At 40.8% G+C, this 57,671-nt stretch carries 47 protein-coding genes; 28 read left to right on the plus strand and 19 right to left on the minus strand.

Features of this window, described 5'->3' with window-relative positions; all coding sequences use genetic code 11:
* Window positions 1-109: 109 nt before the first annotated feature.
* Window positions 110-1,009, minus strand: coding sequence for a LysR family transcriptional regulator (locus AN395_RS00560; RefSeq protein ID WP_054981703.1), 900 nt, complete (start codon window positions 1,007-1,009; stop codon window positions 110-112).
* A gap of 221 nt (window positions 1,010-1,230) precedes the next feature.
* Here AN395_RS00560 and AN395_RS00565 point away from each other — a divergent pair, with 221 nt between their 5' ends.
* The 3 genes from AN395_RS00565 (at window position 1,231) to AN395_RS00570 (ending at window position 3,835) form a co-directional block, all read left to right on the plus strand.
* On the plus strand, window positions 1,231-2,385 hold the full coding sequence (locus AN395_RS00565) for an iron-containing alcohol dehydrogenase (RefSeq protein ID WP_004587069.1): 1,155 nt from the start codon (window positions 1,231-1,233) through the stop codon (window positions 2,383-2,385).
* A gap of 155 nt (window positions 2,386-2,540) precedes the next feature.
* Window positions 2,541-2,708 (plus strand): hypothetical protein, encoded by a 168-nt coding sequence (locus AN395_RS19455; protein WP_157683935.1) that lies wholly within the window; start codon window positions 2,541-2,543, stop codon window positions 2,706-2,708.
* A gap of 491 nt (window positions 2,709-3,199) precedes the next feature.
* Window positions 3,200-3,835 carry a trimeric intracellular cation channel family protein gene (locus tag AN395_RS00570; RefSeq protein WP_004587070.1) on the plus strand — a complete coding sequence of 212 codons (636 nt, stop codon included), beginning with the start codon at window positions 3,200-3,202 and terminating at the stop codon, window positions 3,833-3,835.
* 3 nt (window positions 3,836-3,838) lie between these two features.
* Here the strand turns inward: AN395_RS00570 and AN395_RS00575 are convergent, their stop codons facing one another.
* A complete protein-coding gene (locus AN395_RS00575; RefSeq protein WP_054981704.1) occupies window positions 3,839-4,204 on the minus strand; it encodes an N-acetyltransferase in 366 nt (121 codons plus the stop codon).
* Between the two features lie 358 nt (window positions 4,205-4,562).
* Here AN395_RS00575 and AN395_RS00580 point away from each other — a divergent pair, with 358 nt between their 5' ends.
* From AN395_RS00580 to AN395_RS00635, 10 genes are all read left to right on the plus strand, one after another.
* Complete coding sequence (locus AN395_RS00580; protein ID WP_054981705.1) at window positions 4,563-5,402, plus strand: DUF417 family protein; 840 nt, start codon at window positions 4,563-4,565, stop codon at window positions 5,400-5,402.
* 17 nt (window positions 5,403-5,419) lie between these two features.
* Window positions 5,420-5,671, plus strand: coding sequence for a Rho-binding antiterminator (locus AN395_RS00585; protein ID WP_054981706.1), 252 nt, complete (start codon window positions 5,420-5,422; stop codon window positions 5,669-5,671).
* A gap of 359 nt (window positions 5,672-6,030) precedes the next feature.
* Window positions 6,031-7,353 carry a DUF6602 domain-containing protein gene (locus AN395_RS00590; RefSeq protein ID WP_054981707.1) on the plus strand — a complete coding sequence of 441 codons (1,323 nt, stop codon included), beginning with the start codon at window positions 6,031-6,033 and terminating at the stop codon, window positions 7,351-7,353.
* Between the two features lie 134 nt (window positions 7,354-7,487).
* The gene (locus AN395_RS00595; protein WP_054981708.1) at window positions 7,488-8,330 is read left to right on the plus strand and encodes a hypothetical protein; all 843 of its coding nucleotides are present in this window, start codon (window positions 7,488-7,490) and stop codon (window positions 8,328-8,330) included.
* The gene (locus AN395_RS00600; RefSeq protein ID WP_054981709.1) at window positions 8,327-8,806 is read left to right on the plus strand and encodes a hypothetical protein; all 480 of its coding nucleotides are present in this window, start codon (window positions 8,327-8,329) and stop codon (window positions 8,804-8,806) included. Before AN395_RS00595 ends, AN395_RS00600 begins: the two co-directional genes overlap by 4 nt.
* 106 nt (window positions 8,807-8,912) lie before the next feature.
* On the plus strand, window positions 8,913-9,560 hold the full coding sequence (locus AN395_RS00605; RefSeq protein WP_404821062.1) for a Vat family streptogramin A O-acetyltransferase: 648 nt from the start codon (window positions 8,913-8,915) through the stop codon (window positions 9,558-9,560).
* Window positions 9,561-10,211: 651 nt separating this feature from the next.
* A complete protein-coding gene (locus AN395_RS00615) occupies window positions 10,212-10,964 on the plus strand; it encodes an SDR family oxidoreductase (protein WP_054981710.1) in 753 nt (250 codons plus the stop codon).
* A gap of 422 nt (window positions 10,965-11,386) precedes the next feature.
* Window positions 11,387-12,925, plus strand: a complete 1,539-nt coding sequence (locus AN395_RS00620; RefSeq protein ID WP_054981711.1) for a glucan biosynthesis protein — start codon at window positions 11,387-11,389, stop codon at window positions 12,923-12,925.
* Between the two features lie 268 nt (window positions 12,926-13,193).
* On the plus strand, window positions 13,194-13,505 hold the full coding sequence (locus AN395_RS00625) for a hypothetical protein (protein WP_004587081.1): 312 nt from the start codon (window positions 13,194-13,196) through the stop codon (window positions 13,503-13,505).
* 418 nt (window positions 13,506-13,923) lie between these two features.
* Window positions 13,924-14,484, plus strand: a complete 561-nt coding sequence (locus tag AN395_RS00635; protein ID WP_157683936.1) for a YrbL family protein — start codon at window positions 13,924-13,926, stop codon at window positions 14,482-14,484.
* A gap of 110 nt (window positions 14,485-14,594) precedes the next feature.
* Here the strand turns inward: AN395_RS00635 and AN395_RS00640 are convergent, their stop codons facing one another.
* The 7 genes from AN395_RS00640 to AN395_RS00670 form a co-directional block, all read right to left on the minus strand.
* The gene (locus AN395_RS00640) at window positions 14,595-15,881 is read right to left on the minus strand and encodes an allantoate amidohydrolase (protein WP_054981714.1); all 1,287 of its coding nucleotides are present in this window, start codon (window positions 15,879-15,881) and stop codon (window positions 14,595-14,597) included.
* 14 nt (window positions 15,882-15,895) lie between these two features.
* Complete coding sequence (locus AN395_RS00645) at window positions 15,896-17,125, minus strand: alanine--glyoxylate aminotransferase family protein (protein ID WP_004587084.1); 1,230 nt, start codon at window positions 17,123-17,125, stop codon at window positions 15,896-15,898.
* Between the two features lie 3 nt (window positions 17,126-17,128).
* Window positions 17,129-17,953 carry a sulfite exporter TauE/SafE family protein gene (locus AN395_RS00650; protein ID WP_054981715.1) on the minus strand — a complete coding sequence of 275 codons (825 nt, stop codon included), beginning with the start codon at window positions 17,951-17,953 and terminating at the stop codon, window positions 17,129-17,131.
* On the minus strand, window positions 17,950-19,524 hold the full coding sequence (locus AN395_RS00655; protein WP_054981716.1) for a gamma-glutamyltransferase family protein: 1,575 nt from the start codon (window positions 19,522-19,524) through the stop codon (window positions 17,950-17,952). Before AN395_RS00655 ends, AN395_RS00650 begins: the two co-directional genes overlap by 4 nt.
* Window positions 19,521-20,729 carry an amidase family protein gene (locus AN395_RS00660; RefSeq protein WP_054981717.1) on the minus strand — a complete coding sequence of 403 codons (1,209 nt, stop codon included), beginning with the start codon at window positions 20,727-20,729 and terminating at the stop codon, window positions 19,521-19,523. Before AN395_RS00660 ends, AN395_RS00655 begins: the two co-directional genes overlap by 4 nt.
* Before the next feature lie 346 nt (window positions 20,730-21,075).
* Window positions 21,076-21,558: a putative 4-hydroxy-4-methyl-2-oxoglutarate aldolase gene (locus AN395_RS00665; protein ID WP_054981718.1), complete on the minus strand. Its 483-nt coding sequence runs from the start codon at window positions 21,556-21,558 to the stop codon at window positions 21,076-21,078.
* A 3-nt stretch (window positions 21,559-21,561) separates the two neighbouring features.
* Entirely contained in the window at window positions 21,562-22,215 is a 654-nt protein-coding gene (locus AN395_RS00670) for a TetR/AcrR family transcriptional regulator (RefSeq protein ID WP_024032802.1), read from the minus strand.
* Window positions 22,216-22,390: 175 nt separating this feature from the next.
* Here AN395_RS00670 and yddG point away from each other — a divergent pair, with 175 nt between their 5' ends.
* Complete coding sequence (gene yddG / locus AN395_RS00675) at window positions 22,391-23,311, plus strand: aromatic amino acid DMT transporter YddG (protein WP_054981719.1); 921 nt, start codon at window positions 22,391-22,393, stop codon at window positions 23,309-23,311.
* Between the two features lie 33 nt (window positions 23,312-23,344).
* Here yddG and AN395_RS00680 read toward each other — a convergent pair whose 3' ends face one another.
* The 3 genes from AN395_RS00680 to AN395_RS00690 form a co-directional block, all read right to left on the minus strand.
* On the minus strand, window positions 23,345-24,211 hold the full coding sequence (locus AN395_RS00680; protein ID WP_054981720.1) for an alpha/beta fold hydrolase: 867 nt from the start codon (window positions 24,209-24,211) through the stop codon (window positions 23,345-23,347).
* 392 nt (window positions 24,212-24,603) lie between these two features.
* A complete protein-coding gene (locus tag AN395_RS00685) occupies window positions 24,604-25,065 on the minus strand; it encodes an ankyrin repeat domain-containing protein (RefSeq protein ID WP_374276184.1) in 462 nt (153 codons plus the stop codon).
* Between the two features lie 100 nt (window positions 25,066-25,165).
* Window positions 25,166-26,704 carry a catalase gene (locus AN395_RS00690; RefSeq protein ID WP_054981721.1) on the minus strand — a complete coding sequence of 513 codons (1,539 nt, stop codon included), beginning with the start codon at window positions 26,702-26,704 and terminating at the stop codon, window positions 25,166-25,168.
* A 373-nt stretch (window positions 26,705-27,077) separates the two neighbouring features.
* Between AN395_RS00690 and AN395_RS00695 the strand changes: the two genes are divergently transcribed.
* The 8 genes from AN395_RS00695 (at window position 27,078) to AN395_RS00730 (ending at window position 36,338) form a co-directional block, all read left to right on the plus strand.
* A complete protein-coding gene (locus tag AN395_RS00695; protein ID WP_054981722.1) occupies window positions 27,078-27,749 on the plus strand; it encodes an HAD family phosphatase in 672 nt (223 codons plus the stop codon).
* A 382-nt stretch (window positions 27,750-28,131) separates the two neighbouring features.
* A complete protein-coding gene (locus AN395_RS00700) occupies window positions 28,132-29,853 on the plus strand; it encodes a cytosine permease (RefSeq protein WP_029772305.1) in 1,722 nt (573 codons plus the stop codon).
* Window positions 29,854-29,889: 36 nt separating this feature from the next.
* Window positions 29,890-31,413 (plus strand): mannitol dehydrogenase family protein, encoded by a 1,524-nt coding sequence (locus AN395_RS00705; protein WP_024032787.1) that lies wholly within the window; start codon window positions 29,890-29,892, stop codon window positions 31,411-31,413.
* Window positions 31,414-31,415: 2 nt separating this feature from the next.
* Window positions 31,416-32,333 carry a carbohydrate kinase gene (locus AN395_RS00710; protein WP_024032786.1) on the plus strand — a complete coding sequence of 306 codons (918 nt, stop codon included), beginning with the start codon at window positions 31,416-31,418 and terminating at the stop codon, window positions 32,331-32,333.
* A 541-nt stretch (window positions 32,334-32,874) separates the two neighbouring features.
* Window positions 32,875-34,341, plus strand: a complete 1,467-nt coding sequence (locus tag AN395_RS00715; protein ID WP_004589533.1) for a carbon starvation protein A — start codon at window positions 32,875-32,877, stop codon at window positions 34,339-34,341.
* A gap of 91 nt (window positions 34,342-34,432) precedes the next feature.
* A complete protein-coding gene (locus tag AN395_RS00720; protein WP_054981723.1) occupies window positions 34,433-35,125 on the plus strand; it encodes a cupin domain-containing protein in 693 nt (230 codons plus the stop codon).
* 225 nt (window positions 35,126-35,350) lie between these two features.
* Window positions 35,351-35,731 carry an STAS/SEC14 domain-containing protein gene (locus AN395_RS00725; protein ID WP_024032784.1) on the plus strand — a complete coding sequence of 127 codons (381 nt, stop codon included), beginning with the start codon at window positions 35,351-35,353 and terminating at the stop codon, window positions 35,729-35,731.
* A 154-nt stretch (window positions 35,732-35,885) separates the two neighbouring features.
* On the plus strand, window positions 35,886-36,338 hold the full coding sequence (locus tag AN395_RS00730; RefSeq protein WP_024032783.1) for a nuclear transport factor 2 family protein: 453 nt from the start codon (window positions 35,886-35,888) through the stop codon (window positions 36,336-36,338).
* A 42-nt stretch (window positions 36,339-36,380) separates the two neighbouring features.
* Here AN395_RS00730 and AN395_RS00735 read toward each other — a convergent pair whose 3' ends face one another.
* From AN395_RS00735 to AN395_RS00745, 3 genes are all read right to left on the minus strand, one after another.
* Window positions 36,381-37,328, minus strand: coding sequence for a carbohydrate kinase (locus AN395_RS00735; protein WP_054981724.1), 948 nt, complete (start codon window positions 37,326-37,328; stop codon window positions 36,381-36,383).
* 109 nt (window positions 37,329-37,437) lie between these two features.
* Complete coding sequence (locus AN395_RS00740; protein WP_054981725.1) at window positions 37,438-39,828, minus strand: TonB-dependent receptor domain-containing protein; 2,391 nt, start codon at window positions 39,826-39,828, stop codon at window positions 37,438-37,440.
* Between the two features lie 163 nt (window positions 39,829-39,991).
* A complete protein-coding gene (locus tag AN395_RS00745; protein ID WP_024032780.1) occupies window positions 39,992-41,209 on the minus strand; it encodes a sugar MFS transporter in 1,218 nt (405 codons plus the stop codon).
* Between the two features lie 173 nt (window positions 41,210-41,382).
* Between AN395_RS00745 and gtfA the strand changes: the two genes are divergently transcribed.
* Complete coding sequence (gtfA, locus tag AN395_RS00750) at window positions 41,383-42,855, plus strand: sucrose phosphorylase (RefSeq protein ID WP_095206589.1); 1,473 nt, start codon at window positions 41,383-41,385, stop codon at window positions 42,853-42,855.
* A gap of 73 nt (window positions 42,856-42,928) precedes the next feature.
* Here the strand turns inward: gtfA and AN395_RS00755 are convergent, their stop codons facing one another.
* Window positions 42,929-43,960: a LacI family DNA-binding transcriptional regulator gene (locus tag AN395_RS00755; protein ID WP_054981726.1), complete on the minus strand. Its 1,032-nt coding sequence runs from the start codon at window positions 43,958-43,960 to the stop codon at window positions 42,929-42,931.
* Between the two features lie 79 nt (window positions 43,961-44,039).
* Window positions 44,040-44,936, minus strand: coding sequence for an AraC family transcriptional regulator (locus AN395_RS00760; RefSeq protein WP_004589542.1), 897 nt, complete (start codon window positions 44,934-44,936; stop codon window positions 44,040-44,042).
* 163 nt (window positions 44,937-45,099) lie between these two features.
* Here AN395_RS00760 and AN395_RS00765 point away from each other — a divergent pair, with 163 nt between their 5' ends.
* The 5 genes from AN395_RS00765 (at window position 45,100) to AN395_RS00790 (ending at window position 51,042) form a co-directional block, all read left to right on the plus strand.
* Window positions 45,100-46,620 carry an aldehyde dehydrogenase family protein gene (locus tag AN395_RS00765; RefSeq protein ID WP_004589543.1) on the plus strand — a complete coding sequence of 507 codons (1,521 nt, stop codon included), beginning with the start codon at window positions 45,100-45,102 and terminating at the stop codon, window positions 46,618-46,620.
* A gap of 440 nt (window positions 46,621-47,060) precedes the next feature.
* Entirely contained in the window at window positions 47,061-48,851 is a 1,791-nt protein-coding gene (locus tag AN395_RS00770; RefSeq protein ID WP_054981727.1) for a hypothetical protein, read from the plus strand.
* Window positions 48,852-48,965: 114 nt separating this feature from the next.
* Window positions 48,966-49,517, plus strand: coding sequence for a hypothetical protein (locus tag AN395_RS00775; RefSeq protein ID WP_095206590.1), 552 nt, complete (start codon window positions 48,966-48,968; stop codon window positions 49,515-49,517).
* 73 nt (window positions 49,518-49,590) lie between these two features.
* Window positions 49,591-49,956 carry a hypothetical protein gene (locus tag AN395_RS00780; protein WP_054982098.1) on the plus strand — a complete coding sequence of 122 codons (366 nt, stop codon included), beginning with the start codon at window positions 49,591-49,593 and terminating at the stop codon, window positions 49,954-49,956.
* Between the two features lie 573 nt (window positions 49,957-50,529).
* Entirely contained in the window at window positions 50,530-51,042 is a 513-nt protein-coding gene (locus AN395_RS00790; RefSeq protein WP_054981729.1) for a DUF421 domain-containing protein, read from the plus strand.
* Between the two features lie 387 nt (window positions 51,043-51,429).
* Here AN395_RS00790 and AN395_RS00795 read toward each other — a convergent pair whose 3' ends face one another.
* Both AN395_RS00795 and AN395_RS00800 read right to left on the minus strand, forming a co-directional pair.
* Window positions 51,430-54,363 carry a TonB-dependent receptor gene (locus tag AN395_RS00795; RefSeq protein WP_054981730.1) on the minus strand — a complete coding sequence of 978 codons (2,934 nt, stop codon included), beginning with the start codon at window positions 54,361-54,363 and terminating at the stop codon, window positions 51,430-51,432.
* Window positions 54,364-54,429: 66 nt separating this feature from the next.
* Entirely contained in the window at window positions 54,430-57,090 is a 2,661-nt protein-coding gene (locus tag AN395_RS00800) for a glycoside hydrolase family 16 protein (RefSeq protein WP_054981731.1), read from the minus strand.
* Window positions 57,091-57,671: the final 581 nt, after the last annotated feature.

Here is a 57,671-nt window from a genome sequence, read left to right on the forward strand (position 1 = left end):
AGCAATTGCCGAGAACAACTAAATAGCGAATTTTTTGCCTTGCTATCATCACGTTTACCCATCCTCAAAATAGATCACTTAATTATGCGGATTGGTATAAGTTAAAAAACTATTTTGCGTATTTATTAATATTAGAAAAAGCCATTAACACATCGCGGGCATAATTAAGCCGCGGGTGAGCAAGCGCCCCTTTACGCCACGCTAAGTACAAATTGTTTTCCGGCCCTTGCGGACCAAGTTTAATTAATCTACCCGATTGAATATCGTCATGACATATATAATCAGGCAGCACGGTATAGCCTACACCAGTTCTTACTATGCCGGCGAGCGCGCGTATGTCGGGGCAGCGGGCAATTATTTTTGACGTACAGCTTTGTTTAAATACAGTATCAAAATACTGGCGTATAAGCGGTAATTGACTGTCGTAACTGACCACCGGCAGCGTATTTAAAAGTGCTGGCGTAATGGTTTGCCCCTCTAAGCTTTGCGCTAATAAACGGTGCGCCACCAGTACTAGCTCTTCGCTGTCGAGCACTTCAAAGTCGTAAATTTTGTTATCGGGCAGAGAGGCTGTAATGGCCATATCGGCAACGCCGGTGTCGAGCGCTGAATAAATTTGCTCACGATTACCAGGCAGCACGACCACATCAACATTGCCTGCTTGTAACAAATTTGCCAGCTGTGCTGAGGCAACATAACTAATATATTCGGCGGGTCCAGCTAGTGTAATCGTCCCGCTCACATCGTTTGAACGGGTGCGTACAGAGGCAACTTTTTGCTCTATAGCATCAAGGTGATTTGCCACTTGGCCTGCAAAATCGTGGGCGGCATTACTTGGTTCTACGCCTCGGTGACGCCGCTCAAATAACGATTTACCTACCACCGACTCCATTGTTTGTATATGCGCGGTTGCAGCTGGTTGCGAAAGCCCCAAATTTTTAGCAGCCCGAGAGATGTTTTTACAACGATATACCTCAACAAAGGTGCGTAATTGTACAAAATAAGACATAAAACATTAGGTATCAGAAATCCGATGGGTAAAGCAAGATTAACTGAATTCTACTTATTGTAAAGTGCGCGTACACTTGCGCTCGTTCAGTTAGACATTAAACATTTTCATATTTAATTTATAAAATAGGTAATTAATTACTTGAAAGTTAACTATTAATTCCCATTTTATAAAGCAATGAGCACCAGGGGCTGAGCCCCGTAACCAAGTAGAGTACAAATATGTTAAATTTTGCATTTAAAAACCGCACCGAGATTTTATTCGGCAAAGATCAAATTAATGAGATCGCAAGCCGCGTACCAAGCCAAGGCAAGGTCATGTTTTTATACGGTGGCGGTTCGATCAAAAAGAACGGCGTATATGACGATGTAGTAAATGCACTTGAAGGTGTGGACTTTGTGGAGTTTTCGGGAGTTGAGCCAAACCCAACTTACGAAACACTTTCAAAAGCTGTAGAAATTGTGAAAGAGCAAAACGTTAGCTTTATATTAGCTGTAGGCGGCGGTAGTGTTATCGACGGCGCTAAATACGTAGCGGCAGCAGCAAAATACGAAGGCGACGGCTGGGATATTTTAGTTAATGGCGCAGAAGTAAAAAGTGCATTACCTATTGGCGCGGTATTAACGCTTCCGGCTACTGGCTCAGAAAGCAACGGTAACTCGGTTGTTACCCGTAAAGAAACCCAGCAAAAACGTGCCTTTGGTACGCCAATTGTACAACCGCAATTTGCCGTGCTTGATCCTACGTATACATTCTCACTGCCAACTCGCCAAATTTCTAACGGTGTAGTTGATGCGTTTGTACATGTTATTGAGCAATACTTAACGTACCCAGTTAATGCGCCACTGCAAGACCGTTTTGCAGAAGGTATTTTATCTACGCTAATTGAGCAAGGCCCTAAAGCCCTTGAAAACCCAGAAGATTACGATGTTCGTGCAAACGTAATGTGGTCGGCAACGATGGCACTAAATGGCTTAATTGGCCAAGGCGTACCGCAAGATTGGTCTACGCATATGATTGGCCACGAGCTAACAGCGCTTTATAGCTTAGATCACGCTGTAACACTTGCAATTGTATTACCACCGCTTATGTTTGTTCAGCAAGAGCAAAAACGCGCTAAAATTATTCAGTTAGGTGAGCGTGTATTTGGCCTTGATATGCAAGACAAAAACGAGCTGATTGATGCAACCATTAAACATACTCAAGACTTTTTTGAGCAAATGGGCATTAAAACAAAACTTGGCGATTACGACCTAGGTGAAGACGCGGTTGAAGCCGTTGCCAACAACCTTGAGCGTAACGGCATGACAGCCCTTGGCGAACATGGCGATATTGACATAGCTAAAGCGAAGAAAATTTTAAGCCTAGCGCTTTAATTTAATTGTTTTTTGAATGGCGCTTTTTAGCGCCATTTTTTATGCTCAAAAAGCTAAAAGCTAAAAGCTAAAAGCTAAAAGCTAAAAGCTAAATGGTGCAATTAACTAAGCGAGTTTATTATTTAACTTAACGATACAGCTAACAGGGACTTACCATGCGCGGCTTTTTATTATTTATTGGTTACTCATCTTATATTGGCAGTGTGGGCGATGGCCTTCTTGGCTTGTATGCACTATGGGTTTTAATAAGTAATAATTTAGCATTTTTAAGCTTATCGCTTAATGACTTTTTAGCGCAATATTTAGAGTTTACGCTTAATTAAGTGATCTATTTTGAGGATAGATAAACGTGTTGATAGCTAGGCAAAAAATTCGTTATTTAGTTATTCTAAATGAGAATTTTTTAACGCAGATAGTGACACGTTTAGCCCCTAAAAATGATTAAGTATTATTGCGGGTTGGTATTAGATATTGGGTGAAGCAGGTTGCTTTTTATGTCATGCCGCAAAGCTTTGCTAATTGGTTATTCGGCATTCCAGCCGTTATTTACTTTCCCGTACGTATATTAATGAGCTTAGTAATTGACTAAAAAAGGCGACTCAGCTAAAAATAAATAATGTGTAAAAACTACTCACTTTTAAAATAATTACCTTTTTAAATATCGCATATCACAATAACCCATCATTTAATTTCATCAAAAATTTATTAACCCATTGTTTTTAAATGTACTTTTAATCCTCGCTTTTGGCTTTTGCTAATTACATCTGGCATATAAATTGATACACCAATGTATAAAATTTAAAAGGGAATGCACATGACTGCTGAATACTTTATGGTGCTGGGCCTGCTCGGAGTGGCTTTTTTTGCGGTTGCAGGAGCACTGCTAGGCTACGAAAAAAACATAAGTGGTTTTGGGGTAGTGGTGGTCGCAACTGTTACAGCTTTAGGTGGCGGCACGCTAAGAGACATACTTTTAGATAAACCTATATTTTGGATAGCTACGCCTGAGTATTTATACTCAACTTACGCCGCTATTATTGCCACCATATTTTTTGTGCGTTACTTACCTCATGTAAATAACTATTACTTTTTATTAGTCGATGCTATAGGTATGGCATTATTTAATATTATGGGGATAGAAAAAGCCTTAATAAGCGGTACAGGTATGGTAATAGCGATAACAATGGGGATCACCACAGGGATTTTTGGCGGCCTAATACGCGATGTAATTTGCCGCGAAGTACCCTCAGTTATGCGAAACGAGCCCTATGCTTCAGCCTGTTTAGTAGGCGGCCTAGTTTATGCTGCGCTGTTTACCATAGAAGTCGATTACATTTGGTGTATTTTAGGCTCACTTTTTACCACTGTATTTTTAAGATTAGGCTCGCTTAAATGGGGCTGGCACCTAACCATTTTCAGAAAAAAAGATTTTAAAGATCAAAGAGAGTAGCTCTTAGTTATTTATAGGCTGGGTTTGCATATGGTACTCATAGTTATCTTCCCCAGTGACCTTAAAGCCTAGTCGAGTATAAAGTGCTTTAGCAGGGTTGTTTTTAAGTACTGTTAGTTTGATAGGCTTTAACTTTGCAGTTTTAATTACTTGCTCAATAACGCCTCTGCCGTAGCCTTTATTTTGATGGTTGGGGTGTATTTGTAATTGCATTATTTCAATGTAGCTACCCCATACCTTGTACTTTAACGTACCTATAGTATCACCATTAAACTGTATGAGATGAGAGCAATCGTATTGCTCGTCAACCCTTTCATTATGCTGTTGCTCAGTTAAAAATAAGCCGGCCACCTCAAGGTGCTCTACCATAGTAAGTTTTCTAAGACATAATTAATAACCTGAGCCTTGGCTAATAAATCTATCTCAAGCAGCTATTTTTAGCGCTAACTGCGTTGAATCTACTTGCAATAGGCTAGCTATTGACGCGCAAATTCGCCTTGTTTTCACTTAAAATTTCTAGCTAGAGAAAACAGACCCAGTAACATTACTAACCAACTATATCTAAATCTCTTAACCAAAGCTCAGGTTAAACCTCTTTTCGGGCGTGGCTTTTGTAAACGTAAAAACCAAAATGTCCTTCCTTGTATTTAAAAAATTTAACTTTAGTTGAATCACTTTCTGTAAAAATTAGGTCTTTATTAGCCATTACAGATTTAATGGGCACACAATGAACATAACACACACAAATAACGCACTCACCTTTTTACTTACACTCAGCTTTGCATTACTTGGTGTATCGTTTGCTTTAGGTGCAAACCCAAACACACTCTCAGCTACCTTTAGTTTTTATGAACTTGATACCTTACTCAGTAACAATGCATTAGGTTTGCTCACAGGCACCGCTATGATTGCGTTGGCAGTCACCACCTTAGCTGCGCATTTAAAATTAATAAAGCCTGTGCCTGCAGTTATACTCGCATTAGTTGTTAGCATAGTGCCTTTGCTTACCCTATTTGCCAGTAACCGCTGGATGGCACAGTTAGGCGGCTTTCCAATTATTGGCAGTGGGCAAGGCATAATTAAATACTTTGCTGTTATCCCTTTGTATTTATTTTTGTTTTATAAAAATAAACTAACAGACAAACAACACGTACTTTTAAACTTTATACCGGTTGCTATGGTGTTACTGTGGATTGGCGGCATGAAATTCTATGAATTTGAAGCCAAAGCCATTGTAGGCCTAGTAGAAACCTCACCGTTTATGTCGTGGTTATACACGGTATTTAGCGTACAAGGCGCATCAAATATCATTGGTGGGTTTGATGTATTATTTGCAGTACTACTTGGTGCGGGCATTTTACTTAACAATAAAAAGCTTATTATTGTTAGTGGCTTAGCGTGTTTAAGTGTATTTTTAATGACCCAAACATTTTTAATTACCGCAAACGGCGCGTTTAGCTCAAGCACGTTATTAGAGCGTTTAGGGCAATTTGTAATTAAAGATTTATGGTATGTAGGTAACTTAATTGTTATTGCCACTTTAATGCTACTTAAACCTGCTAAATAATATATAAAGAGGACGTTATGATCAGTTGCAACCATTACGATTACATCGAAATTGCCTGTATGCACCATTTAAGCGTTGAGCTTATTTTAAAAAATGGTGATAGTGTATGTGGTGTAGCAACTGATACAAAACGCAATGCACTCAAACAAGAGTGCATTGCCATTAATGTAAGCGGCGAGCTAAAGCTTATTGTGCTCACTACAATTAGTCTACTTAAAGCGCGTGAGAGTAATCCATACTTTGACCACGTGAACTTTGATGTAAAGTAAATACCTTACCTATTCGTTTTATCATAAATACCCCAGCGAGCTTGTATCATCAATATGTTAAGGCTTGCTTATTTAGCCAATGCTTTAGCTCATACGTGCTAAATGCACAAAGGCAAAATTTACCTTTAGAATGAACTGTTCACATAAACAGCTATTTTGACTTTGTCCAATAACATTATTAAAAGTTATTTGGTGCAAAGCAACAAAGGCTTTTTCACTGCATACCTAATTGCTTGTTTACATTGCAGTTATTTAGTGGAATTATTGAGCGATGTAATATGCGCCGTTTTGGGGTGTTATAACCCCCCAAAGTGGTGTTCAATAAGCTGTTATACGTTTCTCAAGGATGGTGCTCCCCGATGATTTTCAAAGCTTCTCAACTATTAGAGGCATTTATTGAAGAAGAAACCACGAAATTAAAAGGTTTCGATATGCCACACATGCCTACACTAGGTAGTGCGTATGAACAGGTTACAAAACAAGGCATCGATCAAGCATTTATTCTTCCACAGAATTTAAACTTACAAGTAGTCTCTGGCTTTATATCAATAGCCGGTGAAATGTTACCGGAACAGATTGATTGCATGTTGGTGCACGGTGATGGTGTCAGATATGGTCTAACGGATGAATACATATATGAAATTGAAAATATTCTTTGTATTTTTGAAGTTAAGAAAACTCTAAGAAAAAAAGATTATGTGGATGCATTTGAGCACCTTGGGGGAATAAGAAAAAGATTTTCAGAACATTTTGAAAATAAGTTAAGAAACGAAAATTATGAACCCGACATTAGAGTTGCTAGAAAGCACTTCTCTCAAATTACGGGAAAAATAGCACCAGAGAAATATTTGGATATTCATCGTCTTTCGAAAAGCGAAGGTATTTTATTCTATGCACTGGTTCAAGAGTCGTTAGCTCCAGTTAGCATTATTCAAGGCTATGAAGGTTATAAAAGTGAGCACGGGTTAAGAACCGCTTTTATAAATATCCTTGAGGAGAAAGGAAAAGAAGGCGCTCAAGGACTTGGAGTTCCAAGCCTCCCAACACTAGTTACATCTAATGAGTATTGTATTGTTAAAGGAAATGGCATCCCTTTTACTGTTATCAAGGATAAAGATTCTTGGGTGATATCTTTTTCAACTAGGCATAATCCAGCGAAAATGATATTGGAATTAATTTGGTCAAAAATTTCAATATATTTTGATGTAAAGATGCCTTGGGATGACGGGCTTCACATGGATAATATCCAACCATTACTCTTAGCTATACCAAAAGAAATAGAAGATCGAGCAGGATGGTTATATAAAACTATTGAAATCAAAGAAAAAGAACTTGTTCGAGAAAATGATGGTGTGTGGGCACCGTACGCTATAGGAACCGCTGAAATGTCTGCAATAAATATTATGGCAATGCAGGGTGGTTATTTACCGTTAGATGAAGGTATGCAAGAACATCTACAAAAGAATGAAAACTCTTGTATAGAGGATGTTGTTGACTCACTCACGAGCTCTAGAGAATTTATGGTTGATGGCAATTATTTGAGACCTATTAATGGTTTAACACATATAATTACTAATGACGATGGCACTGGTTTTGTTTCATCTGAACGTGACAAGTTCGATTTATGGTGTGAAGAAAATAAAATCAGACCTACTTATATGAATATGATCTTTATGGAATAAACGTATAACAAGTTACTCAAAAGGACGCAAAACGCTTGGCTTGTGCTCCTTCGTCGCCAATTTTAGCCAAGCATTTATGCGCCCATTAGTAAGGCGTTAAGTATCCTCAATCTACTATGGAGTAGTATTCGAAAATGGAATTGAATGTTTTACTGGTATCACTACTTCCGATGGATGAAGAGTTATTTATCGAACAAGGCCAAGCTAGAGATATAACCTTGTTTGAAAAAGCCCTAGATATGGCAAAAGAAAGGGATGATGAATACTCTATCAAAGTTTATATAAATGACCATTTAAATGGTTACATGGCTGGAGTTATCTCAAAAAAATCCAGTGTTAAACTTCATGACCGTAATTTTGAAATTCATAATGAGGAAGATTTTCCACCCGTAGTCTGGCTTTGGGATAGAAGTGAACAAGTAATTCTTGTGGAAAACAAAAACTCAGTCTTTAGCAGTGCCAATGTTGCTGCAAAGGCATTCTCAAACATATCAAATAATATAATTTTAGCTGAGCGTGGAGTTCGAGCTCACGTTCATCCAAAAACAGTAGATAGCGCTTTTTGGGAAGTATTTGAATCTTTTGAGTATGTAAGTGAAGTTAAGTTTAATCTTGCTGCTCCGAACCTATTTGGTAGCACAAAGAAAGAAATCGGAGAATTTCTTCATGAAGTCGTTGATGAAACAAATGCCTCAGAATTTTCTCCTGTGTTTAAAAATCCAGATGGTAACCTTAATTTGAAACCATCTAGTTGGTTAAACGCAATGGTGGACTGGGTTAAAGACGGGGCAGGAACTTGGAATATTCGAGGAAAAAAATCTCTCAAAGATAAATATAAAAGCATTGGAAGTAAAACTCGTGCTAAATTGCTTGTAATCGATGGCAATATTACAGAGCTTGAATTGGAAAATTATAAACCTCAGGATGTTGCTGAAATAGTTGAAATGATCAGGCATAGGTATACATTCAAAAAATGAAAACAATAATCTATTTAGCCATATTAGTTACAATAGCTATTTTATTGTCTAGCGTCGAAGCTGATTCATTTCATATTCTAGAGCGTTCATTACCACCAGTGCTAGGCGCATGCTTAGGTGGTGTTCTTGCCTGTACTTCTATAGTGGTGAGTGTTCTGTCTGGTTCATCTAAAGAAACCAAACAAAAAGCAAAAACTAGTCAAAAATTCTCAAGGTTTATTACTAGCTTAGAAAAGGATGTAAAAATACTTGTCGTTTGTCTGTGCTTCATAGTCGCACTGCCATATCTAAGAACATTGGATTACCCTCTAACTTTAAGTGTTTTTGATTTGTCACCTGAATACCTAAAACAAAAACTCTTTTCAAGTTTAGAGATTTTTGTAGCAAGTATTGCTTTTATAGTTATATATGAGCTTGTTACAGTTTTAATTACAATACTAAAAAACATGATGGTTATTCATGACACGGATACTTAAAAAGAATTTCAAGCAGGACAAAATACAGTTGGCTTTTTGTTCACTACGTTCACCTATTTTAGCCAACTATATTTTGACTCTTAAACGGGCGTTAAGTGTCACAAATATTGAGGAGTCTGATTTGATAGGTCCAAATCCAAATAATAAAGAACCAATGAATGGATTTCCACAAGTGGGATATCTTAAAAACTATATAAAAAGTGAAAATATATTAGTTGGTGATTATACATATTACGATGATCCTGACGGCCCTGAAAACTTCGAAAGTAACGTGCTATATCATTTTCCATTTATTGGAGATAAGTTAATTATTGGAAAATTTTGTGCTATTGCAAAAAATGTAAAATTTATAATGAATGGTGCTAACCATAAAAACTCTGGTTTCTCTACTTATCCATTTTATATATTTGGAAATGGTTGGGAAAAAGTAATGCCTAAAGAAGGAGAGTTACCATTTAAAGGAGATACAGAAATAGGTAGCGATGTTTGGATCGGATATGAAGCTACAATAATGCCTGGAGTTAAAGTTGGACATGGTGCTGTAATTGCAAGTAAGTCTGTCGTTACCAAAGATGTTCCTGCTTATAGTGTAGTCGGTGGTAACCCTGCACAAATAATAAAAAAACGATTTGAGCAACCAGTCATTGATAAGTTACTTCAACTAGCTTGGTGGGATTGGTCAGCAGAGAAAATCACATTAAATCTTGAAGCAATTGCAGGAGCTGATCTTTCAAAGCTTGATTGTGCCAAGTGACACTTAACAAGCCAATTAAGCGGGACTAAAAACAGTTTGCTCAGTTTCGCTTCGCTACACATTTTAGCAAACAATTTTTAGCCCCTTACTGGGGCGTTAGCATTCAAATCTACGGCCTAATTATATTACTAAAGGATTATTGTGAAATACTCTAGGGTTTTAGTCTTTTCAGTAGGCTTGTATTTATTGCTAGTTGCTTTATCAACAATAGCAACAAATGCTGTTGGCTTTGATGAGATGACTGAAAGCACATCACACATTTATACTCAATACGTCCTCGGTTTTGTAGCCTCTTTATTTGTTTATTTTTACTTAGGCTATAAGCAAACAGTGAGGCCGTATAAAAACCTTTTTAGTTGCGGCTGTTTATTGGTTTATTAACTTAAGTGTCGGTGCCTTACTATATATACTGTTAGAAATAACAATGGAGCCTTTAATATATTTAATTTCTGCTTTGCTGCATGTAATGGCTGTTTTATTAGGCACGCAACTTGGTATTCAATTACGTAGTAAGAAAATTAAGCATAATAAAAAATTGTAAAGCAGAACGTAAACAGTTGGTTTGACTCCTGTATTGCTAATTTATGCCAACTACTTACTGTTTAGCAAAGCATTTTATATTCCTCCATCATCATTATTTAAGGATGACTTATGAATAACACAAAAGTGGTTTTAATAACGGGCGGAGGTCGAGGTATTGGTGCTGCTACATCTAAATTATTTGCATCAAAAGGGTATGCCGTTTGTATCAATTACAAGTCTAATCTAGCTTCGGCCGAAGCTGTCGCAAGCGATATTAGGGCTGCAGGTAATCGTTGTATTACAGTCCAAGCAGATGTTTCGGTAGAGAAAGATGTGCTAAGACTGTTTAAAAAAATTGATGCAGAGCTAGGCCCTTTATCAGTACTTGTTAATAATGCTGGTATTTTACGTAAGCAGTCGCGTTTGGAGGATTTAACAGCTGAAAGAATTAATACTATTTTAGCAAACAACGTGACTAGTTACTTCTTGTGCTGTCGAGAGGCCATAAAGCGTATGTCTACACGCCATGGCGGAAACGGTGGGGTTATTGTAAATGTTTCATCGGGGGCATCTCGTTCGGGTTCACCGAATGAATATATTGATTATGCTGCCTCAAAAGGGGCTATAGATACACTCACTAAAGGTTTATCACTAGAGGTTGCTTGTGAAGGAATTAGAGTTAATTGTGTGCGTCCTGGGCTAATTAATACGCAAATGCACGCTGATGGTGGTGAACCTGAAAGAGTAGAAAGGTTAAAGGAGCTTATTCCTCTTAAGCGCGGAGGTGAACCTGAGGAGGTGGCCGAAGCTATTTATTGGCTTTCATCAGCAAAGTCATCGTTTTCGACAGGAAATTTTTTAGACTTATGTGGTGGCCTTTAATACATAGCAAACCAATGTAATGGCAATTCCTCACGCTTAACACTTTTAAGTGGGTGTTATAAGCTAAAAAAGGATTGAATATGCTACTCGACTTCTCAGTTCTTGTTCACAAGCCTGCATTAATCAGGTAGTTATAATAAGCCTAGCAGCGACGCACAGATCAGCATTTCGATTTTAAAGCACTATCTGGCTTTAACTAAGTAAAAGCTATATCAGCCGCATTTATTTAATACAGCTATTCAAACGCAACTATTCAAATACAATCTCCCCTAAACACAGCGAAGCATAAAAGCTTCGCCAAATAACGTTATTTTAGTAAACGCGAGTTCATATTGCGGTGTGTAATATCTTTACAAGCATTTTAAGTTAGGCGTTCGTACTGGGCGCTTATTTTTAGACTCCCTTTATTAGAGATACTTTTTATGAAGTTAAAGTTATTTATTGCCGCTATTATTGCCTCCTCTGTGTCGTTACATGCGGCGCAAGCACAAGCAAGTGCTAAGTTTACTTTTGAAGATTTAAAAGCAATGGCAAAAGCCTCTGCCAAAAAGCCTTATACGCCTGTGGAAGTGCCAGCCCCTGAGCTTATTGATAAAATTACCTATGACGAACATTGGAAAATACGCTTTAAAGAAGATGAAACCCTCTACCCAAATGGCAAAAAGGCACCGGTGCAATTATTTTACCCTGGGCGATATTTTCCTGAGCCGGTAAGTATTTTCATCAGAGATGATAAAAACAACGTTAAAGAACTGCCTTTTAATAATGCACTTTTTGATATGCCTGCCGATAGCCCTGCCCACGACCTGCCAGAAGGGTTTGGGTTTGCAGGCTTTAGAATTATGCGCCCCGATATAAAACCAGATTGGATATCGTTTTTGGGGGCGTCTTATTTTAGAACTGATGGCCCTGAGGGGCAATATGGGTTGTCGGCCCGCGGTATTGCAATTAATACCGGTATGAGTGAGCCAGAAGAATTTCCACGCTTTTCGGCATTTTGGTTAGGCCCTGCAGAAAATAAAGGTGAGAGCATGTCTGTGTGGGCATTGCTTGAGGGGCCCTCTGTTACAGGTGCTTATCGGTTTGGTTTAAGTAAAGACAACAAAGAGGCCAAAGGGCATGTTACCTCTGTAAGTGCTAATTTGTATATGCGCGCCGATGTAGAGCGCTTAGGTATAGCGCCGCTAACCAGCATGTACTGGTACTCAGAAAAAGATAAAACGGTAGCGAAAGACTGGCGCCCAGAAATTCACGACAGCGATGGCTTAGCGATTCATACTGGGTCGGGCCAGTATATTTGGCGACCGTTAAATAATCCGCAGTCGGTGTCGACCAATAGCTTTATTGATGAGAACCCTAAAGGCTTTGGTTTAATCCAAAGAGATCGTGACTTTAATAACTACCAAGACGACGGCGTGTTTTACAATAAGCGCTCATCAGCGTGGATCAAGCCTACGGGCGATTGGGGGAGAGGCGCTGTGCAGCTAATCGAAATCCCAACTAAAGATGAAACGTTTGATAACATTGTTGCTTATTGGGTGCCTGAAAAAGAGGTACGTAAAGGCGATGAGTTTACCTTTTCTTATGATATTGAGTGGCGTCCACTCGATCCAAAATCAAAAAAACTAGCAAGTGTTGTTAATACTCGCCAAGGGCAGGGCGGAATTCCTGGCCAGCCTATTCCTGAGGGCGTAAACAAAATGGTGATTGATTTTGAAGGCCCAGTATTTAAAGGCCTAGATAGAGAAAGTGGCATAAAGCCTATTGTTGAAGCCAGTAACGGCGAAATACTTGAGCCAATTGGTGCTTACCCAATAGTGGGTACCAACCAATGGCGATTAGCATTTGACTACAAACAGAGCAATAACGACCCCGTAAGCATACGCGCGTATTTGGTTGATAAAAACGAAGAGGCGATAACCGAAACATGGGTAAGTGATGCAAAGGTAACGATTGAGTAACTATAAAAATTAAAACGGGTGGCCCTATAATTAGTTTTATGTAGCCACCCGAATAACTGCAAAATAAATGTTTTTAGCGAAGGTTAGCTAAAGCAATTCTCTTATTTCAATATACATCTAATACTTAGTTATAAATTTAATATGCTTGGCTAACTACTTGGTGAATTTAGCTATTTTAAGTTGCTCCTACTTGTTTTTATGTTTGCTTGTGTGAATAATAAACATTCGATCAGGAAAAATAATAAAAGTAATTAAATTAAGGATATATATGAAACTTTACCCATACTCAACAATTAAAACAGAAAACCTTAAGGGCCTGCTTATCGCTTCTAGAGTGCTTGGGTTTTTGAGTTATATACTGTTTTTTATAGCTATTTGCATTGGTTTATTTGGTGTTTTTTCTAACCTTGGCGCACCTAAAGATTTAGGGAATGGAATAGTTATGTCTGCACCAAATGCCGGTTTACCTGTGATGATAATGTCAATTTGGGGTGCAGTTTCTGCAGTTTGTATTTTAGCTTTTAGTGGCTTATGTGCAGCTGTTGTATCATGCGAATACAAATATACAAAGTCGGTTTAGCTATATACCAGAGTATTTAGAAAGTAAAAACGGGGCTTCTACTATCTAAATATTTATTTGTAAGACTAGGTTAGCTACCGCGAATAAATCTAAATTTTTTGTTCTTCTTCCTTATCTCAATAGCCTGGTATTCGTTTTAATAATAATACAAAAGCAAATCTACCTTAGCCTTTAATACATCCAAACTGTAGCTAATTTACCTTGATAAACCCTGATTTATAGTTAAAATGGCCGGCTTATTTAACGAATGTACCTACTTTATTACTGACATAGTATTAAAAGCTGCATTAATAGATGTAAATACTAAGCGTGCAATATTATGGCGTTGTTATTTACCTCGTTTTATACCAATCCTCAAAACAGGTTACTTAATTAAGCGAATTGGTATTTGTAAATTTACGTTAGGACGAAAATTGGTTTGATCTCATTGAATGACGATTTAATTGTGGGTAAAGGGGCGCATAGAACGTGTTACAGGCACCCTGAGGCACATAATTTATGTATAAAAGTAAGCCATGAAGGGTTTTCGCAGGAGCAAGACCAAGAGCTGGCTTATTATAAGCGACTTAGTAACCGAAATATTCAGTGGCAGTTGTTAGCGCGATACCATGGTACGGTACACACCAATATTGGCACAGGGTACGTGTTTGACTTAGTGATTGATGCAAATAATCAGCCGGCTAAAACGCTAGAATATTATTTAAATCAGCCAAATAGTGAAGCATTAGCTGAGCCACTATTAAATTTAAAAGATTATTTATTACACAATTTAGTGATCACCAAAGAAATAAAACCACGCAATATAGCGTGTGTTAATAATAACGGCACCATTGAGCGGTGTGTTGTTGTTGATGATATTGGTAATACTGAGTTTTTTCCTATTAGTAATTACGTGAGCTCATCGGCTAAGCGTAAAATAAATAGAAAATGGCAGCGCTTTGAAACGAGTTTAAATGAGCTTGGTTTAAGCCTTAATTAAGTTTTAAACACCGACTTTAAATACTGGCTTTAATTAATAACCACAGCCTCGTTTAATACGCAGGGCTAAGCTAACAGCACATAACCTACCCTGCGCTTAATAACCGTTAGTTACTTTTCTAACTCTTTTACATACAGCATGAGTGCGCTGTACATTACGCTAAGGGCTTTTGTTACATCCTCATCAATAACAGCTTCTGCGGGGTGATGGCTTATCCCGCCAGGGCTGCGTATAAATAGCATGCCCACTGGGCAAATAGGGGCAATAGCCATGGCATCGTGCCCAGCGCCAGAGGCAAGTGAAGGTGATGCTTGGTTATTCAATTTACAGGCACTGCTAAACAATTGCTGAATTTGAGTGTCGCACGCTACGGCGTCGGCCGCATGTGTCCACTGCCAATCAAGCGTTAAATTACGCGATGTTGCAATTTGATCGGCGCGGGTATGTATTGCATTAAGTAATACTGCTAGGTCGGCATCATTTTGTGCGCGTGCATCTAGGCTTATTGTCGTTTTACCGGCAATAACGTTTGTTGCGCCTGGGCGAGCATGAATTTGCCCTACGGTGGCGACTTCACCATTACTCGCGTTTTTTGCTAGTTGCTCTATGGCAAGGGTAAGCTCGGCGCAGCCAACTAACGAATCTTGGCGTAAGTTCATTGGCGTAGTGCCTGCATGGCCGCTTTGGCCTGATAGGGTGATCATAGCGCGTTTGGCGCCAGCAATAGCGGTTACTACGCCTAGCGCCTGGTTTACCGATTCAAGCACTGGGCCTTGCTCTATGTGGGTTTCCCAATAACCGAGTAATTCGTTTTTGTTAAGGGCGGCTTTAGCGTAATCATCAGGGTTTAGGCCAAAATCAAGCATGGCTTGGCGCATGCTAATGCCGTTTGTATCTTGTATATTTAACCACTGGGGGTCAAAATCGTTCGCCAGTGCTTTTGAGCCAATTAACGTGGTGGCAAAGCGGGTGCCTTCTTCATCACAAAAGCCCACTACATCTAAATGAAATGGTAAATCAAGCTTAAGTGTGTGTGCAAGGGCGGCTATTTCAATACCGAGTAGCACACCTAAAATGCCATCAAATGCGCCGGCATTTGGTACGGTGTCTAGGTGTGAGCCAATAATTAATCGTTTAGCGTTTGGGTTAGATGATGCTAAGCGCCCCCATAAATTGCCGACTTCGTCTTGCCACGATTGCATGCCCGCCTCAGCCATCCACGCGGCAGTTACACGGTTACACTCTTTGTGCTCTTTAGATAAATACACACGGTGAATGCCACCTTGCATTTGCGATAGGCCACTGAGCGTTTTACAGCGCAATAACGCGCGCGCGGCAAATTTATTAGCCAGCTCACTGTTTAATAATGGCTCATGGAGGGGGCTTGCAATCGTCATGCTAAATCCTTTTTTTATTTATAATGGGCAAGGGCGGCAATAGCGGCTTCGCCTTTAGGGCCTTTATAGCCGTTGGCGTGTAAGCAGGCATCTAGGCTTGCCAATGTTTGTAATACGGCATCTTTACGGGCGTTGTAACCCATGGTGCCAATACGCCAAATTTTGCCATGCAGCGGCCCAAACGAGGTGCCAATTTCAATACCAAAGTCGGTTAGCATTTGTCCGCGTACGTGGTCAGCATTAATGCCCTCGGGTATATAAACACCCACTACGTTGTTCATTTTATGGTTTAAGTCGCCAAATACGTTTAAGCCCAGCGCTTGAATACCCGTTAGCATGGCATCGCCGTGTAACTTGTGGCGGGCAACGCAGTTATCAACGCCTTCTTCAATAACAATGCGAGCACATTCTGATGCGCAATACAGCATGCTGGTGGCTTCGGTGTGGTGGTTAAGGCGCTCTTCGCCCCAGTAATTCATGATCATGCCTAAATCAAAGTAGTTTGAGCGTACAAATGGCTCTGTGCCATCGGTATGCTGCGCGGTACGAATACCCGCTTCTACTTTTTTGCGTTTTTGGATCCAATCGGCGCATTTATCGCTCAGTGTTAAAGGGGCAGAGCCAGACGGGCCACCTAAACATTTTTGCAAACCAACCGAAAGCGCATCGAGTTTCCACTCATCGGCGGGTAAATCGTTACCTACAATCGAAGCGGTGGCATCGCAGTAAAATAATACGTCGTGCTTTTGGCAAATATCGCCAATGTGTTCAAGGGGTTGGTTCATGGTTGTAGAGGTATCGCCCTGTACCATAGCAAGTACATGGGGTTTTACATCAACAATGGCTTTTTCTATTTGTTCGGGCGTAAATACCTCGCCCCACGGGACTTCTATGGTGTGTACTTTTGCGCCTACGCGCTCGGCTATTTCAGCAAGCAAGTGGCCAAAGCGGCCCATAATGGGCACCAGTACTTTATCGCCTGGGCGTAAAATAGAGCATAAAACGGCTTCTATCCCTGCGCGTGATGTGCCATCAACTAACATGGTCCATTCGTTTTTGGTTTTAAAAATTTCGCGGTAGCGGGCCATGGTTTCGTTCATAAAGCCGGTCATTACTGGGTCGTATTGGCCAATTAGCTGCGCCGACATAGCACGTAGCACGCGTGGATCTGCATTTATTGGGCCTGGGCCCATGAGTAATCGCTGTGGCGGATTTAAAGTTTGAATTTGCGTGTCGCTAAACATGTTTTAGGCTCCCAGAGTCTGAATAAGCATACGAATGCCCGTTATCATTAATACAACGGCAAAGGCGCGTTTTAATTGTTTTTGATCTAGCTTGCTACCAATTTTTACGCCAATAGGGGCAAACAAAATAGTAAGCGGAATAATAAGTATAAAAGCAGGTAGGTTTACAAGGCCCCACGTGCCAAGCGGCGCATCGGTGGGTGTAGTACCAATACTTAATAAAGTAATAACGCCCGGTAACGCGATTAATAAGCCAAATACAGCAGCGGTGCCAACGGCAACATGAGCACGTACGTTAAACGCGTTTAGCATAGGTACGCCAATAGTGCCGCCACCTATGCCAATCATTACCGATAAACCACCGACAATACTTGCCATAATGCCTTGGCCAAATTTACCAGGTAATTTACTAACTAGGGCAGGCGCGCCGGCTCTAAATAACATGTTTAAACTTACTAAAATGGCAATACAGGCAAACATAAATACCAACGCATTACCGCGTATAGAATGAGCTAAGTAGCTACATATCACGGCCATTACCAAAATAAACGGGGCCCAGTATTTAATTAAAGCAAGGTCAATATTGCCTTTTGCATGGTGCGAGCGAATCGACGAAATAGAAGTAGGCACTATGGTGGCAAGCGATGTCGCTGTGGCTATCATCATGGCCGACTCAGGGCTTACGCCAAAGCCTTGCAGTAAAAAGTACAGCACAGGCACAATTACTATGCCGCCGCCTACACCAAATAGGCCTGCTAAAATACCTGCAAAAATACCGGTTGCTATTAAGGCCGCTATAATCGGCCATTGATTTATTATTTCTGTCATTGTGTTCCTGCTGTAGTTACTGTTGCGCGACCATCTGAACGAGGATCGGTGGCTGCTTCAAGGCTGGTAGGCGTATCTAAAATGGCACCTGCATGACCCATCATTTCATTGTTATTATCAACGCTTACCCAGTCGTGGTCACGTTGATTTAATTCATGTTTAACTTGAATTACTAAGCTTTGCTCTACCTTTAAATTTGTGCTTGTATCGCCCCAGGTGCGCCCTAATAACCAACGCGGATCGCTTACTGCTTGGGTAATTGATTTATTACGCCATGCGTAACCACTAAATACAGCAGCTTGTGTTTGTGGCTGGCCTTCGCCGCCCATGGTGCCGTAGGCAAGGCGCCTACCATCGTCAAATTTTGCTAAAGCAGGGTTGAGTGTATGAGCCGGTTTTTTATGCGCTTTTAAGGCATTGGCATCGTTGCTATTTAAACTAAAACTTAAACCGCGGTTATTCCACACAAAGCCGCCTTCGCTCATCAAAATGCCGCTGCCAAATTCCCAGTAAACACTTTGAATAAAGCTTACTAGTTGGCCGTTTTTATCCCGTGCGGCCATCCAAACGGTATCGCCTGGCTCTGCATTAAATGGCCATTGCTTGGCTTGGCTCATATCTATATTGCTGGCAAGCGCACTTAAGCGCTCATCAGTTAATGCGTTTTTATAATCATCGCCAAGCGCGTCTGGGTCGGCCCAAAGTGTAGGGCGGTGAGTAAAGCTTTGTTTGGTTGCCTCAACAATTAAGTGCATCCAATCAGCCTCTGTTTTGGCTAAATGTTTTAGTTTATTAACAGCGCCAATTATTTGCAGAGAATGTACGCCTTGTGTGGGGGCGGGTAAGTTATAACACTGTATGCCCGATAAATTAGCACTGAGCGGCGTTACTAAATCGGCCTGCGTATTGGCAATGTCAGCGCGTGTAATTGCACTGCCTGCGGCATCTAAATCGTTTGCAAACGACTCTGCTAAAGGGCCTTGGTAAAAGGCATTTAAGCCATGCTCGGCTAAGTGCTCAAAGGTACTGGCAAGTTTTGGGTTTTTAAAATGTTGGCCCGCTTGCAACGGTTTACCATTAGGTATGTAAAGTTCTTTGAATGCAGCATTAGTGTTTGAAGCAGTGGCAAGCTTTTCGCAGCCTGCTTGCAAGCTTTTAGATACTGTAAAGCCTTCGCGCGCGAGCTTTATGGCTGGGGCTAAAATAGTACTTAGCGAAAGAGCTGCGTGCTCATCTACCGCAAGGGCTTTTTGCCAGCCGCGTAATGTTGCAGCTTGGGTCAATGCGCTTAAACCGCCGCGCTCTGGTATGTGTGGCTCATTGCTATAGGCGCTTATATCGTTTGGTGCGCGCCCGCAGGCATCAATGGCAGTGGGTATACTTTGGTTTGGATTATCAATAAGCCAAAAACTGTCGCCGCCAATTGAGTTCATATGCGGATATACCACGCTAATAGCAGCCGCTGCCGCTACCATGGCTTCGGTGGCTGTACCGCCTTGTTTTAGTATTAAGGTGCCTGCCTCGGTTGCTGCAAAATGCGGGGCAGTAAAGGCAATGTTGTGTGTGCTCATGCAAGTGTGTCCTGTTTAAAGTGGGCAGCTAATTGTTGTACGCAGGCAAGTAGGCTTTTATCGTTGCCGTGGCTCATCATTAATGAAAACCCATACGGGTGGCCATTTTCTAAATTAGCCAATGGTAAGTGTACTTGCGCCGAGCGGGTCAAGCCCGCAATGGCCGATAAGGTAATTATTTGCATACGTAAGGCGCTTGTGTCGGCGCCCAATTTAGGTGCAGTTGTGGGTGTGGTTGGCAAAAATAAACAATTGTTTGTGTTTAGGTTTTTAGCGATTAGTGTTTGCCATTGGGTTTGTACATTTAGTGCTTCTTGCTCTTCTTGGGCGGTTAGGGCAAGCGCCATGTTAAAACGTGCCGCAATTGCCGGAGCAAACTGGGGAAGTTGCCCAGGCAATTGAAGCCAATCTTTATGCGTTTTTGCGATTGCTCGCCCTTGCAGTATTCTAAAGCTGTCAGCCAGTTCGCTTAATAAGCTGCTGTTAGGCAGTTCAAATTCTTTATGGTGTTTAAAATAAGGTTTGGTTTTTTCAAGTAATTGTTTAAGCGGGGCTTGTAAAGCAGGGTCAACCAGCTCAAATAATGGCTCGCAAATAACTAAGGTATCAACGTTATTAATAGCTTGATTTGGTAACAGTACATTGCCTACATCGCTTAGCAGCTCTGCATTTTGCGTAAGCCAGCCAATGGTATCAAATGGGGGCGCTAGCGGAATTAGGCCATCTTTTTCAATTACGTTATGGCTTGGCCTTATACCAAATAAGCCACAATAACTTGCCGGTATCCTTATAGAGCCACCAGTATCAGTGCCTAAGCCAATATCGGCTAGGTTAACCGCCACAGCTGCTGCCGAGCCCATACTTGAGCCGCCACTTGCATGGCCTTTAAGTTTTGGGTTTTGTGCTGCACCATAGTGAATGTTATTGCCCTCTAAGCTGTAAGCCAGCTCATCGGTATGGGTAAAGCCTGTAAAGCGACAACCCTCATTCATTAGTTTGTTTACGGCACTTGCTGTTTGCTGTGCAGGTTTTGCTGCTTTAAACCAGCTTGGGTTACCTGCGCTGTTGCGCTCGCCTTTAACAGCAAATACATCTTTTACTGCAAGGCGCTTATTTACAAGTGTGCCGTGGGTTTGTGTTTGCCATGCGTTAGGGCCATGGTCACAAAAAATACCGGTAAAATTATTATGTGTTTTGGTACTCATATCACCACTCGTTATAAAGTAAATCTGACCAACTGGTTATAATCAGATTTAGGGTGATTAAAAAGACGAATTAGTTATTATTATTTTTCAGCCCACTGCGTAACATCTTATTTTTATTTTACAGAGCCTGATCCGCTTTTTAATCGGTTAGCTATTATATTGCCTAAAAGCTAAGCAAAAGCAATGCCAAATGCAATAAAGTTGTCCGTTCGGTCAGGTTTTGTTTGGTTTGTATGGGGTTTAGCAGATATTTATAAAAATATAAGTATTAAAGAAGGCGTAATTTAGAGGTGAAAACACACCAAGTTGGTGCGTGATTGCACCAACTTGGTTGCAAATGTGGCGTTTATAGTAATGCGTTAGGGCTAATAATTAAGCCATTTACATCGGCGTATAGCCAATCGTTAGGGTTAATTGTGGTACTAAGCATGGTCACTGTTTGATTTTTATCTCCAAAGCCACGCTTTAATGTACTGCGCGGGGTTGAGCCCAGTGCCATAACCGGTAAATCCATAGTGGCAAGTATTTCAATGTCGCGACAACAGCCGTTAATAATCACGCCTTCCCAGCCGTTTTTTAACGCGCGCTCCGCCATAATATCGCCTATAAAAGCAAAGCGTTTGCTAGCAAAGCCGTCAATAACCAGTACTTTACCCTTGCCGTTTTCATGCAGTATATCGGCGGCAAACGAGTTATCGTCTGGGCAAGTAACGGTAACTGCTTGGCCACTAAACGTGGTTTTTTTACCAAAGTGGCGCAGGCCGCTGTCGGCTACTTGTACGCTATTGCGGTGATCGTCAAATAAGTCTGGGGTAGTAAAATTATCCATGGGTTAAGCCTCACTGTGCTCAGGTATTTTTAAACCAATACCTTTTAAAATTATGTGGGCAGTTGATTGCGTTATTTGTGCCACATCGGTTTCGTCGTATTCTAATTTGTTCATAACCAGTAGCACTTCGGCCTGAAAATCGGCGTAGTACTGCGTAGTTGACCAAATGGTAAATAATAAATGGTAAGGGTCAACATTATCCATTTTGTTTGCATCTATCCAGGCCTGAAACACGTCTACCTTTTGTTTTACCCACGGGCGTGTGTTGGTTCTAAAGTAGTTTTGCAAATAAGGAGCGCCGCGCAGTATTTCACTGGCAAATAAACGTGATTGCAGCGGCTGGTTTACGGCAAGTATGACTTTGCTTTTAATATAGTGATACAGCACATGTGCAGGGTCGTCCTCAGGGGTTACGTTATCTAAGCCTAAGTTCCAGTGTGCAATAATGCGGTCTATTACGTTTTCGTATAGGCCGTCTTTGCTTTTAAAATAATATAAAATATTGGCCTTAGGAACGCCTGCTTCTTTAGCAACCATACTCATACTGGTGCCATCGTAACCAAGCTGAGAAAACAATTGCTCGGCGGCATCGAGTATTAATGTTTGGTTTTTTACTCGGGTGAGTTCTTTTTTATTTGGCTTTGTTTGTGTGCTCATTATGGCGATGCTGTTTTTAACGTGTTGAATGATTGTAACTTTACTGACCAAAAGGTCAAACGCTTAAGTGCAGGCCAAAAACATCTTTATAACAATAAATGATGAGCAACAATTGTTTAACCCACTAATTACTGTTAGCGTAACGTCAAACGTAAGTAGTACTTTTAGGTAGTTAATGGACTTTTTTTCTAATCATAAATACACGCTTTATGGCATTGCCGCTATTTTATTATGGAGTTGTTTAGTGGCTCTGCTCAGGGATGTTTCGGAGTTATTTGGCCCCATAGGTGGGGCAGCGCTTATGTACAGTGTAAGCGCGCTGTTTTTAATTTTGGTAATGGGACGGCCCAAGTTTGCTGGGTTTAATAAGCGCTATATTATTTGGGGTACTGCTTTATTTGCACTTTACGAGGTGTGTTTAGCGCTGTTTGTAGGGCTTGCTAATAATCGCCACCAAGCGGTAGAAATGGCGGTTATAAATTATTTATGGCCCACACTTACCATTTTGCTCAGTATTATAGTTAACCGTAGTAAAGTAAGTGTTTGGATTTACCCCGGTATGCTACTCGCTTTTTTTGGTGTGGCTTGGTGCGTTGGTGGCGATAGTGGGTTATCACTTAATAGTATTATGGGCAATTTTGCCAGTAACCCAATAGCCTACTTGTTGGCGTTTGTAGCACCTTTTATTTGGTCTGTTTACTGTGTAATTACTCAAAAAAATAGCAATGGGCAAAATGCCATTGTGCTGTTTTTTATCGCCACAGCACTAAGCTTATGGGTGTTGTATGGATTAAGTGACGAGCCAAAAATGACCTTTACACTGCACGCGACCGTAACGCTTGTGCTAGCTGGTGTGGTTGTTGGCAGCGGGTATGCTCTTTGGAACCAAGCTATTATTGGCGGTAACTTAATGTTGCTTGGTACGCTTTCGTATTTTACGCCGGTTTTTTCAGCGATTATTTCGGCGCTTTATTTATCTATTACCCTTAGTGCCTCGTTTTGGCAAGGAGTAATAATGGTAACTGGCGGCTCACTCGTATGCTATTTCGTAACGCGTGAAAAACCAGTTAAAAAGCAAATCAACGCCGTAAATTAACGGTGCAAATTTACGGAGTAAACGCATCCTTTTTTAACTGTGTTTGTTTAGCCAGTTAAGCGCAAGTGGCCATAATCCGTCAGATCTTTTGCTAAAAAATTTCATATGGCCAATTTCCTTCAAACCATAGTCGTGTGGGTTTAAGGTTAGGGTTTGTGCTTTTAATTTAGGAAAAACCGAGAGCATATCGGCAACATTTGCATTGTTAGCAATATCGTCATCGGTAGCATTAACCCATATTGAGGGCATAGAAAGCGTGTTGTAACAGTGTTGAAATACGGTATCACCAAATGCTGATTGCACATACCCTTGGGCGTTACACCATTTGCGCCATTGTTTAGCTACGCCTTTAGGTAGTGGCTCGCCCATGCCAAACCACTGCGATTTAGTATGACCAAACAAGGCATTACTAAGAGGAATAACCCCATTCATAAAAAAGTGCGCTTTAACCTGGTACGCTAAGCTCATATTAGTTAATTTACCTGACGAGCAAGCAAAATTAAACGCGGAGCTTAGCTCGTTAGCGTTATGCATTAGCCCCACTAATTGCCCACCGGCGCTATGACCCACTAAATGATACTGCGTATTAGGAAATACCCTTTGCAAATGCTCAAGTACCGCAGGCATATCTTGCTCACCCCAACTTTGTAAACTGGCTTTGCTTTTTTTAATGCTGCGGTTAAGTGATTGGCCAATGCCACTGTTATCAAAAGTAATAACGCCAAAGCCATGTTGCTGTAAGTAAGTAGCAAAGTTTGCATAAAACTGCTGCTTTATACCGGTTGCAGGGGCAATCATCACCGCACCTTTAATAGCGCTGGTGGGTGTAAATACACGGGCGCTTAGGGTTTGCCTGTTATTGCAGGTAATAGTGGTGTGCTCAAAGTGTGGTGCGGTCATTAGAATTATTATTTCCCATATAAAGTACACAGGTAAAAATAATAGCTGGTTAGACCAGTCTCAGCAAGAGGGGAAAGCATTGTTTATACCAACCCTATTAAGTATTTGTTCTAAATTTTACGTCGAATAAACAACTCAGTTTAGGCGTAAATTGCTGTAAATGGTTGCTCCCTTGACGAAAATTCCAACAAAGAAATGAGTTGTTTTAGCAAGTAAAATAGATCAGCTATTTATTGGCGTTGGTATTAAACCACGCCCCAGATAAAATGGGGCGAGAGGAAGGTTTAAATAACTAAAGGGTACTACTTATTTTGCTAAAGCCTTGTTATTGGCTGCTAATGTAGCCTTATTGCCACTAACAATAACGGGCTAGGGGGTATAATAAAAGCTAGTTAATTAGATTTACTGTTTACCTGTGCTAATAAGTCGAGCACTTTTTGTTGGCCAAATTTTTGTGCAAATTGCTCGGCTGTTTGACCGGCTTTGTTTTGATGTGCGTTATCGCAATCAAGGCCTACAAGTGTTTTAGCTATACTAAATTCGCCTCTAAATATGGCGGCCATTAGGGCTGTGTTACCGCGGTTGTCTTCAAGGCATGCATTAGCGCCTAGTTGCAATAAGGTGTTTACCGTATTTTTATTGCCGTGGTAGGTGGCAATCATTAGCGCGGTGTAACCTTTGTTGTTGTAACTATTAATAGGAATGCCAGCATCAACAAATTGCGTTATAACGGCGGTGTCGTCGGTACGTGCGGCTGCAAAGTAATAAGCAAGTAAGCTGTCGTATTGCGACTGGGCGGTGCTTTGTTCTGTTACAGGGCTTTGTGGCTCATTGGCAAAGCCTGAAAAGCTCATCACTAAAGTAAATATAATAAGTAATTTACGCATACTGTTTACCTTTTTAAAAAAGAGGAAAGCTAGGCTTTCCTCAATAACTTACAGGTTGGGTAAAATATTAAAGCTTAGCGGCTAGTTGCTTAACTTGTTTCATGTCGCCGTTTACAGCGTTAGTTAAGCGTGTACCGTATTCGGTATCTGCTTTGTAGAAGTGGCTAAGCATTTTGTGCATAACTTTGCTGTCTTTCACTTTGCCTAAATCGCCGGCTAAGTTGTTAACTAAGTTAGTGCGCTCTTGCTTGCTAAAGCTTCGGTAAAGTACACCCGCTTGAGCAAAGTTTTGCTGCTTTTTAATTGCTGCTTGTTGTACGTAGCCCTTAAGCTCTGTGTTACTTCTGCGTGCAATTGGGTTTTCTGCAACGTTTTCGTGACTTGGTTGGTAGTTCACGTTACTAGTTGTATTACCGTAGTTCATTGCGCCGTCTTGGTTGTAGTTAACCACTTCAACTTTTGCACGGTTAATTGGCAATTGTTGGTGGTTAGCACCTAAGCGGTACATTTGCGTATCGGCGTAAGAGAAAACACGCCCTTGTAATAGTCTGTCTTCAGATGGCTCAATACCCGGAATTACATTTGCCGGTGCCATTGCAACTTGTTCTGTAGATTGGAAGAAGTTAGTTGGCATACGGTTTAGGGTCATGGTGCCTACTTTAGTTTCTTTAACGTCTAACCACATTTTTGTTGCATCTAATGGGTTGTAGTCAAAGTCATCTAACTGCGACGGTTCAAGGGTTTTAATGTATAGATCCCACTTAGGGAAGTTGCCTTTACCAATCTCGCTGTATAGGTCGCGTGTTAAGTGTTGGAAGTCTTTACCTTGCACTTCGTTTACTTCTTTAGCATCAAGGTTATCTATACCTTGTTGGCTTACCCAATGAAACTTAACGTATTTAACATCGCCTGACTTATTAATCATTTTGTAAGCATGTACGCCCCAGCCGTCCATTTTACGTAGGCTTGCTGGTGTACCGTAGTCGCTGTATACCCACGTTAACATGTGAGTAGAACCTGGCTCGTATGAGAAAAAGTCAAAAAAGCGGTTAGGATCTTGAATGTTATCTACCGGTGACGGCTTTAACGAGTGAACCATGTCTGGAAATTTAATCGCATCGCGAATAAAGAATACCGGTAAGTTGTTACCTACTAAATCCCAGTTACCTTGGTCGGTGTAAAACTTAGTAGCAAAACCACGTGGGTCACGTAGTGTTTCTGGGCTACCTTTTGAGTGAATTACTGATGAAAAACGTACAAATACATCAGTTTCTTTGCCCGCTTCTGCAAACGGTGCAGCAATTGTTAAGTCATCTAATTCTTTAGACGCTACAAACACACCGTGTGCACCTGTACCACGCGCATGCACTACACGCTCAGGAATACGCTCACGTGCAAAACGTTGTAGCTTTTGAATTAGGTGTACGTCTTCAAGTAATACACTTCCGCGCTCGCCTGCGGTAATAGAGTTTTGGTTGTCGCCAACAGCTGCGCCGTTGTCTTTAGTAAGGGTAGTTGCGGCACTTGCAGGTAATGCCATTGCTAAAGCTAATGCGCTTAGCGTTAACGTAGATTTATTATTAATCGTGTTTTTTTGAGTATTCATTGTCGACCTCATCTGTATAAAAGTGCCGGCAGTGTTGCTGGCTGTTTAACTGTTAACGAGTGTATTAACAAAAGTGAGTTCGGTAAAATTGATTGTTTAGATTGGAGTAATCACAAATTTAGATTGCTGTTTGCGTGCTGCCTTCTATTTTCTAAATAGCGGTTTTGTAATGTTCGACCTTAGTCGTAATTGCAATTTTGAAATCAATGAAAATACAGACAATTTCATATTTAATGAATAAATATTCACCACTGTGGTGCGTTTTTCACTAACAAGATGTTGACTTATTATAACAATAAAGAGAATATGCTCACTTGCTGGGCTTATGCTCAAGTTAAGGTTGCACCAAACTAGGTGCATATAAAGGGGCAATATGAATACTAAAATAGAATTAGTTATTTTTGATTGTGATGGCGTTGTTATAGATAGCGAAATATTAAGCGCGCAAGTGTTAATAAACATGCTTGCAGAGATTGGCGTTAATATTGACCGAGCCTATGTACAACAATATTTTTTGGGCTGTAATTTTAAAACAGTTACCCAAAACTTATTCGATACCTTTAACGTGACCTTAGCTGAGAGCTTTGAAGCCGATTACCGAGAAGCATTATTAAACGAGTTCGAAACTGCATTAATGCCAACTAACGGCATTAAACACGTGCTAGAGCAATTATCTGTACCTTGTTGTATTGCAACAAGCAGTAGCCCTAAACGCACCGCTAAAGCGCTTAATGTGGTTAATTTATCGCAGCACTTTAATAAGGTATTTACCTCAAGTGAGGTAAAAAATGGTAAGCCCGCACCCGATTTATTTTTACATGCCGCTGAGCAAATGGGCGTGAAGCCACAAAATTGTTTAGTGATTGAAGATTCAAAAGCCGGCGTGTGCGCCGCACTTGCCGCCAATATGCAGGTTTTGCATTACAGCGGGGGTGGGCATATGCAAGATGCAGTGAACTTTGTTCACCAAGCTTACCCAAAGGTAGCGCATTTAACGCATTGGGATGACTTTTATAAGCAGTACCCAACATTACAAACACAGTAATAGAATATCAACGTTGAGCTTTATGACACTGACAAAGCTTAACGTAAAAATGCATTAATTATTAATTAGTTATAGTAGTAGCATTATAAAAAGGCACGGTGATTTACTCACTATTAATTTAAATAAAAAACACTTATTTAAATTAATAGTTAACCTGAACTTTGGTTAAGAGATTTACTAACATATTAAATCAAAAGTGATATCTATGTTTATTTTCTCTAGCCAGAGATTTACAGTGAAAACAAGGCGAAATTACGCGTCAATAGCTAGCCTATTGCAAGTAAATTTAACGTAGTTAGCGCTGGAAATAGCTGCTTGAGATAGATTTATTATCCAGAGTTCAGGTTAGTTAGGGCTGTGCTTAAAACAATAGGAAAATACCATGGCATCAAGTCCACACACACAAACATTTAACGATGTTAACGAAGAGCAATTGCCCGTTGCTAATCATAAGCTTCATGGTTGGAAGCACTTTGCTGGTTTATACGCTGGTGAACACGTTGCTGCAACCGAGTTTGTTATTGGTGCAACCTTTGTTGCATTAGGCGCATCGACCATCGACATTCTATTAGGTTTATTAATTGGTAACCTATTAGCTATGTGTTCGTGGTGGTTAATTACCTCTCCAATTGCGGTAGAAACACGCTTAAGTTTATACAACTACCTAAATAAAATTGCGGGTAACTCAATGACCAAGCTCTATAACTGGGCAAATGTGGTCATATTTAGTGTGATATCCGCCGCCATGATCACGGTATCGGCGACCGCAGTGCGGTTTTTGTTTGATATACCCGCGCAACTCGATTGGTACCCTAACAGCTTAGCATTTGTGGCCATTGTTTTATCGGTTGGCTCTATTGTTGTATTTGTGGCTATGTATGGTTTTTCAACCGTTGCTGATTTTTCTAAAATTTGTGCGCCATGGTTATTTGTTATTTTTATAGCGGGCTCGTTTGCATTGTTCCCTGAGCTTTCTAATCATGTATTAGGAGTGACCACGCTAACAGGGTTTGATGACTTTATGGCGATAGGGGATTCTTCTATTTGGACCGGTACCACCGCTGATGGCGAAAAAGGTATTGGCTTATTAGAGGTTATTGGTTTTGCATGGGCTGCAAACTCTATTACCCACTTTGGCTTAATTGATATGGCAATTTTTAGATTTGCTAAACGCAAAAGCTACGGTTTGTTTTCAGGCGTAGGTATGTTTTTTGGCCATTACTTAGCATGGATATCGGCCGGTATTATGGGCGCAGGTGTTGCGGTATTACTTAAAACAACTATTTCATCACTTGATCCAGGTGACGTTGCTTACCACGCATTAGGCTGGACAGGCTTTGTTATTGTAATTATTGCGGGCTGGACTACAGCTAACGCCAACCTTTACCGCGCAGGCCTTGCAGCACAATCTATTTTTGTTGACCAATCGCGCGAGCGCACTACCGCAATTGTCGGTGTTGTAACCGTTATAATTGCGTGTTTCCCGTTTGTATTTTCGCAAATGTTACCGCTTTTAACTTACGCAGGCTTATTAGTAGTACCTGTAGGCGGCATTGTATTTGCCGAGCATGTTTTATTTCCTAAAATTGGTTTAACCCGTTACTGGGCTAAATACAAAAACATTACACGTAGCGTACCAGCCATTGCCTCTTGGGCATTAGCACTTGTGTTTGGCTTTGGTTTAAATGCAATTGATGTAATGTCGTTTTACTACTTATTTATTCCTACTTGGATTTTCACCATTGTTATTTACACGCTACTGGCTAAAAAATACGGCGCAGGTGAAGACTACAGCAAAGAAATTGCAGCAGAAGAGCAAGAGCAGCAAGACATTAAAGAGTACCAAGCAGGACTTGCAGAAAACGTTCAAGCTCCCGTTGTTGATAACTCAATGCTAACCAAAGTGTTAAATGGCGTGTCGACTGTTTCGTTACTTATTATTTTTGGCTTTGCCAGCCAAGTAATGTTTTTTAGTGACAGCATGAGCATTTACGCAGGAAATAAATCTCAGTTTGAAATTGCATGTTTTATTTGCACCATTATTTATTTTGCAACCGCTTACTGGTCGCTATTGCGCCATAAAGCACTCAATACTGCATCTTAATTTAAATTTTTAATATTGTTTTAGTAAGGTCGCACCATGACGCAACACCAGCACACTGACGCTCTTGTTAAAGGGCTAAACCAACAAAGCTTGGCAGATATGCCAAGCCATGTAGATACACCAAACTACGACCGTAGTAAGCTAAAAGCGGGTATAGTTCATATTGGTGTGGGCGGCTTTCACCGTGCACACCAAGCGGTGTACATTAACGAGCTATTAAAAACGCCAGGTGCTGAACAGTGGGGTATTTGTGGTGTTGGCTTATTAGAAGGTAACCGTGGTCTGCGCGATATTTTAAAGCAGCAAGACTACCTTTACACGCTAACGGTAAGACACCCAAACGGGCAAATAGATAACAAAGTTATTGGCTCTATGATTGACTTTTTGTTTGCTCCAGAGGACAAACAAGCGGTTATTAATAAGCTTGCGCACAGCGATACGCATATTGTGTCGTTAACCATTACCGAAGGCGGCTATAACTTTAACCCAGTTACGGGTGAGTTTGACTACTCAAACCCAGACATTATTAACGACATTAATAACCCGAACGACCCAATTACGGCGTTTGGCTACATTACTGCTGCGTTAAAGCTACGTAAAGAACAAGGCCTTGATGCGTTTACAGTACAGTCGTGCGATAACATTCAGCACAACGGTAATGTAACGCGTAAAATGCTACTTGCCTTTGCGGCCGAGCAAGACAAAGAACTAAGCGAATGGATTGCTACTAACGTAACTTTCCCCAATGCAATGGTTGACCGTATTACGCCAGTGTCTAAAAAGAGCGATATTGACTACGTTGTTGATGCGTACGGTGTTAGCGATGAATGGCCAATTACCTGTGAGTCGTTTACTCAATGGGTCATTGAAGACTCATTTTGCTGCGGACGCCCAGATTGGGATAGCGTTGGCGCACAATTTGTAAGTGACGTAACACCTTTTGAGACCATGAAAATACGCTTATTAAATGCAGGCCATTCGGTACTGGGTTTATTAGGCTCTGTACATGGCTACGGCACAATTGACGAAACAGTATCAGATCCTTTATTTGCAAAGTACTTACGTGCGTTTATGGATAGAGAAGTAACGCCTAACCTAGAGAAATTAGAAGGCATTGATCTTGAAATCTACAAAGACACGCTAATTGAGCGCTTTGCTAATCCAAACATTAAAGACAGCTTATCGCGCATTTGTTCAGAAAGCGCAGCAAAGCTACCTAAGTTTTTAATTGCCACTATTAACGAAAATCTAGCCCATGGCCGTGATGTATCACTTGCGACCCTGGTTATTGCTGCATGGTGTTTTTACAGCGATAAAGGCGAAGATGAGCAAGGCAATAAGCTTGAAATAATCGATGCAATGCAAAGCGAGTTACATGAAGCCGCGGCTAAAACGGCGACTGATGACCTTGCATTTTTATCGCTAACAAGCTTATTTGGCGATTTAAATACGCAAAGTGCCTTTACGTCTCACTACAAAAACAATGTAGAAGCGTTATACGCACCGGCTAGCAAAATTAAAGCAATTATGAATAACGTGCTTGAGCCTAAAGGTAACTAATAATGAGCATTTTAATTGATTCTAAACAAGGTAAAGACGTAAGCGTAAGTTGCTTTGGCGAAGTACTATGGGATTGTTTTGCAAACGATAAACGCTTAGGCGGCGCGCCGCTTAACATGTGTGTGCGTATTAACTCACTGGGCATTAAGGCCGACATGATAAGCGCTGTAGGTAACGATGAACTGGGTACTGAGCTACTAGGCGAAATTAAAAGCAAAGGCGTAAGCTGCGAATACATTGGCGTTAATAACGACAAAAAAACCAGCACAGTACAAGTTACCTTAGATAAAAGCGGCTCAGCCAGCTACGAAATAGTTGCCGACACTGCGTGGGATAACATTGAGCTTACAGACTCACTTATTGAAAAAGTAAAAGCCAGTGATGTATTTGTATTTGGCAGCTTAATTGGCCGAAGCGAAGCCTCACTTGCCACATTAAACCAATTAGTTGATGTAGCTAACTTTAAAGTGTTTGACGTAAATTTACGTGCGCCACACTACACGTTAGACACATTAGTAGATTTAATGAATAAAGCCGACTTCATCAAATTAAACGATGAAGAGCTTTATGAAATTGCCAAGGCAATGGGCTGTAAGTTCCATTCACTTGAGCAAAACTTAGCGTTTATTGCACAGCAAACTAACACCGAATACTTATGTGTAACTAAAGGCAGCCACGGTGCACTACTAACCATAAAAGGCGAAAATTACTATAACTCAGGTTATTTAATTAGCGTTGTGGATACAGTAGGCGCGGGGGATTCGTTTTTAGGGTCGTTAATTTATCAGCTTTGTAGTAGCGATTGTGCACAACATGCTGTTGATTTTGCGTGTGCAGTAGGTGCAATGGTGGCCGAAAGTGCCGGTGCTACACCTACACTTACTCATGAACAAATTAACGAGTTTATGAGCCCAGCGTAACGTAAAAAATCACAGTTACACCCAATCATTGTGTGTGTAAGCGGCTTTACTTTTATAGTAAAGCCGCTTTTTTTTGCTTTAATTTTTATTAATAAAGCCGTTTAGATTAAGTGATGAGCAAGGTGCATAAAAAGTGGCTTAAATAGGGTCTGTTGACCTTTGCAGTTTGAAATTTGTTCAAACTAGGGGCGGTTTAATCGCGGCGCGAGGTTTGTAACCTAGTGGGCTAAGTCAAAACCGAGCAACAAAGAGTAAATCGCCCCTAGGCAGAACCCGAAGGGCAGCGCCTGTTTGGCATTAATGCTGCGTTATCGCCTACTTATGGGGAATAACCACACCACATAGGCTCTGCCTTGCCTAAATACCAAACAGGCTGCTGCAAATTTAACCTTGAAAGGTCTACAGACCCTTGTGTATTAGCTATTCGTCTTATAGCGGGGGGATTAATACTTTGTTAATGTTCGTCGATTATTCATGGATTGAAAGGCGGGGCGGCAATTAGGCGCTCTATACTCCAAATACAAAAAGAGAAACGTGCTTTATGATCATCTTTTTTATCTGCATAACAATCTTAATACTGGGATATAAGTTTTATAGCCCGTTTGTTGAAAAACAAGCAGGTATGGATACAACAGTTGATACACCACAAAAACGCTTTAGCGAAGGTGTTGACTATGTAGCCATTCACCCTGTGCGTGCATTTTTAATTCAATTTTTAAATATTGCGGGCGTAGGCCCTATATTTGGCCCAATTTTAGGTGCGCTTTATGGACCGGTAGCACTTGTGTGGATTGTGCTTGGTAACGTATTAGGCGGTGCAGTACACGACTTCTTCTCAGGTGTGATGAGCATTAAAGAAGATGGCAAAAGCTTACCAGAAATAGCAGGGCACTATTACAACGTTGTGTTTAAAGGCTTTATGCTAATATTTACAGCCATGCTGCTGTTTTTTGTGGGCGTTGTATTTATTATGAGCCCAGCAGGCTTATTAAGTAATTTAGATGTATTTGAAGGCACTTTTTTTGCTAATAATACTTTTTGGGTTTTGGCTATTTTAGCGTACTACTTTTTAGCAACCCTGCTACCTATTGATAAAATTATTACTAAGTTTTACCCGCTATTTGGTTTATTAATGATTGTAATGACTACATTAATAGCCGGTGCGTTATTACTAGATGCACCACACTTACCAGTTGCAGGCGACTTTTTAGCCTACTTTGAAGCCGACCACGCGCATGACTTTTTAGAGCCAAACCCTGATGGCCTGCCAACCTGGCCGTTACTGTTTATTACCATTACCTGTGGTGCTATTAGTGGCTTTCACTCTACCCAAGCGCCTATTATTGCCCGCTGTTTAACAAACGAAAAATACGTACGCCCAGTATATTACGGCGCAATGATGTGTGAAGGCATTGTAGGTTGTGTATGGGCACTTGCGGGTATTGCTGCATTCCCAGAAGGCTACGCTGGCTTAAAAGCATTGCTTGATCAAGGTGGCCCAGGTTTAGTGGTTAACCATGTAGCAAATAGTTACTTAGGCGTAATGGGCGGTATTATGGCCATTATTGCTGTTGCGGTGTTCCCTATTACCTCTGGCGATACGGCGTTCCGTTCACTGCGTTTAACCGTGGTTGATGCGTTTAATATTCCGCAAAGCTTACGTAATCGTTTATTACTGGCTGTGCCAATTTTAACGATTGCCTTTTTTATGACTAAATTAGATTTCTCAGTTATTTGGCGCTACTTTGCATTTTCAAACATGCTGCTTTCAACCAGTGTGCTATGGCTTGCAACTAAGTACTTATTTGATAGACGTGCATTCCACTGGATCACCAGCATACCTGCTGTTATCGCTACTGGCGTAACACTTTCGTATATCATGACTGCTGCTATTGGCTTTAATTTATCGGCCGACTTAGGTAAACCAATTGGTGCCGCTGTGGTTGTTATTGGCTTAGTAGGTTTAGTATTTGTACACTCTAAGCATAAAAAGCTAGATGTAGCGTAAAGCGTTAAAAATTAAATAAGCGAGCTTAATAAGCTCGCTTTTTTTATGCATAAAATTTACTCTCACACTATGCAATTTTAAAGGTAATAAAATGAAGATAGCCGCCGATTTTACCCAGAGAGTCGTTGTTCATAGTGAGCAACTTAATTGGAGCCCTTCGCCAATGGCGGGCGTTGATAGGCGCCCACTTGATAGAGTAGGCGCAGAGGTAGCCCGTGCTACAAGCATTGTACGTTATGCACCAGGGAGCGAGTTTTCGCCTCATGTGCATACAGGCGGCGAAGAATTTATAGTACTAGAAGGGGTATTTCAAGATGAGCATGGCGATTTTCCACAAGGCTCTTATATTCGTAACCCACCGCAATCAAAGCACAAACCAGGCTCTGATGAAGGCTGCATAATATTTGTAAAGCTTTGGCAATTTCAGCCACAAGATAGAACCCACGTACGCTTACAAACACAGCATATGGGCAGCGTGCAACACGACACATTTAAAGGCCTTGCCATAACCCCACTTTATAAAGATGACTTTGAAGATGTGAGCTTATTGCATTTTGAGGCAGACGCTAACATGCAAATTAGCGCAAGCGAGGGGGCTGAGTTACTCGTGCTTGAAGGCGATATAAGTGAGCAATCAGACGTATTAGTAAAACACAGTTGGTTAAGGCTGCCTATTAACAGTGAGCTTAATATAACCGCAGGTAAGCAAGGTGCAAAAGTGTGGCTTAAATTAGGGCACTTAACAGATGTAGATAAGCAAATAGAGCGCGTACAAAACGCTTAGCAAATAGCATTATTTAGCAGTATTGTTTGATTTAGTTCAGTACTAATTAACTTAATACGGTGTAGTTTTATGGTTTAACTCAGTAAGTGATGGGTATTTTTGGGGTTTTTATTTTTTAAAGGGAATAATTTCACTTTATAGGCTTTAATTAACTCCAACTTTCGTTATTAAACCCACTCACACAGGCTGTAAATAACATAAGCGCACCCGATTAAGGAGAGCAGCATGGTACACACAACACATGGTTTATCTATTGGTATTGAACGCGCAGGCCGAGAATTCTTTTTAAAATTAAAAGCAGTGGGTACACTCACCCATGAAGACTATAAAGTCATTACCCCCATGATCGACTCTGCCCTTGGCGAGGTTAAACACCCTATAGCAAACGTGCTTATTGATGCCAGCGAGTTAGAAGGTTGGGAGCTTCGCGCCGCGTGGGATGATTTAAAGCTTGGCGTAAGGCACTCAAAAGAATTTAATAAAATTGCTATTTATGGCAATCAAGAATGGCAAGCCCGCATGGCTAAAATAGGCAATTGGTTTATTTCAGGCGAGGTGCAATACTACGAAAACGCCACCGCTGCCATCGATTGGCTAGATGAATAGCTTGATTGATAAAGTTTAAGTTAAAGCACTCTTATAGAGTGCTTTTTTATATAGGAGCGTTAATAAGTTTTTGAATTTGCTTTATTTTAATTGTTAATGTTGCTTAATTAAAATACACTTCTTAGTACTAATAAAACTACACATTATAATAACAATGAAACACGTACTTGCCCTTTTTGTATTACTCATATTTTCTACATCAATACATGCAAAAGACAACACCATATTTACGCCCGTGAGCGATTTATTTTTAGCTGTTTCTAACTTTGATCACGCAAAAATGCGCGCGGCTGTTGACGATTCATTCTTGCTTTTAGAGCACGGTGAAGTGTGGACTATTGATGACTTTGTAAACGTTGTTAAACCCGCTGATTACATAAGAACTAATTATTTTAGTGTTATAAATTCGCGTGTAGAAGGAAATGTTGCGTTTATTAATTACTGGAATAAAGCCAATTTTAAAAACGCCGATAAAAGCGGTGACATTTATTGGTTAGAAAGCGTGGTTGTATCAAAAGTGGGTGACAAATGGCTATTATCGCAAATGCACTCAACCCGTTTACCACAAGGTGAAACACCTAAAGGCGTTACTTTTATTAAGCAATAATTATAAATTAGGTTAAGCCCCGCTATTTGGGGCTTTAACTGTTTATATTACATCAGCTAGCACTGGTAATGCCGGAAAAGCGCCTTTAGCTAAACAGGCTTTAGAGCCACATTGAAGGGCAAAGTGCAGGGCGTTTTTTATGCTGGTTTCATCATTTAACTTATCTGCTAGTGATAAATTACTCCCTAAGTTATTTAAATAGTATAAAACCCCCGCTATAAAGGCATCGCCCGCGCTTGTTGTATCTACTGCGTTTATTTTTGGTGCCGATTCGTTAAGTATAAATGCGCTGTGGTAAACCGTAGCAGGCTCAGGCCCGTCGGTTAAAAACACCAGTTCTACCCCTGCATTTAATAATGTTTGAATGTAATCTTCGCCCGTTGTTTCGCTGTGTTTTGCTAAAAAATTAAGTTCATCACGCGAAAGCTTAACTATGTCGCAATAGTGGTAACAGGCTTTTACATTGCTGGCTATATCATAAGTGTTTTCCCACAAGCTGTAGCGTAAATTTACGTCAAAACTAACGAGCTTATTATGTGTTTTAGCAAGTTCTAGCGCTTTAAGGGTTGTATTGGCAATTGCTGGGTCGGTTAGGGTGTTTGAGCAAAAGTGCAGAGTGCTTATGCTTTGCCAATTTATTTGCGCTAAATGCGCTTGGGTTAAAAGTACATCGGCTGTGTTATGGCGATAAAAGCCAAAACTACGCTCGCCTGTTTCATCAAGGCTTACTATTACCATGGCGGTTTGTGAGCCAGCAATGGTAAATAAATAGTCTGTATTTACATTGTATTGCGCCAGTGCATTACTTAATTGATTGGCAAAATGATCGTCACCTTTACCACCACAAAATGCAGCCTCACCGCCAAGTTTTGCATAGCCAACAGCAACATTAGCAGGTGCACCACCAGGGATGGGTAAGTACGCTGAGTTATGAGCATCTTGTGGCAGCATATCAATTAAAAGCTCGCCTAAGCACAGGAGTTTGGTCATTTGGAATATCCTAAAAAACCCAGCAAAGCTGGGCTAAAACATGAAGGGTGTTATTTATTCATACTTTAAAAGGCGCTACAGCGATGACTCACTGCAGCGCAATACACATTTAGTTAAAAGCGTATTTTAAAGTAACCGACGTAGTGCGGCCGTTAATAGTACGGGCACGAATAATGTCGTTTTCTGGTACTGAGCCTTCTTCGGCTTCTGTAATACCTACTGTATCGAATAGGTTGTTTACATTAAGCGCAAGGTTTAAGTTTTCTGATAAGTCGTAGCTTACAAACGCATTTACTTGCGTGTAGCCGTCAAACTTAAGGTCGTTGTTATCTTGTGCGTAAGCATCGGTTGTACCAATAAAGCTTACACCTGCCGCGCCGTTATCGTAGCTGTAACGCGCCATTAGTGAGTAAATTAAATCCGCTTGGCGACGTGGTGTGTTACCTACAACTTCAGGGGTTAGCGCATCTTTTGCAATTTCAGCATCGGTCCAAGTAAAGTTACCTCTAAAGTCCCATGCATCCATAAAGTAAGTTGATTCAACCTCAATCCCTTTTGCTTCGTATTCACGGTCGAAAAAGGTTTGCGATGTTGCTTCAAAGTTTTGCTCTTCTGTTTCTGCGTAAAAGGCTGTTGCAAATACCGAGAACGAATCAAAGCGTTTTTTCACACCAATCTCAAATTGGTTTACTTCATCTACTGCATCTTCATCGGCTACGCTTCCGTCACTGCGTACTTTACCAAATAATAAACGGTCTGCATTTGCGCGCCCACCTTTACTAATACGTGCAAACGTCGCTAGGCTTGGGTCAATTTGGTAGTTAGCACCTACAGAATAAGACGAGTAGCTCCAGTCGTAATTTACTGGGCTTGCATTAGCTATATCAATACCTGCTACGTTTTGCTCAGGAATAGAAATAGTACCGTCGCGGTTCATATCTACTGTTGAGGTTACGGCACCTGCGTAGTTTCCGCGTGCTTCACCGCTGTCGTAGCGGGCACTTGCATCAATGCTTACATCACCAAGTTTTGTTGAAAACGCAACATACGGTGCGCGAGTGTCGTACTCGGTGTCGTAATCGCGCTGACAACAGTTACCCCAATAAGGCGTGCCGTATGCGTATAAACCGTTTTCTGAATACTCAGTGCCATCGGCTGCGGTTACATTTAAAAGTGCCGCATTGTCGCCTTTAAGCTCCATTAAGTACGAGTTCCATAACCACGACATAGCAATGTTTTGTGTAGAGGCAAAGTAACCAAAGGTTAGGCTAGTGTCATCGCTAAACGATTTAGTTAGTTTAAAATCATTAACAATAGAGCCAAAGTCATTAAGCGTTACATCAAAAGTGTGAATACGCATGGCAAGTTCATCATTAAATGCTTCGCCTGTGTTTGCGTTACTCAGTGTTGCGCCTACACCGCCAATACTTTGTGCAATTGACGATGCGCTGCCAACTTCAGCAGGAATAAGCGAGTTAAAGTTGCCGCTAATTGACGATTTACGAAAACGGTTTTCGATACGCCAATCGTTATCTAAATCAAATACAGCTTCAAAACCTACCGCATCCACTTTAGGGTTCATGCCGTCGCGTAAATCGCCACTGCTAATTTGGTTTTCACCATTTAGGCGCACTGTTTTGGTAAATAATGCTGAATGAGGGGTATCTGATTGTGCATCAAAGCCAGCAATAGAATCACCATTTGAGTACATTGGCATAGGTAAGTAACCTACGCTTTTGTCGTCTAAGTGTTTGTAGTAAAGGCGTACGTAGCCGTTTTCAAAATCTTTAGTAAGGTTAGCTTTAATTTGGCCACCTTTATTTGATGTGTAGCCTGTTTCGCGCGGGCCTTCGCCTTGGCGTACAAAGCCACCTACATGAAAACGCACGCTGTCGGTTAAATAGGTGCCGTATTCAAAATCGGTGCGTACACTGTCGTAATCTAGGCCAACAGTAGTAGATACGCTACCCGATTCGTTATCACCGTTTTTAGAAATAAAGTTAATTATGCCGCCAGGTGCATTACTGGCTGATGTAGAGGCTGAGCCACCACGAATTGATTCGATTGTTTGTACTGTGTTATCAAGGCGCATAAAAATATCGGCGTTACCAAAGGCAACATCACCAAACTGCATTACAGGAAGGCCATCTTCTTGCAGTTGTAAAAACTTGGCGCCACCCGATGCTACAGGTAAGCCACGTACTGCAATATTTGCATTACCTTCACCGCCTGTTGATTCAGCGCGAACACCCGGAATAATTCTAAATGCTTCAGCCGTTGAGCGTGGCGTTGATACCTCAACTTGCTCAAGCGATAGACTGCTTACTGATGAGCTCGATGCCATAATAGTTGTGCGGCGAGGTACACCGGTAACAACAATTGTTTCAAGCCCTTGCTTAGCTTGCACTTTGGTTTCTTGCTCGTCTTGTGCATGAACGCCTTGACTTACTGCAAGTGCTAAGGCACTGATTAAATATAAAGGTGTGTGGTGTGTTGTCATGTTAACGCCTCATTGTGTTGTGTGAGTTTGTTATTTTTACTTAATCGATTAAGTAAAAATAACAAAGTTTTTACAATATGCAAATTATTTTTGTGTGTAATTTGCACTTTTTTTGTTTTTATATTGATTTTAAAGGTATTTTTATTCTGGCTTGAGCAGCCATTTATGCATTTTTAGTTAATGCTTTTGCCGCAGGGTCGCGGTAAAAGTTATAAAGCATGGCTAAAAATAAGATCACAGCAAAGCCGGTAGCTAAGTAAAAACCGTAGCGTACGTGGCCAAAGTAATCACTTATCATGCCCATAAATAAAGGCGCAAGTGCGGCCGAAAGCGCGGTAAAAAATAAAATAACACCCGCTACTGCACCATGTTGTGCAACAGGAAAGCACGATATACCTTTAGAGTTTAAAGTAGGGTAAACCATCGACATAAATAAACCCGAAAGCGGAAGCAAGCCTACCGCCCAATCAACACCGCCTACCAAAGTGCCTACATAACACAGCGCGATGCCTAAGCTTAAATAAGCCATGACCCCTTGCCAGCTAAAGTGATTTAAAAGCCATACAGCAATAAAGCGCCCAGCAGCACGTAATACAAAAAATAGTGTAAGTGCGTAGGTTGCAAGTAAAGGCCACGAGCCTGTGTAATCTTTTAAAAGTGTTGGCATCCACACGTAAATAGCAACCTCGGTAGCCACATATAATGCAATAGCCAACGAAAAACCAAGTGCATACGGGTTTTTAATCATTTTCATGGTGGTGGCAAGTGAAGCGGGCTTTTCTGTGCTTTTAACAACACTTGGGTAGTCGGCGCGCCATGCCATTAACGCTAAAATTAAACACATAACGCCGGCAATAATGTACAGGTAAGTCCAGCTCACGTTTTGGGTAAGCAGTACGCCTACCAGCGCAGGGCCAACGATGGCACCAATACCAAAAAAGCCTTCTACTTTGTTCATGGTTTTAGTGTGCTCTGCGTTACTTGCAGATATATCGCCAAGTAGCGCTAGTGCGCCGGTTTTAAATAAACCAATGGCAAGCCCTATACAGCACAGCAAAATCAAAAACACCGAAAAGCTATTGCTAAAGGCAAACAAAAAACAGCTGAGCGAGAAAATAAGTAAGCCTAGCATTATGGTTTGTTTACGGCCTAGGCTGTCGGCTAAAAAGCCTAAAAACAAGCCACTAAAGGCAATAAGTGCCATAGGTGCATAATGAAAAGCACTGGCTTGGGTCATACTTAAACCAAACTCTGTGATTAGTTCAGGGATGATCATACCTACTGCATCTGAGGTCATCGCAAACATAAAAAACATCATGTAAGTGAGTATTCGTATGCGCTGCATTGGGTCGCTTTGCGAGTGTGTGTGTAAATTCGTCATGTGATTTTTCCTCGTTGTGGCTCAAGTTATAGTAATAACTCAATCACTTACTCTAGTTAGTATTACCGTTGCCACAACTTTTGTATGTAAAATATTTAAAAATTACTTGTAAAATTGTACGTGCTAGTTAAAGATATATCTTAATCGATTAAGTTTCAACTTGGTAATCACGCATGATGAAGAATAAAGTTCAATTGATCACATATGCTGATCGAATCACAGGTCAAGATATAAACGCACTTACAACATTGTTAAAAGGTCCTTTGAAGGGCGTATTTGGTGGTGTGCACCTTTTACCTTTTTATAATCCTATTGATGGAAGCGATGCGGGCTTTGACCCGATTGATCACAGCGAAGTAGATTCTCGCATTGGTACATGGGCTGATATTCAAGCACTGGGTGAAAACCATGATCTAATGGCTGATTTAATCGTTAACCATGTTTCAGCGCAGTCTTATCAGTTTCAAGATGTGCTAGCTAAAGGCAAGCAATCAGAATTTTGGGATTTGTTTTTAACAAAAGAAGACGTTTTTCCAAATGGTATGAGCGAAGCTGAGCAACAAGCCATTTATCGCCCGCGCCCCGGTAGCTGTTTTACGCCAATGCAGTGTGGCGATGGTCAAACGTATGACTTTTGGACCACGTTTACCGATAACCAAATTGATATAAACGTAAAAGTTGAAGCGGGTATTGCGTATTTAAATAACGTATTAACTAAGTTTTCTGAAAATAACGTAAATATTATTCGTTTAGATGCAGCGGGTTACGCAATTAAACAAGCCGGTACTAACTGTTTTATGCTAGACGAAACCTTTGGCTACCTAGATAACTTGTCAAAGCAAGCAAACGAGCTTGGCATGGAAACCATTGCTGAAATTCATAGCCACTACCAAACACAAGTAGAAGTAGCAAAGCGTGTAAACATGGTTTACGACTTTGCATTACCGCCGCTTATTTTACATAGCTTATTTAATAACGATGTAGATGCATTACTTAAATGGTTACAAATTTCACCACGCAACTGTTTAACGGTACTTGATACACACGACGGCATAGGCATTATTGATGCTGGCCCAATGGGCGACAAGCCAGGGCTATTAAATGCACAGCAAATAGATACCCTTGTAGAAACCATGCATGCCAACAGTAACAACCAAAGCCGCCAAGCTACAGGTGCTGCTGCCAGTAACGTTGATTTATACCAAGTAAATTGCACGTATTACAATGCATTAGGCGCTAACGATTTAGATTATTTGATTTCGCGTGCCATACAGTTTTTTGCCCCCGGTGTCCCGCAAGTGTACTACGGTGGTTTATTTGCCTGCGAAAACGATATGGATTTACTTGCGCGTACCAATGTGGGCCGTGATATTAACCGTCCGTATTTAAATAGTGAAACAATTGAGCACGCACTCAATAAACCTGTAGTAAAAGGTTTAATAGAGCTCATTAAATTACGTAATGAACACCCCGCTTTTGCAGGAGAGTTTAGTGCTCACGGTACACAGGGAATATGTTGTTTAACGTGGCAACTTGAAGATAAGTCTATTGCATTAAGTGTTAATTTTAAAACGCGAGATGCACTTATTACCCAAGTAAATGGTGATGAAGAAACAACGATAAGTTTAAACGCATTGTTAGCCTAACAGGCTATTAAAACATAAAAGCCAAGCTCTTGAGCTTGGCTTTTGTTTACCCAGTCCTTTTTAACATAACCTATTAACCACTTGCGCCAATATCTAGCTCGTAACTTACATCACATATTTTTTCTTCTTTAGATATAAATAGTTCGGCGGCCATTACGCCTTTTTCTTGGCTGTTTTGATGAATAGTGGTTAGGCGCGGCACAAAACGAGCGGCTTCGTCTATTCCATCAAAGCCGACAATACGCAGTTCTTCACCTATTTTTATGCCTTGTTTTATCGCTTCTCTCATGGTGGCAAGGGCAATTAAATCACTCATACAAATGATAACGTTAGGGCGGGGGGAGGCACTTAACACCTCTTTAGCGGCAATATTAGCAAAACGCTCGCTGCTCTCAGGTATATTCCAAATGCGGTCATCAGCTACGGTTATATTTGCCTCACTTAAAGCACGTTGATAACCCCGTAAACGTTGGTGCGAAATAGATTGCCCCGTTTCAAATTCGTGGTGCTCATATACGCGGCACAATACGTTTTCATCAAGTAATCTTAAGCCTAAAATAGCGACTTTATCGCTTTGATTTTTTAAAACATGCTTGGCTATTTCGTAACTTGCTTGCTCGTTATTAATATTTACTGAGGCATTGCGGGCTATATCAAAATCAATAGTTACCACATGTTTAGAGACCGTTTTTAACTGCTCTACTAATGCGTTATTTCGAGGGCGGCCATAACAAATAAAGCCATCTACAAAGTCGACCACACTGTTAAGGTTATCGCTATTACCAGAAAACAATAAAACATTAATGCCGTTTTTTTCAAGCACCGAGGTTACACCCCGCATAAAGCTACTGGCCACAGGGTCCGACACCATATATTCCACACTATCGGGCAGCACTAACGCCACAATATTAAACGTACCACTGCGAAGCGATTGCGCGGCTTTATTGGGCCCGTAATAGCCCAATGTTTTACACGCTGCAAGAATATCGTCTCGGCGTTTAGCCGATAGCTGATCAGGGCGGTTAAACGCATTAGAGACTGTTGCGTTAGATACACCTAACTCTTTAGCAATACTTTTTAGGGTCCAGCGGGTTTGCTTACTCATACCAATTCTTTACTCAATACTCATGTTAATAAACTAACATATTCAGGGCGTTAGCAAAGTAAAAAATAAGGTTTTAGCCTTAATGCCGGCACTCTTTAGGCGCAATGCCAAAGGTTTGTTTAAATACACGACTAAAGTGGCTCGCGCTATTAAACCCAACATCAAAGCACACTTGGCTAATTGCATGGCCTTGCAGTAATTGATTGCGGGCTTTTTTAAGTCTTAATTGTTGCTGCCAAAGGGCTGGAGTAGTGCCAAATGCCAGTTTAAACTGCTGATAAAACTTACTGCGGCTCATGCAGGCTATTTTGCACAAGGTATTTATGTCGAGCGTTTCGTTTAAGTGCTCTTCAATATAAAGCAGTGCATCGCTTATTTTTGTTTTAAGGCGTGGTTTATCGCTATTAGCGAGTAATAAGTCGCGACTTTGTTGTTGTAACAACCGGGTGATCAATTCGTTTAACGATAAGTCAATTAAGTAATGTCGCTGTGCGCCTTGTTCGCTAAATAAATGCACCATGCGCTCTAATAATTGCTGTGTTTGGCTATTATGTTGGCTATGCACCAATTGCGGCACATACTCGAATAAGCCGCCATCGTGTGCAAAGCTTTGTTGCATGTTAAGCGCACTCGCCACAGCGTTTATTTTATCTTTGCTTATTTCAATTGCTAAACATGTGGTTGGGGCGTGCATTGATGCCTGTGGAAAATCAATTAATACACCTTGCTCTGGCGCTAATACAAACGACTCGTGGGGTAAAAATGCTTTATGGTATTGGCTACTTTCTACGTGCATTACTTTTTTACCGCTGAGCATGGCACAAAACAGTAACTCCTTTGAATGCAGTGCCACCTTTTGTGCGCGTTGGTACGTGTCGTAAATGCTCAACTCGCTGTTATCTGCTGCAAATGTCACTTTATTTTCTATTAAAACATCAAGTTGTTGGCGTTTTTTGTTTAACTGAGATGTGTGCATATCAATCCTTTAAATTTTTATTAGTGTGGACTCACAGACAACTTTTGTGGACAGCTAATCAAGTTTTTAGGGGCTTGTTAGGCTAATGTCAAACTAAATATAAAGCATTTTGTTTTATATAAATGTTCGACCTTTAGCTAACAACAATAAAGAGAGCACACACATGATATACGCAAATCCAGGTAGCGACGGCGCACTCGTAAATTTTAAACAACAATACGGTAATTACATTGGCGGGGAGTGGGTAAAACCTGTAAACGGCCAATACTTTGATAATATAAGCCCAGTAAATGGTAAGGTATTTTGCCAAATACCTCGCTCCGACAAAGACGATATAAACCTAGCACTCGACAAAGCGCATGCAGTGCGAGAGCAGTGGGGCACAACCTCGGTGACCGAGCGCAGTAATATACTGTTAAAAATAGCCGACCGAATTGAGCAAAACCTAGAGCTACTAGCTGTTGCCGAAACATGGGATAACGGTAAAGCCATTCGCGAAACACTCGCGGCTGATATTCCGTTAGCGGCCGATCATTTTCGCTACTTTGCGGGGTGCCTGCGCTCGCAAGATGGCAGTATTGGTGAAATTGACGAAACCACGGTGGCATATCATTTTCACGAACCGTTAGGTGTGGTTGGGCAAATTATCCCGTGGAACTTCCCTATTTTAATGGCCGCATGGAAACTTGCACCGGCACTTGCTGCAGGTAACTGTGTGGTACTAAAACCAGCCGAACAAACTCCAGCATCTATTTTAGTTTTAATGGAAATTATTGGTGACTTACTGCCTGCAGGCGTGCTCAATATTGTAAATGGGTTTGGTAAAGAAGCAGGCGAAGCACTGGCCACAAGTAAACGCATTGCTAAAATTGCATTTACAGGCTCTACACCTGTCGGCTCACATATTTTAAAATGTGCTGCTGAAAACATTATTCCGTCAACGGTAGAGCTTGGCGGTAAATCGCCCAATATATTTTTTAATGATGTAATGGAAAAAGACGACGCGTTTTTATCAAAAGCTATAGAAGGCGCTGTACTTGCTTACTTTAACCAGGGCGAAGTATGTACCTGTCCATCAAGATTATTTATTCAAGAAGATATATACGAGCAGTTTATTGAGCGCATACTCGAACGTACCCAACAAATTAAACGCGGTAACCCACTCGACAGCGAAACCATGGTGGGCGCTCAAGCTTCAAAAGCACAGTTTGATAAAATACTTAGTTACATAGACATAGGTAAAAAAGAAGGCGCTGAAGTACTCACCGGCGGAAACGTAGAGCAGCTAAATGACGATTTAAATGGTGGTTATTACATACAACCTACACTGCTTAAAGGTACAAACGACATGCGTGTGTTCCAAGAAGAAATTTTTGGCCCTGTTATTTCAATGTCGACCTTTAAAGATGAAGCCGAAGCACTCGAACTTGCCAACAGCTCAGAATTTGGTTTAGGCGCAGGGGTGTGGAGCCGAAACATGAACCGTGCTTATACCATGGGGCGCAAAATTGAAGCTGGCCGAGTGTGGACCAACTGTTACCACATGTACCCAGCACATGCTGCATTTGGTGGGTATAAAAAATCAGGAATAGGGCGCGAAACACACAAACTAGCACTCGATCACTATCAACAAACTAAAAATTTATTAGTGAGCTATAGCGAAGATCCACTCGGCTTTTTTTAATAAAACAGTTCAAACTTAAACACAACAACCATTAAGTAATGAGAGCGCTGCATATTTGTAGCGCTTTTTTATTCACAGTGCTCATAACACTACTTTAAGCGTGTTGTAATATTTAACTGCCATACCAGCCGTATTCAAAACGTTAAAACCTAAGCGCGTTAAATAGCCCATTACCTGCGTCAAAAAACGATTTTACAATATTAATTTTTTATAAAAGTTGCTCTAAAAATGTGCAGTGATTTATGCATTGTCGGATATTACTGATCTCCCCCATTTAGGTGCATTACAGCATTAACGGAGATTTCTTTGTAGTTAACTAATTGTTTACAGGCGGTTATTTGCTGGCTAATATAAATGCATTGTAATATAGGGACATTTGTCGGTTTATAAAACGACAAATGTCGTAGACAAAGTTGTTACACCTCTCAAAAGGATAGTTGATGTTTCGCCGAAAAAAACATGAAGATTCTGTTAGTAGTGATGCTACTGACATCACTGAGCCACAAGAACAAGTTATCCATGATTCCCCTCAAATATGCTTGTTTGATTTTGAAGGTGATATTACCGAAACGTTAAAGAGTGCTTCATATAACTGTAGCGAAGGCACTTTAGGGAAACTAGTAAGGGTTCCAAATAATCAAAGAAATCAACAGCATTTTTTAAGCTTAAATTTATCATCACCAGTAAATATTCATGAGTACGATATTCTTGCATTTAATATGTCTTATTTCGAAGAGACTGATTATGAAGAAAATCAAGTATCTTTGGATAACGTTACAGGTAAGGCTACATATGCTTTGCTGAGTGCTTTTCCGGAAAAGGTATTTAATCCGAGACCTTACGCTACTAGAATTTTATCTAAAGCCATAAACGAGATCTTAAAAAAAGAATCTATTGTCATTATTTTTGCAGACAAAAATGAGAGTGTTCATTATCAAGAAGTTGAGATAGGTTCTTATGAAAATAGAATCACTAAAGAGCATGAATTAACTAACACATGTTTTTATGATGGATTTCCTTATTGTTATAATAAATCTGGCTTAAAAATGAAATCACCAGAAAAGGAAACTAAGCTAACTCCTCTTCTGTTAAAGTATTCTAAAGATTCAGCATATGAAATCGCTTTTCATCACCCAACTCATTGGGATAATCATAAACAAGAAAAAGATAATAATTTCATGCCACTATTGGTTAACAATGATGATGAAATAATTTCCTTTTATCATGCCCACTCCAAAGGTGCAGTTCTTGTTTTTCCTGATATTAAAGATAAAAAAGGCTTTTTATTAGAACTCTTTAATAATCATTTATCTGAGATATTTCCAAATATATTTCCTTTTCATGGTCAATTTGGTTGGCTTGATGATGGTGACTATTTATTGCCAGGAGAAGATAAATTAATTGAAGAAAGAAAAGAAATTGAAAAGCAATATAGTAAATCCATCCTTAATAATGAAAATGCAATTTTAGAGCTAAAAGAAGAATTTAAATTTTTAAGAGACTTGATTTCAGAATCAGGAGATAGCTTAGTTTCTGCTGTAGAACATTATTTAAAATGGTTAGGTTTCCCTAGTGTTATCAATTTTGATGATACTAACCCTGAAATACTCGAAGAGGATATTCAAGTAGATTGCGGTGATAGATTTTTAGTTATTGAAATAAAGGGGATTGGTGGTACTTCGACCGATAAAGATTGCTCCCAAATTAGTAAAATACGTTATCGTCGAGCTGAGCAAAGAGGTAAGTTTGATGTGTTTGGGTTATACATTGTAAATCATCAAAGATACACGCCACCAGAATCGCGATGTAACCCTCCCTTCACGGAAAATCAAATAAATGACGCGCGATTAGATAAACGCGGGTTAATAACGACATATAGTTTATATAAAGCTTATGAACAGATCGTAAATGGCGTTATTACCAAAGAAGAAGTACGTGAAAATTTATTTGAGCATGGTTTAATTGAACCTAAACCGACTAATTTAATTTCCCTAGGTAAACCAGCTGAATTCTTTCTGTCAGGCCAAGTTGCTATTGTAAATTTAGAAGGAACAACGTTGAATAAAGGAATGGATATATTTGTAAACAAAAACGGGGTTTTCAATAAAATACAAATATCATCGCTAAAAGTTGATAATAAAGATGTTGATGAAATTTCTGATGGGGAAGTAGGTATTAAATTTAATGGACTTGTTAAGAAGAACTCTGAGCTCTTTATAAAAGAGGTATAACAAGTTGCTCAAAAGGACAAAAAACAGTTGGTTTTTGTTCCTGCGTCGCTTATTTTAACCAACTATTTTTTGCCTCTTAGCAAGGCGTTCTACTCTTCAATTAGGCGAGCACTGATGAAATTAGAGAGCATATCAAATAGTCAGATTCGATCTTCCCTTAAGGCTTGTGCTGCGTTAGACATTGAGCTTTGTGATGATGAGTATCTTCGCTGCTTCACATTTAGTCCAGATTGGTGTGAGGGGATTCAGGTCGCTACTTATGACAATGGCGGTGGCGACGATTTAGTTATCGTATTTTCAGATGAGTCCATTTTAATAAAAGGTTTCGACCATGAGTCAGAAGTAAGCCCACATGCTCAGGATGAGTATGGCGTATGGCCGGGAATGTACGATGGGGCACCAGAAAAACTATTGTCCATTTTGGATGATGAGGCCTTTGAAAAAGAGGATGTTACTTTTTGTTATTGGAGAGAAGGCGAAACTGGCAAGTGGATGCAAGGCCCAGTTAAATTCAATGATGAAGAAGATGATGGCTCAAGTTGGCTTCTACCTTCTATAAAAACCACCCCATTAGAATATATAAAATGGGGCAAAGAGTATTACGAAGAGGACTTTAATAGAGTTTCAGTTCAACGAATCCATGACGTATTTAAAGAGTATGAGTAGAACAAGGCGCAGCAAGCCGACCTCCGGAAACTGTCACCTTTTGTGCGAAGCGTTAGGTGCTTCTGAGAAATCAATGGCCAAATCAGAGATAAGACAGTTCTTAAAAGAGATCCGCACTAAATTTCCTGACGTTGTGCCTCTCATGGAAAAACATGAAAAATGGGCACTCACATTCCTAATGGAAGAGTTCGCAAATTTGACAACCATTTTGTTTAACCAAGGTAATTTAGAAGAAGCATTAGAACAGTTGCAGTACATGAGCGAAAAACTAGATACTGCAACCAAAGCAGAATTCCAATACATAGATGTATATTATACAGAGCACTTATTCTGGAAAGGTACAAAAGAAGGTATTGAGCGTGGCTGGCCTCTCGTGCCAGATAATCTCAAAAAACTATACTTGGGCTTTCATGGTAAATCCCCTAGGGTAGTGGTTTAAATATGCACGCACCTAACAACCTAATCAACACACTCACTTCGTTCGCTGGGATGCATACACATGGGCTGCGTCGCTTCGAACCAAATTATAGCCCATGTGTTTGCGCCCCTAAGCAGGGTGTTATTAGGTGCTCTAGATAGTATGCAGAAAATAAATCCATGGCTTTGGTCAGCTTTTGTTTTGTCTCTTTCAGGAATCTTTTTTAGATGGGTGTTTGGTAATACGTTTGTGGGTTTTTTTCTTGCCGTATTGCTAGCTTTAGCGATAGTGCCTTTAGTTAAAAAAATTCAGAGAAAGAATTAACAAAACTCTCATCTTAAACTTTACACTTTTTGATGCCCAGATTCTAATAGGCTAAATAAAGTGGGTACCATTATAATTTTGTGTCCTGACATAAATTAAAAACCATCCGTAAAAAGACCATTAATAAAAGATAAATCCTGAGTCTGTATGGCAGATTTAGTTGCACAGTGTTGTTTGTTTTATTAAGGTGACTACCTAGTTTATGAGATTCAGGTGGCTGTTTAGTTTATATGATTATTAGTATATTCAGCACCTTAAGTAGAGGGAAATATGTTTTTTGAATCGTGGAGTGAAATAGCGCGCATTGTTACCACAACCTTGATTATTTATCCCTTTTTAATCCTAGCGACGCATTTATTAGGTAAACGCTCATTTGCTAAAATGAATAACTTTGACTGGATAATCACCGTAGCGGCAGGCTCCATCTTAGGTTCTGCTATCTTATTGAAAGACGTGGTTATAGTTGAGGTTTTAGTCGCGGTAAGCTTGCTCCTCTTTTTACAATATTTACTCACTTGGATCAGCGCCCATTTTTCGACGTTCGACAAAGTAGTCAAAACTTCTCCACAATTAGTCTTTTTCGACGGTGAATATATAGAGGCTGCTATGAAAGACACCCGTCTCACCAGCACCGAGGTGGAAGCGAGTGTTCGAAAAGCCGGTTTTGGTGATTTAAGCACAGTTATGGCGGTGGTTTTCGAGGCCGATGGTGAATTAAGTATTGTGCCGAAAAGTGAAAACTATGATCAACTGATTATGAAGTTACGCAATGTCCCAGATTAATTGAAAAATTTTTAGCGGCCGAAGATTACCTTCAAGCACCAAAATTAATTGGCATGGCTTTTTTACTGTATCAGACACATTGCTCACCTACTAAAGAATGAAAATAAACGAGACACCCATCTTAATTTTGCAGTTTGGTAAACTATGCATTAGGATTTTTTGCCTAAAAAACAGACTAGTTGTCTTGTGGTAATTGAAAGTAAGCTTGGTTAAAACAAAATACAATCACTATATTATGCGCTACATGGGGCAGGGGGTTTTTACAAGCCCGATGTGGCATATAACGGCATTGATTGGACAACCAATGTATTGCTTGAGCAAATAAAAGCGTTATAAAAAAGCCGCTTGTTGAAACAAGCGGCTTAACTATTCTAACTAGGGAATAGTTTAAAACGTGTAACGGGCACCAATTGAGTAGCGTGGGCCGTACTGATTAGCAAATAAAAACTGCTCTTCGTAACGGCCGTAGCCTTCTTCGGTGGCATTATTTAAGTTTATGCCATCAAAAAATACGGTTACGTTTTCGTTTACATCGTAGTTTACGCTCATATCCCATTGGCCGTAGGCTTTAGCATATTGCGGTGGCGCATCGGCTGAGCCTTGTGCTTGGCCTACACCAATTAAGTACGAGTCGCGCCATGCGTAAGTAATTTTGATTGATAGGCCGTCTTTTTCGTAAAAGCCTTGAAAGTTAGCAGAGTCACTTAAACCTGTAAGCGGCGCTTGTTGGTCTAGGCTTTCGCTATCAAATTCTACATCGCCATCTACAAACGTGGCGTTAACACCTACACCAAAACCAGTTTCGCCAATTAAGTGCTGAACAGCCACTTCAAAACCATCTACCGATTTGCTGTCGGTGTTTTGTGGTTGGCTTATGTTCCATACCATAAGTGGGTCATCGCTATTTGGCTCAATGACGCCATTCGCATTGCCATAACCATTGCTAATCATTTGCGCAAAAATAGCATCGGTGGTTGCTTGCTCGCCGCGCGATTCAATATCGCTAACTGCTTGTAAGTAACGCGGGCCGTTTAAAATGTCGTATAGGCCTTCAATCGTGGTTTGCGTAATGGTGGTTTGAATAAAGTTATCTACGTCTTTTTTAAAGTAACCAACAGAGGCGTAGCTGCCTTCTGCGTAGTAATACTCTAATGATAAGTCGAGATTGGTTGATTCAAACGGCAATAAATTTGTATTACCTTGGCTACCCGTGCGCGAGCCAGGTTTTGGGCTGCCTGTTAAGCTACGGCCACCGGCTAAATCACCCAGTGGTGCACGCGACATAGTTTTACCCCATGAAACACGGGCTACAACGTCTTCGGTTAAATCAACACTTACATCGATTGACGGTAATAATATGTCGTAATCGCCTTGCTGCTCTAAGAAGTTATCATCGCCGCCGGCTGCATATTGCATTATCCACTCTGAGGCGCTGATCCAATTTACTTGTTCTTCAACACGCTGGCGTACTGTGCTGGTTACATCTGTTTGCTCGTAGCGCAGGCCAGCGTTTACTTTTACGTAGTAATCGCTTACATCAAACTCCCAGCTTGATTGAATATAAAAGCTGTTTGTAATTTCTTCTACGTAGCTTTCGCTATCAATACCATCCATGTAAGCATTGGCTGCGTATGCATCGCCACCGGTTACATCAGAAGTTAGGTAAGCCATTTGGCGAGCCACTGCTTCGTCAAAATCGTAGGTGTAGTAGTAACCTGGTTGTAAGTTGCTGCCGCCACCATCAAATTGATCTAAAAGGCCCGACGTATCGTGGCGAGTAAACATGCTGTCTGGGAATATTTCTGTGTACGATGGGTTAAAGCCTGGGCCACCCACTAAGCCACTCCAAGCAGTGTAACCACCGGTGTTTTGCTCAGTGCGCGATGCACCAAATTTCACTTTAACTAGGCCAATATCAAAGTTTTCATTGTACCAAGTGGTATGTAATTGTAATTGCTCAATGTTTGATTCACCCGGCGAGTGCGTAAATTGGCTAAAGTTAGAGTCAATTTCGCCTGGCGTTAATTCGCTTGTGCCGTTTAACCAGTTAACTTGAGCACTTGGGATTTCGCCTGTGCGGTAATCGTAAATTTTATTTGCTAGCTGATCAGAGCCTAAAATAACTTGGCCGGTACTGCCTAGCCCGTCATCGGCGCCGTTATCGGTTTCATTTTTAGAGTCATGGTAATCAAGTTCAACGTGCCACGTGTCGTTAATTTCCCACTCTAGGTTTAAACCAATAGAGCGTGCTTTTACTTCTGTGGTGCCTTTGTTGGCTGTAAACGAGGCATCATTACCGCTAATATCGGCATAAACAGCGGTGCCGTTTTCATCAAGCTCGTAGCCATTAATATTGCTACCAAAGTCGTTCCAAATACCCCAACCAATACTTTCAGAGCCCGTAACAGCTTTACTTGCTGTGTAATCAAGTGTGGCTACAAAGCCATCAACTGGTTCAAATTGAAAAGTAACTTGGCCGTTAGTACGTTCACGCTCTACATCTTCAATAGAGTAGTTCATGTCTTTAGGGAAGTAGTAGTTACCTGATGGGTCAGTACGGTTATCAACAACGTTACTGCTATCTAATTCAGGTAAATCAACATTGGCTTGCCAACCTTGAATATTGGCGCGTTGTTTTTGAAAGTCGCGTTCTTGGTGCGAAAACGAAAAACCAAAACCAAATCTGTCATCTGCAAATGTGTTGCTATAAACAGCCGAAAGCTCCGGGGTTACATCATCACCGGCTTCGTTTGATGAGTCGTGATTTGCTTTAACCGTGGCTGAAAAATTTTGACCTGGCTTTTGAAAAGGGCGCGCAGTAGAAATATTAACTGTTGCACCTAAACCACCGCTTGGTACATCGGCGCGCGCTGTTTTAAATACTTCTAGCGCACTTACGCCCTCTGAGGCAATGTTTTCAAGGTTGTACGAACGCGTATAACCTGTGCCTGGCATTTGGCGGCCGTTTAGCGTAATTAAGTTAAACTCTGGGCCAAAACCACGTACGGTAATTTGGCTACCTTCACCGTTTGCACGGCTCACCGATACACCGGTAATGCGTTGTAATGACTCTGCTAAATTGGTATCTGGAAATTTCCCCATTTCTTCTGCTGAAATGGCATCTACTACGCCCGATGAATCACGTTTCATATCCATAGAACGAATAAGTGAACCACGAATACCTTTTACTTCAATAACTTCTACATCAGGAGATGCTGCAGTGTCTGCCTCGGCAGCAATGGCCGTATTTAACGTGCTTGCAGCAATGATAAGAGACACAGAAGCCGCAAGTTGGCTCTTTTTAAAATTGAATGTGTTCATAATAGCTCTGCTTTATAAAATGTTGTTGTGTAGCAATAGGCGCCATGCGCCTATTGTAGTGTGTTTTTATGGATTCGCGATAATCACGTTATCTATGCGGTATAATGCGCCGTTGCCCATATCCCACGTAGGAAATACCATGAGCACGTTTATAGCGCTAATATCTAAGCCCGCATCAAATAGTTGCCCAATAGGGAAGGTGTATGTTTGCCACTCACCTGTAACAGGTGTTTGCCCTTCATTGCTTTGCGTTAATGCCAGCTCTACTGCGCTTGAAGCGCCAATTGATTCAATTTTAAATAACCATTGTGCATCCACGTTTGAAGGTGCTGTTATTACTTTTAAATCAAACTGTACAACGCCATTTTCTAACAGGGCTGATGCGTCAAACGATACGTCTTCATCGGCTAAAAAGCCCATTACAGTAGGTGTTGCACCAATGCTAAACTGAGCCACTGCGCCGTGCTGATCATCGTCGGTTTCTGTTGTAGGTGTTGAACCACCACAGCAATCCCATATGCTCCACTGATCGGCGACTGTATCTGTAAATACGTTTAGCTCACCAGAGGCAACGGGCGCTGCATTAGGGTTGTAAATTCTAACATTATCTACACGGTAAACCGCGCCTTCACCTGCGCCCCATGCCGGAAAAATCATAAGTACATCAATTGCACTTACATCAAGGCCTGCACCAGCGAGATCTGATAATTTAAATGTATAAGTTTGCCACTCGCCAGTTACTGGCGCTACACCTTCAACACTTTGCGTTAGTTCAAGTTCTGCAAATGAAGTTGCACCATTTGCCTCTACTTTAAATAACCACGCAGTTGAAGGGTCGCTTGGGGTAGATGTTACTTTTAAGTCAAACTGAATAACGCCTTCATCTAAAATGCTGCTTGCATCAAATGACTCACCTGCACCACCTACTTCAACACGGCTGTTAAAGCCCATTACTGTAGGCTCTGCACCAATACTAAATTCAGCGGTTACACCGTGCGCTTCATCATCTAACACTTCGATAGGTGTTGAGCCACCACAGCAATCCCACATTGGCCATGCTAGGTTTTGCTCATCTTCAAAAATAGTTAGCTCTGGTGATGCGCCTAGGTTGTCTTGTGTAATTTCAACGTCGTCAATTAAAAAGGTTGCGCCTTCGCCCGTGCCCCACTCAGGAAATACCATAAGTACGTCAATTGCGCTGATATCTAAATCTAAGTCAGCAAGGTCAGAAAGTAAAAACGTATAGGTTTGCCACTCACCTACTACAGGTGCTTGGCCTTCAACGCTACTTGTAAGCGGCATATCAGCATCGGTTGAGGCTTCTGTGCTTTCAAGTTTTACAAACCAAGGTGTGTCTGGCACGCTTGGTGCGCTGGTTACTTTCATTTTAAAGCGTACGTAGCCTTCTTCTAGCATAGGTGATGCATCAAAAGGCGTTGCAGCGCCGTTTTCGTCAGTAATAAATGCATCGCGGCTAATAAAACCAACCACTGTAGGCTCGCTGCCTATTGTAAATTCAACAACGTCGCCTTGCTCTTCATCACTTACAATTGCAGGTGTAGAGCCACCACAACAATCCCATGCTGGCCAGTTAGGGTTAAAGCTGTCGCCAAAAATAGTTAACGGTGTAGCAATACCTGTAGATGGCGGGCTAGGAATAGGCGCTTCGCCCTCTAGCAGGGCATCGTCTAGGCTATCGTAACCTGGGCGAATAGTTTCACACCCTTTGCCGGTATCTGGGTTTGATGCACATTGATAAACACGTACGTAATCAATTGCAAACGTTTGGCCGTTTTCAAATGCGCTGGCATCTACGCCTAACTCATTTACGTTTTCAGGCCAATCTCCGCCTACTGCTAAATTTAACAGTAAGTGAAAGTCTTTATCGTAAGGAGCGCTATCCCAATGAGTTTCTAGCTCGCCAGAACCTTGTTCAAAATACTCTGCAAACCAACCGCGATGTTTCAAACCTGCTGCTTCGCCTTTGGAATTATATAATACTTCTGATTGGCGCTGTGTGGCATATAGGTAGCCATCAACGTACCAGCGTATTTCACCTTCTTGCCACTCTACTGCGTAAGTATGAAAATCATCTGCTGGGTTGCTATCTTCAGGAAATTTGTACTCTTGGCCTGTGTAGCTGTTATCTGGCCAAGCGCGGCCGTAATGCAATGTGCCATGAATGCTTGATTCAACACCGCCATCTTCGTCAGCGGTTTTTAGGTTTACTGATTCTAAAACATCAATTTCGCCTGAGCGTGGCCATGTACCGTATTCTTCATCGGTTGGTAGCATCCAAAACGCAGGCCAGCTGCCTTGCCCCGAAGGGAGCTTTGCACGTACTTCAAAGCGGCCATAAGTAAAGTCAGCATTGTAACGGGTATTTAAACGCGCAGAAGTGTAGGGCTTTTCAGCGCCTTCTGTTGCGGGTAGGGCAACAATGTTTAACACACCGTCTTGTATAAAGGCGTTTTCTTCGTTATCGGTGTAACATTGTTTTTCGTTGTTACCACCGCCATCGCAGTTTAATTCAAAGTTCCACTTATTAGTATCAATGGCTGAGTCTTCAAACTCGTCGCTCCATACTAGTTGCCAATCTGAAACTGGCTCAGAAGCGTCGATATTTTCAAAATTAGATGTTGTGGCTGAGTCGCCACCACAGCCAGCTAAAGACGCTAACGAAATAGCAGCCAGTAAGCGAGCAATGTGTGTTTTTTCAATGTTCATAGCTGAACCCCGGTTTCACAGATTGTTGTCAGAATGTGTGTTTAAACTTATTAAAAAGAACCATATTTATTTTTGTAAGCGCTTACATTTATCATGTTTTTTTGTAAGCGCTTACAAATAATATTGCGCACTACGTAAATGGTCAACATATTTGTGTGTTTTATTTACATTTAGTTTACGGTAAGACCAGTTTACCAATTGGAGTTATTAACTAAATCGCTAATAAATTTAACAGCTTACATTATTTGTAATGTTGCATTTTTAATACATCTATTAATATTTTACTTAAGCGGTAAATATTAAAGTGACCTGTAGCAATTACGTTTAGCGCTAATTGCGATGATTTACCCGTATTAGACTAACTATATGGCGTGTAATTTTGCTTTTTTACAAAAACGAAAGTTAAAAACAAAGTGAAAGTGGTATAGCATTCAATAGGTTAGTAAACCCTTTAAAGTGCTTAACTTGTTAAGGCTAAATTTTAGCGGGTAAGGCTTTGGCGGGGTTTAATAAGGTAAATGTGTAAATTTAAATACGCATTTACCCCTTAATTTATTGTTTATTTTAAGAGTATTATAGCC

The sequence above is a fragment of the Pseudoalteromonas sp. P1-30 genome (assembly GCF_001400005.1).
Classification (GTDB): Bacteria; Pseudomonadota; Gammaproteobacteria; order Enterobacterales; family Alteromonadaceae; genus Pseudoalteromonas; species Pseudoalteromonas atlantica.

Coding starts and splice junctions, on each gene's coding strand:
- AN395_RS00560 (WP_054981703.1), bottom strand. CDS start 1,009: ATGTCTTATTTTGTACAATTACGCACCTTTGTTGAGGTATATCGTTGT.
- AN395_RS00565 (WP_004587069.1), top strand. CDS start 1,231: ATGTTAAATTTTGCATTTAAAAACCGCACCGAGATTTTATTCGGCAAA.
- AN395_RS19455 (WP_157683935.1), top strand. CDS start 2,541: ATGCGCGGCTTTTTATTATTTATTGGTTACTCATCTTATATTGGCAGT.
- AN395_RS00570 (WP_004587070.1), top strand. CDS start 3,200: ATGACTGCTGAATACTTTATGGTGCTGGGCCTGCTCGGAGTGGCTTTT.
- AN395_RS00575 (WP_054981704.1), bottom strand. CDS start 4,204: ATGGTAGAGCACCTTGAGGTGGCCGGCTTATTTTTAACTGAGCAACAG.
- AN395_RS00580 (WP_054981705.1), top strand. CDS start 4,563: ATGAACATAACACACACAAATAACGCACTCACCTTTTTACTTACACTC.
- AN395_RS00585 (WP_054981706.1), top strand. CDS start 5,420: ATGATCAGTTGCAACCATTACGATTACATCGAAATTGCCTGTATGCAC.
- AN395_RS00590 (WP_054981707.1), top strand. CDS start 6,031: ATGATTTTCAAAGCTTCTCAACTATTAGAGGCATTTATTGAAGAAGAA.
- AN395_RS00595 (WP_054981708.1), top strand. CDS start 7,488: ATGGAATTGAATGTTTTACTGGTATCACTACTTCCGATGGATGAAGAG.
- AN395_RS00600 (WP_054981709.1), top strand. CDS start 8,327: ATGAAAACAATAATCTATTTAGCCATATTAGTTACAATAGCTATTTTA.
- AN395_RS00615 (WP_054981710.1), top strand. CDS start 10,212: ATGAATAACACAAAAGTGGTTTTAATAACGGGCGGAGGTCGAGGTATT.
- AN395_RS00620 (WP_054981711.1), top strand. CDS start 11,387: ATGAAGTTAAAGTTATTTATTGCCGCTATTATTGCCTCCTCTGTGTCG.
- AN395_RS00625 (WP_004587081.1), top strand. CDS start 13,194: ATGAAACTTTACCCATACTCAACAATTAAAACAGAAAACCTTAAGGGC.
- AN395_RS00640 (WP_054981714.1), bottom strand. CDS start 15,881: ATGACGATTGCAAGCCCCCTCCATGAGCCATTATTAAACAGTGAGCTG.
- AN395_RS00645 (WP_004587084.1), bottom strand. CDS start 17,125: ATGTTTAGCGACACGCAAATTCAAACTTTAAATCCGCCACAGCGATTA.
- AN395_RS00650 (WP_054981715.1), bottom strand. CDS start 17,953: ATGACAGAAATAATAAATCAATGGCCGATTATAGCGGCCTTAATAGCA.
- AN395_RS00655 (WP_054981716.1), bottom strand. CDS start 19,524: ATGAGCACACACAACATTGCCTTTACTGCCCCGCATTTTGCAGCAACC.
- AN395_RS00660 (WP_054981717.1), bottom strand. CDS start 20,729: ATGAGTACCAAAACACATAATAATTTTACCGGTATTTTTTGTGACCAT.
- AN395_RS00665 (WP_054981718.1), bottom strand. CDS start 21,558: ATGGATAATTTTACTACCCCAGACTTATTTGACGATCACCGCAATAGC.
- AN395_RS00670 (WP_024032802.1), bottom strand. CDS start 22,215: ATGAGCACACAAACAAAGCCAAATAAAAAAGAACTCACCCGAGTAAAA.
- yddG (WP_054981719.1), top strand. CDS start 22,391: ATGGACTTTTTTTCTAATCATAAATACACGCTTTATGGCATTGCCGCT.
- AN395_RS00680 (WP_054981720.1), bottom strand. CDS start 24,211: ATGACCGCACCACACTTTGAGCACACCACTATTACCTGCAATAACAGG.
- AN395_RS00685 (WP_374276184.1), bottom strand. CDS start 25,065: ATGAGCTTTTCAGGCTTTGCCAATGAGCCACAAAGCCCTGTAACAGAA.
- AN395_RS00690 (WP_054981721.1), bottom strand. CDS start 26,704: ATGAATACTCAAAAAAACACGATTAATAATAAATCTACGTTAACGCTA.
- AN395_RS00695 (WP_054981722.1), top strand. CDS start 27,078: ATGAATACTAAAATAGAATTAGTTATTTTTGATTGTGATGGCGTTGTT.
- AN395_RS00700 (WP_029772305.1), top strand. CDS start 28,132: ATGGCATCAAGTCCACACACACAAACATTTAACGATGTTAACGAAGAG.
- AN395_RS00705 (WP_024032787.1), top strand. CDS start 29,890: ATGACGCAACACCAGCACACTGACGCTCTTGTTAAAGGGCTAAACCAA.
- AN395_RS00710 (WP_024032786.1), top strand. CDS start 31,416: ATGAGCATTTTAATTGATTCTAAACAAGGTAAAGACGTAAGCGTAAGT.
- AN395_RS00715 (WP_004589533.1), top strand. CDS start 32,875: ATGATCATCTTTTTTATCTGCATAACAATCTTAATACTGGGATATAAG.
- AN395_RS00720 (WP_054981723.1), top strand. CDS start 34,433: ATGAAGATAGCCGCCGATTTTACCCAGAGAGTCGTTGTTCATAGTGAG.
- AN395_RS00725 (WP_024032784.1), top strand. CDS start 35,351: ATGGTACACACAACACATGGTTTATCTATTGGTATTGAACGCGCAGGC.
- AN395_RS00730 (WP_024032783.1), top strand. CDS start 35,886: ATGAAACACGTACTTGCCCTTTTTGTATTACTCATATTTTCTACATCA.
- AN395_RS00735 (WP_054981724.1), bottom strand. CDS start 37,328: ATGACCAAACTCCTGTGCTTAGGCGAGCTTTTAATTGATATGCTGCCA.
- AN395_RS00740 (WP_054981725.1), bottom strand. CDS start 39,828: ATGACAACACACCACACACCTTTATATTTAATCAGTGCCTTAGCACTT.
- AN395_RS00745 (WP_024032780.1), bottom strand. CDS start 41,209: ATGACGAATTTACACACACACTCGCAAAGCGACCCAATGCAGCGCATA.
- gtfA (WP_095206589.1), top strand. CDS start 41,383: ATGATGAAGAATAAAGTTCAATTGATCACATATGCTGATCGAATCACA.
- AN395_RS00755 (WP_054981726.1), bottom strand. CDS start 43,960: ATGAGTAAGCAAACCCGCTGGACCCTAAAAAGTATTGCTAAAGAGTTA.
- AN395_RS00760 (WP_004589542.1), bottom strand. CDS start 44,936: ATGCACACATCTCAGTTAAACAAAAAACGCCAACAACTTGATGTTTTA.
- AN395_RS00765 (WP_004589543.1), top strand. CDS start 45,100: ATGATATACGCAAATCCAGGTAGCGACGGCGCACTCGTAAATTTTAAA.
- AN395_RS00770 (WP_054981727.1), top strand. CDS start 47,061: ATGTTTCGCCGAAAAAAACATGAAGATTCTGTTAGTAGTGATGCTACT.
- AN395_RS00775 (WP_095206590.1), top strand. CDS start 48,966: ATGAAATTAGAGAGCATATCAAATAGTCAGATTCGATCTTCCCTTAAG.
- AN395_RS00780 (WP_054982098.1), top strand. CDS start 49,591: ATGGCCAAATCAGAGATAAGACAGTTCTTAAAAGAGATCCGCACTAAA.
- AN395_RS00790 (WP_054981729.1), top strand. CDS start 50,530: ATGTTTTTTGAATCGTGGAGTGAAATAGCGCGCATTGTTACCACAACC.
- AN395_RS00795 (WP_054981730.1), bottom strand. CDS start 54,363: ATGAACACATTCAATTTTAAAAAGAGCCAACTTGCGGCTTCTGTGTCT.
- AN395_RS00800 (WP_054981731.1), bottom strand. CDS start 57,090: ATGAACATTGAAAAAACACACATTGCTCGCTTACTGGCTGCTATTTCG.